Here is a 55,406-nt window from a genome sequence, read left to right as displayed (position 1 = left end):
TTCAGCATGATCCCGGGGGCGCCCACGTACGTCTCCACGCAGCCGTGGTTGCCGCAGCGGCACGGGCGTCCGTCCAGGACGATCGTGTTGTGGCCCCACTCGCCCGCGCTGTTGGACACACCGCGGTGCAGGGCGCCGCCCAGCACGAGCCCGGCGCCCACGCCGGTCCCGAGGGTCACCACCACGGCGTTCCCGCTGCCGCGCGCGGCCCCGAACCACAGCTCGGCCACGGCGACGGCACGCAGCGGATTGTCCAGGTAGAGCGGGTAGGCGATGTACTCGGAGAGCAGGTCGAGCAGCGGTACGTCGTGCCAGTCCCAGTTGGGGGCGTACTCCGAGATGCCGGTGGCGCGGTCCACCTGCCCCGGCACGCTCACGCCCACGCCGAGCACCCGGGCGCCCTCGATCCCGGCCTGCGCGACCACCGAGCCGACGGCGGCGGCGACATGGCCGACCACCTGCTCGGGGAGGCTCTCGCCGGGGCGGACGTCCTCCTCGGCGCGGGCCAGGACGTTCAGCGCGAGGTCGAACAGCTCGACGTGGACATACGTCTCGGCGATGTCCACGCCGATCAGCGCGCCCCCCGACGCGTTGACGGCCACGAGCCCACGGGGGCGCCCGCCGGCCGACTCCTCGAACCCGACCTCCGTGATCATGCGGAGTTCGAGCAGCTCGCCCACGAGCGTGGCGACGGTGGCCAGGCTCAGCCCGGTGGCCGCCGCCAGCTCCTGCCGGGACGTGGGCGACTCGGCGATGATCTGGCGCAACACCTCGTAGCGGTTCGCGGTGCGGATGTCGCGTGATGTGCGCTTCACCGGGCCTGCCCCCATCCCTTCGCTCATGCCGGGACGACAGTGGCACCGGCGCGGCGCAAGGTTATGGGCTGCCGGGGACTTTGTACAAGGGGTTAGGAAAGGGGCTTTATAAAGTCCGGCCGACCGTCAGTCGGCGAGTACGGCCCGGACGAAGGCGTTGGCGAATTTTCCCTCGGGATCCAGCTCGTGCGCCAGCTTCCGGAAGTCGCCGAGCCTCGGGTAGCGCTCGCGCAGCAGGTCCGCGGGCGTGGTGAAGACCTTCCCCCAGTGCGGCCGAGCGTCGAAGGCGGCCAGTGCCTCCTCCAGTCGGCGCACCACCGGAAGGACGGCCGCGGTGTCCTCGATCCAGGTGAAGTGCAGGGCCACGGTGTCCCGGCCGGAGGAAGGGCTCAGCCACTGCTCGTCGGCGGCCACAGTCCGCACCTCGCAGATCTGGAGCACCCCGGCGACCGTGTCCCGGATGCCGTCCACCGCGTGCAGCGCCTCGACGGCGTGTTCGCGCGGCAGCAGGTACTCCGACTGGAGCTCTGTTCCGCTGCTCGGCGTGAACTCGGCCCGGAAGTGGGGCAGTCGGTCGTGCCAGGGCCCCGGCACCCCGAACTGCTCGGTGCAGTTGAGCGTGGGCATCCCCGGCACCGGGTGCATCTTCTCGGTGGCGGGCGCGGCCCACGGGAAGTCCGCAAGGGGCTGGTCCGTCCGCCGTTTGACCCAGACCTGCCGGAAGCCCGGCGCGCGCCAGTCGGTGAAGAGACTGACGCTGTAGGCCGTCGACATGACCGTCCCGAAGGCCGCCGAGTCCAGCCCGGTGAGGGGGAGTTCGGTGAAGACGTACTGCTCCACGTCGAAGGACGGCACGAGGTCCAGGGTGAGCGCGGTGACGACACCGAGGGCGCCGAGTGAGGTGACCGCGCCGCCGAAGCGGGGGTCGTCCCGACCGATGGTCAGCACGGAGCCGTCCGCCGTGACCAGCTCCACCTCGCGCACGGCCGAGGCGAGCGGACCGTTGCCGACGCCCGAGCCGTGGGTGCCGGTCGCCACCGAGCCGGCCACGGAAATGTGCGGCAGCGAAGCCATGTTGGGCAGCGCGAGGTCGTGGGCGTCCACCGCGCGGGCCAGTTCGGCGTACCGGACGCCGCCCGGGACCCGTACCGTACGGGCCGTCGTGTCCACGTCGATCACGGGCGGCAGGCCGGCGATCGACAGCAGGACGCCCTCCGGGCCCGGCTCGGCGATCTCGTTGAAGGAGTGCCCGCTGCCCAGCACCCGCACCCGCGCGCTGCCCGCGACCAGGGCGGCGACCTCGTCGAGCGAGTGGGGCCGGTGCAGTTCCTTGGCGGAGTAGGTGATGTTCCCCGCCCAGTTGGTGATCGTCTCCGACATGTCCGTCGTTCCTCCCGGGAGTGCGTATGCGTTGACCCTCTCATTTGCCGGGGCCTACCGTAGAGAGCGTTTTCTGCAAGCGTTTCCGTAACCTTCCGTAAGTCTGGAGGATCACCACCTTGCCCGAACGACCCCAGGCGCTGTTCGCCATGACCGCCGAGAACGTGCCGCTCGTCTTCCCGCCCGAGGTGCTGGCGCGACTGCGGGAGTGGGTGGACATCGATCCCGGGCGGGTGGCCGAGGACCTCACCGACCCGGCGCTGGCGGACGTCCTGGCCCGCACCGAGATCCTCGTGACCGGCTGGGGCTGCCCCCGCCTGGACGCGGCCGTCCTCGACGCGGCCCCGAAACTCCGGGCCGTCCTGCACTCGGCCGGCTCGGTCAAGGGGTTCGCCACCCCGGAGGTCTGGCAGCGCGGGATCACCGTCTCCTCGGCGGCCGAGGCCAACGCGGTGCCCGTCGCCGAGTACACGCTCGCCGCGATCCTGCTCGCCGGCAAGGACGTCTTCGTGCGCCGGGAGCGCGTGCGTACCGAGGGCGCGTCTGCCGGGTGGGGGATCGTGCCCGGCATCGGCAACCACGGGCGGCGGGTCGGCGTGATCGGGGCGTCCAGGATCGGGCGGAAGGTCATCGAGCTGCTGCGGCCGTTCGACCTCTCGGTGAGCCTGACCGACCCGTACGTCGACGAGAGCACGGCGGCGGAGCTGGGCGTCCCGTTGCTGCCGCTGGACGACCTCCTGCGCACCTGCGAGATCGTCAGCGTCCACGCCCCGGAGACCGCTGAGACCCGGCACCTGATCGGCCGCCGCGAACTGGCCCTCATGCCGGACGCCGGGGTGCTGATCAACACCGCGCGCGGATCCCTGGTCGACACGGACGCCCTGGTCGACGAACTCCGCACCGGCCGCCTGAGCGCGATCCTCGACGTCACCGACCCCGAACCCCTGCCCACCGACTCCCCCCTCCACGACCTCCCGAACGCCTTCGTCACCCCGCACCTGGCCGGATCCCAGGGCAACGAACTGGCCCGCCTGGGCCTGGCCGTGGTGGCGGAGGCGGAGCGGGTGGTGTCGGGGGGAGCGGTGGCGCACCCGGTGCTGCTCGAGGCCCTGGAGCACGGCGCTTGACGGCTCGGTGGGTTGCCTGGGCGTGAGGTGTGAGCCTGGGCCGCTACGGCGTTGTCGGCTGTGTGGGTAGGGCGGCGACGAGTGGGTGTCGCGGGGCGGGGCGCAGGCGTGGCGTACCCGGTGCTGTTCAAGGCGCTGCAGCGGGGCGTTTGACGGCTCGGTGGGTTGCCTGGGCAGGGATTGAACCCCGGCCGCTACGGCATTGGCGGCTACGCGCGCAGGGCGGCGACGAGTGGTGTCGTGGGCGGGGCGCAGGCGTGGCGTACCGGTGCTGTTCGAGGCGCTGGAGTGGGAGGGCTGACGCTCGGTGGGCTGTCTGGGCCTGTGGGGTATGGACCCGTGCCGCTGCGGCATTCCGCTGGGTGAGTAGGGCAGCGACGAGTTGGCGCGGCTGGGGCTGCCGTGGTCGGCGCAGGCGTGGCGTCCCGGTGTTGTTCGAGGCGCTGCAGCGGGGCGTTTGACGGATCCGTGTGCTGGCTGGGCAGGGAGTGAGTCCGGGCCGCTACGGCGTTGGCGGCTGCGTGCGCAGGGCAGCTACGAGTGGGTGTCGTGGGCAGGGCAGGGCGCGGGAGTGTCGTACCCGGTGTGTTCGAGGCGCTGGAGTGCCGGGCCAGACCCCTCGGTAGCCTGCCCGGCATGAGCCCTGACCCCGTCCCCGCCACCCTCCCGCAGACCGAGCTGACCCGGCACCGACGGCTGCGTGAGCAGGGCAGCCTGGATCGGGCGGATCTGGACGCCGTCCTCGATGCCGGGTTCGTCTGTCATCTGGGCGTGGTGGTCGAGGGGCGGCCGCTGGTCGTGCCCACGGTGTACGGGCTGGACGAGCGGCAGCTCTATCTGCACGGCTCGGTGGCCAGCCGCAGTCTCGCCGGTGGTACGCCGGTCTGTGTCACGGTCACACACGTCGACGGGCTGGTCCTCGCGCGGTCCGTCTTCGAGCACGGCGTCAACTACCGCAGCGCCATGATCCACGGTGAGGCCCGCAAGGTGACCCACCCCGAGGAGAAGCTGGCGGGCCTGCGCCGGCTGACCGAACACGCGACCCCCGGACAGTGGTCGTACGCCCGGCAGCCGAGCCGGAAGGAACTCGCGGCCACCACCCTCCTCGCGCTCAACCTCGACGAGGCCTCCGTCAAGATCCGCACCGGCGCGCCCGACGACGGCGACGGACCCGACGCCGAACTGGGGCTGTGGGCCGGTGTGCTTCCGCTCACCTCGGTGTGGGGCGCGCCCGTTCCCGACCCGTCCCTGCCTCCCGAAACGCCCATACCGCCCCACATCGCGCGCCGTGAGGGGACCCGGCACGGGTGATGTCGGTGCGAGGGCATACCGTGAGGAGTCGGTCGTACGTCTGAGCCGGGAGGAGACACGGGATGGGCAGCCGTACCGCGCTGGTCGAGGATCTGATGGAGAGGTTCCCGCAGGTTCCACGGGAAGCCGTCTTCAAGGAGGACCTGCTGCGAGGTGGCGTGGCCTTCGACCCGTCCGCCCTCAGCGACAACGAGTCGGGTGAGATGAAGCCGAAGTCGTACTTCATCTTCTCCTTCGACCACGGGACCCTGCCGGAGCTGGGCGAGGCCGCGCTGCGCCGGCCGCCGGAGGAGATCATCCTCACCGGCGGGCCGTACGACCTCAGGCGGACGGTGGTGTCGGTGCGGGTGAACCCCGCCTCGCCCTACCGCGTGGCGGCCGACGACTCCGGCATGCTCGGGCTCTACCTCGACGGCAAGCGGATCGCCGACGTGGGCGTGCCGCCGATGCCGGAGTACTACCGGCACAAGCTCTCCAGCGGGAAGTCCGTCATGGAGGTCGCCCCGACCATCCAGTGGGGCTACCTGGTCTATCTGACCGTCTTCCGGGTGTGCCAGTACTTCGGCGCCAAGGAGGAGTGCCAGTACTGCGACATCAACCACAACTGGCGCCAGCACAAGGCGGCCGGGCGGCCGTACACGGGCGTCAAGGACGTGGACGAGGTCCTGGAGGCGCTCGAGATCATCAACCGGTACGACACCGACAAGATCTCCACCGCCTACACGCTCACCGGCGGCGCGATCACCTCGAAGCTCCAGGGCCGGGACGAGGCCGACTTCTACGGCATGTACGCCAAGGCCATCGAGGAGCATTTCCCGGGCCGCTGGATCGGCAAGGTCGTCGCGCAGGCGCTGCCCAAGGACGACGTGCAGCGCTTCAAGGACTACGGCGTGCAGATCTACCACCCCAACTACGAGGTGTGGGACGAGTACCTCTTCAAGATGTACTGCCCGGGCAAGGAGCGGTACGTCGGCCGCGACGTGTGGCACAAGCGGATCCTGGACTCGGCGGAGGTGTTCGGGGCACGCAACGTCATCCCCAACTTCGTCGCGGGCGTCGAGATGGCGGAGCCCTTCGGCTTCAAGACGGTCGACGAGGCCATCGCCTCCACCACCGAGGGCCTGCGGTTCTTCATGTCGCACGGCATCACGCCCCGCTTCACCACCTGGTGCCCCGAGCCGACGACCCCGCTCGGCAAGGCCAACCCGCATGGTGCGCCGCTGGAGTACCACATCCGGCTGCTCCAGGCCTATCGCCAGACCATGGACGACTTCGGTCTCTCCTCGCCCCCCGGGTACGGCCCGCCCGGACCCGGCCGTGCCGTCTTCTCGGTGAGCTCCTTCATGGACAGCCTTCCGGCGGCCCCGGAACCGGCCGAGGTCTGATCAGCGCGACAACGGCGCCGGCCCGCTTCGGGGTCGGCGCCGCTTGGTGCCCACGATGGCCGGGTTTCTCCGTTGCGGCTGATTTCTGTGTGGCGGGATTGATACGTTTCCGCTTCCGGTCCGTACACAAGGACACGACTTTGCGCAGCACCATGCCGTGGGGGAGTGGACCGAACCCTCGGTAACCGATTTGAATAGCGTGCTTGTCAGTTGTGTGGGAGGCGTGAAAGGCTCCTGTCCTGCCGCGAGGTTCCCCCCAACTCCTTTGCCAGTATGGCGAGTTGACTTCGCTTTCGATGCAGGAGACCCATGCCCGACCTGCCGACCCCCCAGGACGCCGCCGAGGCCGCGCTGTTCTCCGAGTGCTGGGATGCCGTGCTGTCGTACGCCGATCTGTGCACGGCCGGCTCCACCGCGGCCACCGAACTGGCCACGGAGGCGTTCTCCCTCGGCATGCGCGAGGCCCGCGACGCGGAGGCCGCCGTGCGTGGCGCCGGCCGCCGTCCGGCTCGGCTGCCCCGCATACCCCTGCTGCTCACCGCAGTTCGCACCGTCGCCGCGGACTGGGAGACCCAGGGCCTCGGCCACCGTCTGGACCCCGATCTGCGGCTGTGGCTCAACTCCGACAAGGCCGCCCGCTACACCGGCCCGCCGCTGCAGCGTCCCATCGCCCTGCGGGGACTGCGCGATCTGCAGGCGGCGGACGCCGAACTGCTGTGGCTGGCCGAGGTGGAGGCGCTGCCGCTGCCCACGGTGGCCCGCCGGCTCGGCCTCGACCCGGCCACCGTGGGCGAGGAACTCGCCCAGGTGCGCGGCCTGTTCCGGGACCGCAGCCACCGCAACCACCTCGACATGCCGATGGACGCGCAGTGCCGCAGTTACGCCCGGCTGCTGGACGCCGTCACCCGCTCCACCTCCGGGGAGACCCCGCCCGACCTCTCCCGCCATCTCGCGCGCTGCCGGCAGTGCGCGGAGGCCGCCGCCTGTCTTCGCCTGCACGGCGGCGGCCTGCCCGCGGCCCTCGCGGGCGGGGTGATCGGCTGGGGCGGCCTCGCCTATCTGGAGCGCCGCCGCCGGGCCGCCGAGGTACGCCTGGGCGCCGGACGCCCCCTGGCGCTGGAGAGCGGGCCCCCGAACCCCGGCGCGCACAAGGCGAAGGCCGTGCGCAACGGGCTGCTCGTCGCCGCTGTCCTCGTCTCCCTGCTCGCCCTCGCGGTGTCGATGATGCCGGGCGACGACATGAAGAACGGCGCCGCCGGGCCCGGCACCTCGGCCGAGGGCCAGCCGGTGGCCAACCCCACCTGGTCCGTCCCCACCGCCACCTCGCGGGCGCCCGGCTCGGCGGGGACCTCCGGCACACCCACGGGTAACCCCTCGGAGTCCACGAGTGTGAAGAACTCCGACCCCGAACCCCAGGGCACCTCCTCCGCCGGCGCCGAGGAGCCCGAGCCCAGCGAGAGCGTCACGCCGGCCTGCCGGGTCGCGTACTCCCTCGTCAACCAGTGGCCCGACGGCTTCCAGGCCGTCGTCACCGTCACCACCACCCAGGCTCTCGGCGACTGGCGGGTCACCTGGTCCTTCAAGGACGGCCAGAAGGTGACGCAGATGTGGGACGCGGACTTCACCCAGAGCGGCGCGAAGGTCACCGCGAGCGCCGCCGACTACAACAAGTCGGTCCCCGCGGCCGGTTCGCTCTCCTTCGGCTTCCTCGCCTCCTGGCAGAGCAGGAACGCCCCGGCGTACGACTTCTCCCTCAACGGGCGGGAGTGCGCCAAGTCTGACGGTTGATCAGGTCGGCAGGCTGTTGGGTAGCCGTTGGGTACGGCGTCGCCTACTTCGCCGCCCACAGACCTCTGACGTGCCCGATGTGCCGGGTCATGACCTCGTGGACCGCCCCCCGGTCGCGGGCGATCAGCGCGTCGAGGAGTTCGAGGTGCTCCTCGGCGGAGGCCAGCAGGCGGCCGGACCTCACCAGCGGGGTGAGGCCGTACAGACGCGACCGCTTGCGGAGGTCACCGACCACCTCGACCAGGTGGGCGTTGCCCGCGAGGGCGAGCAGGCCGAGATGGAAGCGGGTGTCGGCCTCGACGTACGCGATGAGGTCACCGGACACCGCCGCCTGGACGATCTCCCGGGCGGCGGGACGCAGCGCCTCCAGGGAGACCGGGTCGGCGGTCGAGGCCAGCTCCACGACGGTCGGGATCTCGACGAGCGAGCGGATGTGGGTGTACTCGTCGAGCTGCTTCTCGGAGACCGCGGTGACCCGGAACCCCTTGTTGGGGACGGTGTCGACCAGGCCCTCCTTGGCGAGGTCGAGCATGGCCTCGCGCACGGGCGTGGCCGACACGCCGAAGCGGGCGGCGAGCGCGGGCGCCGAGTACACCTGCCCCGGGAGCAGCTCACCCGCGATCAGCGCGGCCCGCAGGGCGTCGGCGACCCGCTCCCGGTAGCTGCTCTTCTTGCCGCCGAGGACGGGCAGGGCGGGGGCAGCGGCGGCGGGGGTACTGGATCGCTGGGCGGCCATGAGAGGCATCTCCTAGTGGTGCAAGTGCAGGTGCAATGTCACGCGGCACCGGGCATTATCCTCGACGTTCCGGGACGCGCTCAGGCCTCACAGGACGAATCCCGCCGGGAACGGGTCGGTCGGATCGAGCAGGTACTGGGCCGTGCCGGTGATCCAGGCGCGCCCGGTGAAACTGGGCAGGACAGCCGGACGGCCCGCCACCTCCGTCGTACCGAGGAGCCGGCCCGTGAACCGCGTGCCGATGAAGGACTCGTTCACGAACTCGGTGTGCAGCGGGAGTTCACCGCGCGCGTGCAACTGGGCCATGCGTGCGCTGGTGCCGGTGCCGCAGGGGGAGCGGTCGAACCAGCCCGGATGGATGGCCATCGCGTGCCGGGAGTGCCGGGCGGTGGCACCGGGCGCGATCAGATGGACGTGATGGCAGCCGCGGATGGACGGATCCTCCGGGTGGACGGGCTCCTCCTCGGCGTTGATCGCCGCCATGAGGGACAGCCCCGCCTTCAGGATGTCGTCCTTGCGGTCCCGGTCGAAGGGCAGCCCGAACTCCGCCAGCGGCAGGATGGCGTAGAAGTTGCCGCCGTACGCCAGGTCGTAGGTCACCGTCCGCCCGTCGGCCAGTGCGATCTTGCGGTCCAGGGCGACGGAGAAGGACGGCACGTTCCGCAGCGTGACGTTCTTCGCCCTGCCGTCCTCCACCGCGACCTCGGCGACGACAAGACCGGCGGGGGTGTCGAGCCGGATTGTGGTGACCGGTTCGACGACCTCGACCATCCCGGTCTCCACCAGGACGGTCGCCACCCCGATCGTGCCGTGTCCGCACATCGGCAGATAGCCCGAGACCTCGATGTAGACGACACCCCAGTCGCAGTCGGGGCGGGTCGGCGGCTGGAGGATCGCGCCGCTCATCGCCGAGTGCCCGCGCGGCTCGTTCATCAGCAGCTGCTTGATGTCGTCGCGGTGCTCACGGAAGTACAGCCGCCGCTCGTTCATGGTCGCGCCGGGGATCGTGCCGATCCCGCCGGTGATCACGCGGGTGGGCATGCCCTCGGTGTGCGAGTCGACGGCGTGCAGGACGAGTGTGCTGCGCATGGTCCGCTCTCCTTGACGAGTTACGCGAGTCCCGCGGCGACGGCCTTCTCCGTGGCGGCCCGCACGACTGCCTCCTGCTCGGGCAGCAGGGGGACGCGCGGAGGCCGCACGGGTCCGCCGTGCCGGCCGACGATGTCCATCGACATCTTGATGGCCTGCACGAACTCGACCTTGGAGTCCCAGCGCAGCAGCGGGTGGAGTTGCTCATACAGCTTCTTCGCGGTGGCCAGGTCACCACTCACGGCGGTCCGGTACAGCTCGACCGAGGACCTGGGCAGCGCGTTCGGGTAACCGGCCACCCAGCCCTTCGCCCCGGCCAGGGCCAGCTCCAGCAGGACGTCGTCGGCGCCGATCAACAGATCGAGTTCCGGGGCGAGTTCGGTCAGCTGGTAGGCGCGTCGGACATCACCGGAGAACTCCTTGACCGCGCGGATGAACCCCTCCGCGTGCAGCTTGGCGAGCAGCTCCGGCACCAGGTCGACCTTGGTGTCGATGGGGTTGTTGTACGCCACGACCGGCAGGCCCGCCTTCGCGACCTCGGCGTAGTGCGCTAGCACCGACCGCTCGTCGGCGCGGTAGGCGTTGGGCGGCAGCAGCATCACGGACGCACAGCCGGCGTCCCGTGCCTGCTCGGCCCAGCGGCGGGACTCCGCCGAGCCGTACGCGGCCACCCCCGGCATCACCCGCTCACCCCCGATCGCGGCCACGGCCGTCTCCACGACCTTGGCCCGCTCCTCGGGCGTGAGCACCTGGTACTCGCCGAGCGAGCCGTTCGGTACGACGCCGTCGCAGCCGTTCTCGACCAGCCAGGCGCAGTGCTCGGCGTACTTGTCGTAGTTCACCGACAGGTCGTCGTTCAACGGGAGGGCAGTGGCGACGAGGACTCCGCGCCACGGACGAAGGCTGGTGGTCATGTGGATCGCCTCTCCATAGGGTCCATGGGGTCTGACAGTCTCGATAGGGTGTGACATTTCACTGTTCCTCGGTCTCTCCGGCCCGGGCCAGCACGCCCAGCGGTACCGGCCGTGCGAACGGTCTGCGTCCCGCCGTCTCCGCGCACCCGGCGACTCCGGCCACCCCGGGCCCGCACACCCGGCCCTGGCACCAGCCCATTCCGGCACGGGTGAGCAGCTTCACGGTCCGCAGATCACCGGCCCCCAGTTCGCGCACCGCCTCCCGCACCGCGCCGGCGGACACCTCCTCGCACCGGCACACCACCGTCTCGTCGGTGACCTGCTCGGGCCAGTGCGCGGGCGGCACGTACACGGAGTCGACGGCGGCGAAGAAGGCCCGCAGCTTCTCCCGGGTGCGCGCGGCGGCCGCCCACTCACCCGGATCCGGCGCCCGCCCGGCCAGCCGTGCCGCGACCGACCGCCCGGCGATGTGCCCCTCGGCGAGCGACAGGGCGGAGCCGCCGATGCCGGTGGTCTCGCCCGCCGCCCACACGCCCGGCACATCGGTGCGCTGCTCGTCGTCGGCGTACACGGCCGGCCCGTCGATCCGGCAGCCCAGCGCGTCCGCGAGGTCGGTGTGCGGCAGCATGCCGTGGCCCACGGCGAGGGTGTCGCAGACGAGCCGCCGCCCGGTGTCCGGGCGCACCCGTCCGTCCCGGTCGAGGGCGGCGATCGTGACCGCCTCCAGCCGCTCGGTGCCGTGCGCCGCCACGACGGTGTGGTGCAGCAGCGTCCGCACCCGGTGACGGAGCAACCGGCCCGCGTATCCGGCCCCTTCGGCCAGCTTGTCCGGCCGGCCCGCCAGCACCCGGGACCGCCGTACGAACGACGTCGGGTCGGCCGAGTCCACCAGCGCGGCGACCGTCGCGCCCGCCGCGGCGAGCCCGGTGGCGACGGGCAGCAGCAGCGGTCCGGTCCCGGCGACGACAGCGGTCCGGCCGGGCAGCACGAGCCCGCCCTTGAGCATGGCCTGCGCCCCGCCCGCGGTGACGACACCGGGCAGGGTCCAGCCGGGAAAGGGCAGCACCTTCTCGTAGCCGCCGGTGGCGAGGAGGACCGCGTCGGCGCGCACCTCGGCCGGTTCCTCCTGCGCGGGCCCGGTGAGAGCGTGCACGGTGAAACCGGCCGTACCCCGGCGCTCGACGAACCAGACATGATGGTCCGTCAAGTGCCTTACGGTCCCTGCCCGTAGGTGGGCGCGCAGTCCGTCCCGCAGTCTCTCCCAGGTGCGCCACTGATGATGCAGCGCCTGGGGGCGACGGGCTCCGAGCCCCGGCGCGGGCTGCCGGTAGAACTGGCCGCCCGCCTCCGCCGCCGAGTCGATCAGCGTGACATGGGTGCCGCGGGCGGCTGCCGCGAGGGTCGCGGCGAGCCCGGCCGGACCCGCGCCGATCACCACCAGACGAGGTTCACTCATGGTGGCCCGTCCCCTCTTGCGTGCGGATCGCGTCGCCCGGCCGCAGGGGTGCCAGGCAAGCCCGTTGGTTCGGGCGGTCGTTGACGGTCACCAGGCAGTCGAAGCAGACGCCGATGCCGCAGAAGATCCCGCGCGGGCGGCCCTCGCCCCGGGTGGTGCGCCAGGAAGTGACCCCCGCGGTCCACAGCGCGGCGGCGACGGTCTGGCCGGGCAGGGCCTTGATCTCCCGTCCGTCGAGCGTGACGGTGAATGCGGGAGCGGGTTCGGCGCCCACCAGCTCCAGCGGATTCACGAGGCCTCCTCGCAGCCGGACGACGCATCGGACGAAGAGCCGGAGGCGGGGAAACGGTCGGGCCGGAAGGGGGCGAGATCCAGTTCGGGAGTCTGCCCGGCCAGCACCCGGGCGATCAACTGCCCGGTCCCGGTGGACAGTCCGATGCCCGCGCCCTCGTGACCGCACGCGTGGAACAGCCCGGGCACCCGCGGATCGGGGCCGATGGCGGGCAGGTGATCGGGCATGTACGGCCGGAAGCCGAGGTACGTCCGCATCGCGCGCACCTGCTCCAGGAACGGGAACAACCGGGTCGCGCCCGCCGCCAACGCTCGCAGCGCGGGCAACGACAACGAGCGGTCGAAGCCCACCCGTTCACGGGTCGCACCGATCAGGACGGGCCCCGCCGCCGTCCCCTCGACGACCGGCGAGGTCTGCAGGGCCGCCGAGTCGCTGGCCACGTCGGCCACGTAGTCGGCGGCGTACACCTTGTGGCGGACCAGGCGGGGGAGCGGCTCGGTGACGAGGACGAAACCGCGCCGGGGGAGCACGGGAAGGTCCACTCCCGCCAGCGCGGCCAGCTCACCGCCCCAGGTCCCGGCGGCGTTGACGAGATACGGCGCGTGGATCTCGCCCCGGTCCGTCCGCACCCCGCGTACGGCGCCGCCGGCACCGCGCAGGACCTCGGTCACCGTCGCACCGGTGAACAGGCGGGCACCCGAGACCCGTACGAGGTGGGCGGCGGCCAGCGTCGGCATGACCTGCGCGTCTTGGGGATACAGCACACCGCCCGCGAGCCCGGACGCCAAGTGGGGCTCCAGTTCCCGGAGTCGGCCCGCGTCCACCGGCACCGCCTCGACGCCCGCCGCCCGTTGCCCGGTCGCGAACCTCTCCAGCGCCGCGAGGCCCTCGGGAGTGGACGCGACGACCACGCCGCCCTTGAGTTCGTACTCGATCGCGTCGCCGACCTCCTGCGCCAGGTCGGCCCACAACCGGCCGGACAGCAGGGCGAGTTCGAGCTCGGGACCCGGGTCCTTGTCGGAGACCAGGAGATTGCCCTCACCGGCGCCGGTCGTGCCGCCGGCCACCGGGCCGCGGTCGACGACGATCACGTCGAAGCCTGCCCGGGCGGCGTACAGGGCACAGGCCGCGCCCACCATCCCGGCACCGACGATCACGACATCGCAGGTCAGTCGCTTGCTCACGCCAGTACTATGTCACATGGCGCTCTCAGCGGGAACACCGTCAGTCGAGCTCGCCGGGGTCGGCGGACGGGGTCCGGCCCGCGTGGACGTCCTTGAGACGGGCCGTGCCCAGCTTGGCCGCCTGCTCGGTGCTGTCGTGGTCGGCCCCGTCGAGGCCGCCGTTGGTGATGGTGATCGCGTCCGAGCCGACCCGCAGGGCCGCGATGTCGAGAGTCAGGGTGGCGGGCGTACCGCCCGAGGTGCCCTGGACCGTGACCCGCAGCCCCTGACGGGCATCGCCCACCTTGGGCAGGGAGGTCGAGACCACCTGGACCGTGCGCTGCCCGCCCGAGCTGTCCTTCGCCGTGAACTGGTCGCACTTGACCGGCAGACTCTTCAACCAGGCGAAGGAGGTGTCCAGGGCGGCCTTGTCATAGGCGGCCACCTGGTACAGCAGCCGGGACGCGCCCTCCTCGAAGCCGGTGAGTGCGGACGCCCCGGACGGCTTGCCCAGAAGGTCGTCGCTGTAGAGCCGGTCGAGCAGCTTCTGGCAGTCGGCCGCGTCGGCCTTGGCGGTGAGGAAGTCGGCGACGTCCACCTTGCCGACCAGCAGGCTGTCGCGCCAGGTGGCCGCGTTCTTGACCTGGTTCCAGTCGTCCTCCAGGTCCGCCTCGGTCACCAGCGCGGCCCGCGCCCCGGCCGGGGTGAGCGGGGCCGGGGACGCCTGCGCGAGGGGCGAGGAGGAGATCCGCGTGGTGTCCGCGCGGTCCGGCCCGGCGTCGTCACCGTCACCGTCCGAGCAGGCGGCGGTCGTCAGCAGGACTCCGGCGGCCAGGGCCGGGGCGAGGGCGCGTAGAGGGCGGGCTGGGCGGGGCGGGCGGTGGCTCATCACGCGGTCTCCTGGAGATGGGGGTCGGTTCCATGCCACAGCCGCTCCTCCCGGACGACCAGCGCACCGGGCTGTTCGAGTGAGGGTGGCGCTCGCAGCGGGGTCCGAAAACCGGTGGCGCCCCCGACGCGAGCGCCTCTAAGGTGAGAACGCTTCGCACGGCGGCTCACGGCTGCCATGCCCCACGAGCGAGGAACGAGGGAGGTGTCGACCGATGGCTGTCTTTGCGACGAGCGCTGCCCGCATTCAGATCATCAAGTCCACCTCCGTGGCCGTCGGCTGACACCAACTCCTCGTGCCGGGGCCACCCTGTGAAGGGTCTCCCTTGACTTCCAGCTCCACTTCTCACGCTTTCTCCGCTCTCGCTCCCTACGGCTGGGACGAGGCATGGGCGGACCTGTTCGCCCCCTACGAGCCCGAGGGGCTCCTGCCCGGACGTGTGGTCCGGGTCGACCGCGGGCAGTGCGACCTCGTCACCGCTGACGGGATGCTGCGGGCCGACACCGCCTTCGTCACCCCGCCCGACCCGATGCGGGTCCTGTGCACCGGCGACTGGGCCGTCGTCGAGCCCGCGGGCAACCCCCGCTACGTACGGACGTATCTGCCGCGCCGTACCGCCTTCGTGCGCTCCACCTCCTCCAAGCGGTCCGAGGGGCAGATCCTCGCGGCCAACGTCGACCACGCGATCATCGCCGTGTCGCTCGCCGTCGAACTCGACCTCGGGCGCATCGAACGCTTCCTGGCCCTGGCCTGGGAGTCCGGTGCCCAGCCGGTGGTCGTCCTCACCAAGGCCGACCTCGTACCGGAGGCGGCGACGCTCGCGCATCTCGTACAGGACGTGGAGACGACGGCTCCGGGTGTTCCGGTGCTGACCGTCAGCGCACTGGACGGGGACGGGCTCGACGTTCTCGTCGCGGTCGTCTCCGGCGGTACGACCGTGCTGCTCGGGCAGTCCGGCGCGGGCAAGTCGACGCTGGCGAACGTCCTCATCGGCGAGGACGTGATGGCGGTGCGGGCCGCGCGGGACGCGGACGGGAAGGGGCGCCACACGACCACGACCCGTAACCTCCTCGCCCTGCCCGGCGGGGGTGTGCTGATCGACACGCCCGGCCTCAGGGGCGTCGGCCTGTGGGACGCCGAGACCGGCGTCGGACAGGTCTTCGCCGAGATCGAGGCACTGGCCGGGCGGTGCCGCTTCCACGACTGTGCGCACGAGAGCGAGCCGGGGTGCGCCGTGCTGGCCGCGATCGACTCCGGTGAGCTGCCGGAGCGGCGGCTGGAGAGCTACCGGAAGCTGATCCGGGAGAACCAGCGGATCGTCGCGAAGACGGATGCCAGGCTCCGTGCCGAGATCCGGAAGGACTGGAAGAAGAGGGGAGCGCAGGGGAAGGCGGCGATGGAGGCGAAGCGGGGGCGCTGGGCGTAAGAGGCGGTGGGGGCTGGTCGCGCCCCTGAGTGGGTGCAGTCACCGTCTGTCCGGCTGCACCCACGCGACTTCCCCGTCACCGTGTCCGATTTCCGCCAGCAGCACCCCCCTGCACGGCGGAGACTGGATGGCGTGATGGACGAAGACACCAGGTACGAAGCCGTACGCAGCCGGGACGCCCGGTTCGACGGGGAGTTCTTCTTCGCCGTCGAGACGACCGGCATCTACTGCCGGCCCAGCTGTCCCGCGGTAACCCCGAAGCGTCACAACGTCCGCTTCTATGCCACGGCCGCCGCGGCCCAGGGCTCCGGCTTCCGGGCCTGCCGGCGGTGCCGCCCGGACGCGGTGCCGGGATCCGCGGACTGGAACGTCCGGGCGGACGTGGTGGGCCGGGCGATGCGCCTGATCGGCGACGGTGTCGTCGACCGGGAGGGCGTCGCCGGGCTCGCCGACCGCCTCGGCTACAGCGCACGCCAGGTCCAGCGCCAGCTCACCGCCGAACTCGGCGCCGGTCCCGTCGCCCTGGCCCGCGCCCAGCGCGCCCACACCGCGCGCGTCCTGCTCCAGACCACCGGCCTGCCCGTCACGGAGATCGCGTTCGCGTCGGGCTTCGCCAGCGTGCGGCAGTTCAACGACACGGTCCGCGAGATCTACGCCTCGACCCCCAGCGCCCTGCGGGCCGCAGGCCGGACCACCCGCCGCACGGCCACGCCGACAGCGGGCATTCCGCTACGCCTGGCCCACCGCGGCCCCTACCGGTCCGGCGCCGTCTTCGACCTGCTGGAGAGCGAGGCCGTACCCGGCGTCGAGGAGGTGAGCGGGGCACCCGGACGGCGCACCTACCGCCGTACCCTCCGTCTCCCGCACGGGACCGGCATCGTCGCCGTCCACGAACGCCCCGGCACGACCAGGACAACCTCCGGCGCCCACCCCGGCGGCTGGCTCGACGCCCAGCTGCACCTGACCGACCCCCGCGACCTGACCACCGCCGTCGGACGGCTGCGGCGGCTCTTCGACCTCGACGCCGATCCCTACGCCGTCGACGAGCGGCTCGGCGCGGACCCCCGGCTCGCCCCCCTGGTCGCCGCCCGCCCCGGACTCCGGTCGCCCGGCGCCGCCGACCCCGAGGAGTCCGCCGTACGGGCCCTGGTGGGCCGGAGGGAATCCGAACGGCTCGTCCAGCGGTACGGCAAGACCCTGGACGCACCCTGCGGCGGCCTCACCCACCTCTTCCCCGAACCCGCGGCCCTCTCCGAGGCGGCCGGCCCCCTGGGCACGTTCGCCACCGCCCTCGCCGACGGCGCCGTACGACTCGATCCGGGCGCCGACCGCGACGAGGCGCAGCGCGCGCTGCTCGCTCTGCCCGGCCTGGACGCCCGTACCGTCGCCGTCATCCGCAGCCGTGCCCTCGGCGATCCCGACGTCGCCCCGCCCGGCCCCGAAGCCCCCGACACCTGGCGCCCCTGGCGCTCCTACGCCTGGCAACACCTGCGTGCAGCAGGAGAGTTGGAGTAATCATGGCCATCCTCTGGACCCGTCTCGACAGCCCCGTCGGCACCCTGCTCCTCACCGCCGACGAGACCGGCGCGCTGACCTCGCTGTCGGTCCCCGGGCAGAAGAAGGGCCGTACCGTCCAGGAGGGCTGGGTCCACGACCCCGGTCCCTTCCGGGCCGCCGAGGAACAGCTCGCCGCCTACTTCGCCGGTGAACTCAAGGAGTTCCAGCTGGAGTTGCGGCCCGAGGGCACCGAGTTCCGGACCCGCGTCTGGGACGCCCTCGACGACGTTCCGTACGGCGCGACCACGACGTACGGCGAGATCGCCGCCCGCGTCGGTGCCTCCCGTGTCGCCGTCCGGGCCGTGGGCGGCGCGATCGGTGCGAATCCCCTGCTGATCCTCCGCCCGTGCCACCGGGTGATCGGCGCGAACGGCCTGCTCACCGGGTACGCGGGCGGCCTGGAACGCAAGACGGCCCTGCTCACCCTCGAAGGCGCCCTCTAGGACTCCTCCAGCCCCCACCTGTGGATGCGTCGCGGATGGATGCGGATCAGCTCCTCGCTGAAATGCGGGCCCAAGTCGTGCGGCCCCGTGAGGAGTTCCGCCTCCCCGCGGATGTCGATGCCACGCACCGTCCACGGCTTCAGGCTGACTATGTCGTCGACGACCAGCGCGACCTTCGGGTTCTTCCGGAGGTTGCGCCACTTCTTGGTGCGGCCCATCGCGTAGCCGCCGATCAGGATGGTGCCGTCGTCCTGCGGGAAGAAGCCGACCGGGTTCGCCTGCGGCTGTCCCTGCGGGTCGACGGTGGCGAGCCGCCCCAGCCGCTGGGACCTCAGGTACGCGCGCTCGGCCTCGCTGAATTCGGTCATGGCAGCCAGCCAAACATGCCCGCGCCGCCCGCACATCGGAATCCCGGCCTAGGGCTGCCTAGGGCTGCGGTCGTAGGTCAGCTGCCCCACAGCACCGTCCCCAGCCACGCGCCCATGATCAACAGGCAGGTGAACAGTTCCGCCAGCACGCTGGAGCCGCCCGAGCGCATCGCCGTGCGCAGGGCGGCCCGCGCCTCCCCGTGGCGGCCGAGGCGCAGGCGTTCCGAGAGGTAGATGCCGCCCATGAAGCCTGGGATCGCGCCGAGCACGGGAATCAGGAAGAACCCGAGGAACGCACCTGCCCCCGCGTACACCCCCATCCGCGGCGTGGCCCCGCTCTCCCGCAGTCGGCGCGGCGGCAGCGACCAGCGCACCACCTGGGAGAGGAACAGGGCGACCGTGGCCCCCACCAGCACGCTCCACGCGACCGGCTGCGGATCCTTCAGCGCCCACCACAGGACCGCCGCCCACACGAGCCAGGACCCCGGCACGCCGGGCACCAGAACCCCGACCAGGCCGAACAGCATGACCAGGCCGACCAGCAGGAGGTCCCACACTCCCATCTGTCCAGGGTGCAGGAGGGGAGCCGGAAGCGCAGGTCAGCGATGTTCGTCCGGGCCGCGCATCGGGGCCGGGTCGCTCCGGCGACCTCTTTGGCAACAGGAGTTCGACACCTCACTCGACACGCCGTTCGGCGCGCACGGTGACGCTTGATTTTGTGGATGCCCCGTTTTCATTCGGCCCACGCGGTGGACAATTGGGGGCATGAGCCAGCAGGGGGGAATGCCCACCGGTCACGAGGACGACTGGTGGAGGCAGCTGTACGACTCCACCGACGACACGGGCCCCACACCGGCCCCCGACACCCTGGACGACCGCTTCGCCTCGGCGTCGGGGACGGTACGGGACAGCGCCGGGGGCGAGGCCGACGAGGTTGGGGCCGGGGCCGGTGGGGAGGCTGCCGGGTCCGGGACCGGGGTTCCCGCGCCGCGCACAGGCGTCTCCGACGCGACGGCTCCCTCACGGGGCCGGCACCGACCCCCATGGGAACCGCCGCCACCCGACCCACCCGCGTCCTTCCCACCGGGTCCCAGGCCACCGGGCTTCGAGTCCACGGAGACACCTCCGCCCCCCACGGTTCCGCCCTCACGCACCCCGCCCGAGCCCCCGACCCCCCCGACCGCGGCACCCCCACACCCGTCCACCCCACCGCGCCCTGCGGGCCCGCCTCCGCCACCACAGGATGCGGGCGAGGGGGGCTCCCGGGAGGGCTCCGTCTCCGGTGTCACGGACCCCGCCGACGGTGTCGAGGACGTGCCGACTTCTGGCCGTCCCGAGAGGCTTCCACCCTCGGAGCGAGGCGGAGCCGGTGCACCGCGCGGTGAAGGTGACTGGTGGGCTGCTCCCCCCAACCCCGTTCGCGACCCTGGCGCCGCCCAGGAGACCTCCGCAGTCACGCCACCTCGCAGTGGCCCCGGCTCCACCCGGGCCAACCCCACACCCGAGCCCCCCGGTCACGGCCAGGACGTACCCGCCCCCGCGCCCCAGGCGCCCCGTACCGCCACCCGCCTCGACCTCCCCTCCCTCCCTCCCGCCCCCGTCGGCTTCGTCGGGTCCGGGCCGCCCACCTATGACGCCGAACCCACCGCGCTCCCGCCCGCCGATCCCGACGAACTCGACGACCTGGTGGCGGACACCGTGCTCGACGGGGCCAGGTACGGGGCCTGCACACTGCGGGCCGTGTCCGCGCGAGGGGACTCGGCCAGGTTCCGGGGCGAGCCGCGCAGGGACTCCCTGCTCACCGCCCGCTTCGGCACCGGCGACCAGGCGCTGATCCTCGTCGCCATGGCGACCGGCGCCCGCGCCACTCCCGGCGCCCACCGCGCCGCCGCGGAGGCCTGTCACTGGATCGGACGGGCCATAGGGCGCAGTCACGCCCGGCTCGCGCAGGACATCGGCGCCGCCCGCCGAGGGGACCTGAAGTCAGGGCTGCACCGGCTCACCGACCGCAGTCTCGGCAAGCTCCGCGCCAGCGCCGTGGAGCAGGGCATCGACCCGGAGGAGTACGCCGCCACCCTGCGCTGTCTGCTCCTGCCCGCCGACCCCGACTGCCGTATCCGCGTCTTCTTCGGCGTCGGCGCGGGCGGCCTCTTCCGCCTCCGCGACGGCGAGTGGCACGACATCGAACCCCGCATCACCGACGTCACCGGCGAACCAGTCGTCGGCTTCGGCTCGCTGCCCCCCGAGACCCCCGACGGCGACCGCCTCACCATGGACCTCGGCATCCCCACACCCCCGAGCCCCTACGAACCCGCCCCCGAGCCGCCCCGCGAAGCCTTCCGCTTCCGCGCCTCCGTCGCCCGCCCGGGTGACACCCTCCTGATGTGCACCGGCGGCCTCGCCGACCCCCTGCGCGGCGAACCCGAACTGGGCGAGTACCTCACGGGCCGGTGGTCAGGCCCCCCGCCCGGCCTCGCCGAGTTCCTCGCCGACTCCCAAGTCCGGGTCAAGGGATATGCCGACGACCGTACAGCCGCCGCTGTTTGGGAGGCGTGATCGCGGCCATTGTGGATTGATGGACCCAAGGAAACCGAAGGGGTGCGTGGATCCATGGCCAAGCAGAACGTCGCCGAACAGTTCGTGGACATCCTCGTCAAGGCCGGGGTCAAACGCCTCTACGGCGTCGTCGGCGACAGCCTCAACCCCGTCGTGGACGCGGTCCGCCGCAACGCCGCCATCGACTGGGTCCACGTACGGCACGAGGAGACCGCCGCCTTCGCCGCGGGCGCCGAGGCGCAGATCACCGGGAACCTGGCCGCGTGTGCCGGCTCCTGCGGGCCCGGCAACCTGCACCTCATCAACGGCCTCTACGACGCCCACCGCTCCATGGCCCCGGTCCTCGCCCTCGCCTCGCACATCCCCTCCAGCGAGATCGGCCTCGGCTACTTCCAGGAGACCCATCCCGACCGCCTCTTCCAGGAGTGCAGTCACTACAGCGAGATGATCTCCAGCCCCCAGCAGATGCCGAGGCTGCTGCAGACCGCCATCCAGAACGCCGTCGGCCGCTCCGGCGTCAGCGTCGTCACCCTCCCCGGCGACATCGCCGACCAGCCCGCCCCCGACAAGGCCGCCGAGACCGCCCTCGTCACCTCCCGGCCCAGCGTCCGCCCCGGCGACACCGAGATCGACAAGCTCGTCGAGATGATCGACCAGGCCGACAGGATCACCCTGTTCTGCGGCAGCGGCACGGCGGGCGCGCACGCCGAGGTCATGGAGTTCGCGGAGAAGGTCAAGTCACCGGTGGGGCACGCCCTCAGGGGCAAGGAGTGGATCCAGTACGACAACCCCTTCGACGTCGGCATGAGCGGACTGCTCGGCTACGGCGCCGCCTACGAGGCCACCCACGAGTGCGATCTGCTGATCCTGCTCGGCACCGACTTCCCTTACAACGCCTTCCTCCCCGACGACGTCAAGATCGCCCAGGTCGACGTGCGCCCCGAGCACTTGGGCCGTCGCTCCAAGCTCGACCTCGCCGTCTGGGGCGATGTGAAGGAGACCCTGCGGTGCCTCACGCCGCGGGTGAAGGAGAAGACGAACCGGCGCTTCCTCGACAAGATGCTCAAGAAGCACGCCGACGCGCTCGAAGGGGTCGTCAAGGCGTACACCCGCAAGGTCGACAAGCACGTCCCGATCCACCCCGAGTACGTGGCCTCCGTACTGGACGAACTCGCCGACGACGACGCGGTGTTCACCGTCGACACCGGCATGTGCAATGTGTGGGCCGCCCGCTACATCTCGCCCAACGGCCGCCGCCGAGTGATCGGTTCGTTCTCGCACGGGTCCATGGCGAACGCGCTGCCCATGGCGATCGGGGCGCAGTTCACCGACCGGAAGCGACAGGTCGTCTCGATGTCCGGGGACGGCGGATTCTCCATGCTGATGGGCGACTTCCTGACCCTCGTGCAGTACGACCTCCCTGTGAAGGTCGTCCTCTTCAACAACTCCTCGCTCGGCATGGTCGAGTTGGAGATGCTGGTCGCCGGGCTCCCCTCCCACGGCACCACCAACAAGAACCCCGACTTCGCGGCCGTGGCCCGGGCCTGCGGTGCCCACGGAGTGCGCGTCGAGAATCCCAAGGACCTTCCGGGGGCGCTGAAGTCGGCGTTCAAGCACAAGGGTCCGGCCCTCGTCGACATCGTCACCGACCCCAACGCCCTCTCCATCCCGCCGAAGATCAGCAAGGAGATGGTCACCGGCTTCGCCCTGTCCGCCTCCAAGATCGTCCTCGACGGCGGAGTCGGCCGCATGCTCCAGATGGCCCGCTCCAACCTCCGCAACATGCCCCGGCCCTGAGGAGCCCTGTGGCTGCGAGACTGGCCGCATGCCAGACATCGCCTTCACCGAGGTCGCGCCCGTCGTCCCGGTCCGCAACCTCGACGCGGCCCTGGAGCGATACCGCCTACTGGGCTTTGCCGCGCGTGCCTACGACGGTCCGGAGCGGTACGGGTACGTCGAGCGGGGTGCGGTCTCGATGCACCTGACCGAGTGGTCCGAGCACGACCCGCTGCGCACCGGAGCCGTCGTCTACCTGTACGTGAGCGACGCCGACGCCGTCCATGCCGAGTGGACGGCGTCCGGCGTCGAGGGCCGCTTCGTCGAACCGGCCGACACGCCTTACGGGCTACGGGAGTTCGCCTACGTGGACCCCGACGGCACGGCTCACCGGGTGGGGTCCGCGCTCGGCTCCTAGTGCCGCGACAGGCAACGTTCGCCCCGTCGCGACGCCCGGCACGCACTCTCGCCGCACCGGCCGAAGACCCAAGTACGTCCAGTACGAGGGCCTCCGGCCGGCACGCCGAGAGCACGCACCGGACGCCGCTCCTGCACGCGCAAACGTTGCCTGCCACGGCACTAGGCGCCGGAGGGTACCCAGGCCCGCTCGCCCGCGGCGTTCGTGCCGTACCAGAGACGGGTCAGGCCCTTGATGCTGGTCGTGCGGAACGGGCGGCCGTGGTCGTCGATGCGGACCGTGCCGGTGCGGCCCTGCGAGGACCAGTCGAGTTCGAGGTACCAGTTGCAGTCGTACGTCTGCGTCGTCGCGTTGACCAGCAGCACCTCCGGGTCCGTGGCGGAGACCCGGTAGGGGAACTGCACCGCGGGGACGGTCTGCCCGGTGTCGTTGCCGGCGACCGCGTGGGCGACGGGACGGTCGATGTCCAGGTTCACGTCGAAGCCGCGCGGGGTGATCCCGCCGCCGCAGCCCTGGTCCATGGCGTACGCGGTACCGGGAGCCGGGGAGCTGCGGCCGGCGATCCGGACGCGGAGAGCCTCCAGGACGACGGCCGTGGACGACCGTCCCTGCACGGAGATCTGCACCTTCGTCTCCCGCCCGTGGATCGCGCCCTGCGTCGCCGCCCAGATCCCGGCGTCCTGCACCAGCGGGGGCGGGGGAACCTGGGAGGGCGGCTTGTCGATGACGTAGTCGTGGCCGCAGCTTCCCTCCCAGATCTGGGAGTTCGCGCTCCAGGTCAGGGGAGTGCCGGTGGCGGGCGCCTGCTGCCCGGCCCCCGAGCTCTCCTTCGCCGGGCCGCGACCGTGGGACGCCGAAGCGGAGGGTCGTGCTCCGGTGGTCTGGGCCGAGGGGGAGGCGGACGTGGCGGAGGGACTCGGTGACGGCGATCCGGAACGGCCGGGCAGGCCCGAGGCGGTCGTCCGGGAGGACGGGTCAGGAGCCTGGGCCACCTTGTCCGAGGCGGGACGGCCGGACGGCAGCGCCGAAAGACTGCCCAGAGTGCCGAGAGCGACCACGACGGCGGCCGCGGTGACGAGGAGACGCCGACGCCGGTACCAGGGGCGGCTCGGAGCGACCCCGCGCCCCGCGACCAGGGCACCCGCCTCACCCGCCGCGCCTACGTCCGCCGCGTGGCCGTCTGCCTCGCCCACGCCCGCCGCGTCGCCGTCTCTCACTGCCGCCGCCGCTGCGGTCGCCGTGCTCGCCTCGCCGACTGTTTCTGTCACACCGCCATCTGCCGCGGGCGCCACATCGGCCGTCGCCGTCGCGCCGCCCGTCACTCCTGCCCCGGCCTCCGCCTCAGCCGGCGCCTCCGCGGTCTCGCCCGCCCGCGGCCGCTGTCGCGCCGCCACCGCCGACAGCCACAGCCGGTGCAGCTCCATCCGCTCCTCGGCCGACGCCCCGCACAGCGCGGCGAACCGCTCCGCCGGTGCGAAGTCGACCGGTACGGCGTCACCCGCGCAGTACCGGTGCAGCGTCGAGGTGTTCATGTTCAGCCGCCGGGCCAGCGAACCGTAGCTGCGGTCCGTGCGCTCCTTCAGCCGCCGCAGCAAGGCCGCGAACTCCTGGACATCGTCCTGTGGTTCCGGTGCCGACAACGATTCCCCCTTGATCCCGCATCCCAGGCACTCCATATACCTGCACGTCAGACGGCATGGGATGGTTCCATGCCGACCGATCCCGTGTCCCGTGTTGCATCCGCCCCCTGGGACCGCTGATGCTCTTGGTGTCACCCCGACCGGGCCGGACCGACCATCCGGCGTCGTGGTGGCATCCCACATCCATGCACGTATCTCACGGGGGACACTCATGCCCAAGCGCAGTCGAGCAGGCGCGCTCACCGTACTCTCTCTCACCGGCCTCACGCTCGGCGTCACCTTCGCCGTGCAGGCCGCAGCCGCGCCGGCCGCGCCCGGGTTCCTCTCGGCCGCCGACCTCCCGCCGCACCCCTCGTCCGCCTGGACGGCGGGCAAGGTGACCGACGGCGTACCGGACGAACTGCTGCTCTGCCTGAAGGACGCGCTGCCGGGCTACGACTCCCGGTACCGCGACTTCCGCACCGACCTGGACACCAGCGCCCGCCAGCTGACGATCGAGGTCGGCACCAAGGCCAAGGCCGCGGCCCTCGCCGCCCGTATGAACAAGGAGATCCGCACCTGCGCGGACCGACTCGAACAGGGCGACCCGGATCTCGAGGCGACGTACAAGGACTACGGCAAGGTCGCGGTCGAGGAGGGCGCCCGGGTGCACGGTCTGCACACGGAGCACTCGTACGGCGCCACCGACATCCACCTGCTGTCGGTCGGCCGGGACGACCGGACCGTCACCGTCGTGGAGTGGTCCCAGATGGGCGACTTCGCCGACGCCCCGGTGAAGGCCTTCAAGAAGACGACCGCCACCGCGGTGAACAAGCTCCACTGAGCAGCGGGGCCGCCCTCCCGCACGGGGGTCGGGCGGGCGGCCCCGCACGCACCACAGCACCGGCACACAGGAACCAGAAAGAAAACGGGGAACACACATGAACACGACCAAGGCGACCCGCCGCACCACCCTGGCCCTCGGTCTCGCCCTGGCCCTCGGTCTCGCCCTGGCCCTCGGTCTCGGCGTCACCGCCCAGGCCTCCGCCGGAGCACCGCGCAGCGTCAGCGGGAAGCCCTCCGACAACATCACGCGCATCGCCGACTTCTACGGCGCCTACATCGACGCGGTGACCGACGAGGGCAGCGGCGACCTCCGGGACGCCCTTCGCGCCCACTACCTCACGCCCGCCTTCCAGAAGGAGCTGAACGCCTGGGAGGAGAAGGAGCACGCCGACGGCGTCCTGCGCGCCCAGAACGTGCCCCTCGCGTGGAAGGTCACCGACAACGGCACCAACGCCACCCGCACCGAGGCCGTGGTCACCCTCACCTGGAGCGCGGGCCAGACCAGCACCCTCGTGGTCGACATGACCCGCGGCAGCCACAAGATCCTCCACATCGGCGCCAAGGGACTCGGCAGCAAGTAGCGGCGGATTCAGGCCAGTTTCCCGGCTGCCCCAGCTCTTCGCCGGGTACGTCGAAGTCGGCAGCGCCGGGTCGGCAGATCGGCCCATGCCGGGCGGCCTCGGCGACCGCCCGAGGGCACACGAACACCGGCTCACCCCCGCTCGCCGGCCCCGCTCGTCGGGTGCCGGTGGCGGGGGCACACGCCGTTCGAGGGGCGCGCGGACCGTCGTACGGCAGGCTCTTCACCGGAAGGCCGGGCCGGGTTCGTGGGCGCCCGGGGCCGGTCCCCGACCAGCAGCCACGGCCCGCCCATCTGCTCAGACCCCCGGAACCATCCCGCGACCAGGTACTTTCCCGCACCTCCCGCTCGTGAAGGGCTCGCGCGCCGCCCGGGGCGTCCGGCGGCCGGCCCGTACGGCCCGCCGCGGGGCGCGCATGCACATCGCGACAGCGCCGTCGTGCGCGGCGGCTCGCGGAACGAGGTCAGGGATTCGCCCGCTCGGTCGGCACGGCCATGGTCGCCACCGCAAACGTGGCCGAACACCTGGTCGTTGACGATTCGACATGACTGGCGCCTGAACTATGGGGCATGGATCCCCGTGAACGTGTTCGAGCAGGAGGGAAACCGACATCGGCACGCGGGCGGGGGTCATGAAGAGGCAGGCACGAGGAGGCGGTCCCACGGCAGCAGGGGCCTTCTCGGCACAGACAGTGGAGGAGAAGGCCGGCAGCGCCCGGGAGCAGGCGCAGTCGCCGCAGCTCCGGCGCAGACTGGAGCGGGCGGACCTGGGGGCCGTACCAGAAACACGAAGGGCCTTGCGCGAGTTGTTACGACACTGGGGGAGGCCCGGGCGATCCGAGATAGCCGAACTGCTCACCAGCGAACTCGTCACCAACGCACTCGTGCACACCGACCGCGACGCGGTCGTCATCGCCACAGTCGGACCGCGGGCCCTGAGGGTGGAGGTGCGGGACTTCGTAGCCCGCATACCCCGGGTGCGCGTACCGAACACCGACGACGGTACGCACGGCAGGGGCCTGGCCCTGGTGCAGTCCCTCGCGGACGCCTGGGGCGTACGGGCACACGGCGTGGGCAAGTCCGTCTGGTTCGAACTCGACGCCGGAGCGGCGTGAACGACGGGGAGGGGGCGTGACCGACACGGTCACGCCCCCTCCCCATGTGCTGCTTCGGCCTCCTGGCCGCCTAGCCGAACTGCTGCTCAAGATCCTTGAGTTTGCGCTCCAGCGAGTCGAGACGCGGGAGGGCCATTGTGTCGTCCTCCGCGGTGAGGTCGACGGAGTGCGACTCCGACGCGCCACGGACGGGCTGGAGTGAGGGACGCTGCCGTACGGGCAGCGGCTCCGGGTTGGGTATCGCGGGCTCCGCGGAGGCACGCTCCAGGGCGGCGGCCTGCGGCTGCTGCTCCAACTGGCGCCCGCCGCCCCGGCCGACGAAGCCGCGGTGACCCCGGCTGATCGCCTTGAGCTGGGCTCGCTCCACGCGCTGCTCGCCGCGTCGACGCAGTCGGGCCGCTTCCTTCTCACGCTGGTCCTCGCGGACCTCGTCGACCGCCTCGTCGAGGCTGCGCACGTTCTCCAGCAGCATCAGCGACCAGGCCTTGTACGTCTCACGCGGCGCCCTCAGCCAGCGGACGATGCGGATCTGGGGCAGCGGACGCGGCACCAGACCCTGCTCGCGCAGCGCGGCCCGGCGGGTCTGCTTCAGCGCGCGGTCGAACAGGACGGCCGCCGAGAGGGACATGCCGGAGAAGAACTGGGGCGCGCCGTCGTGACCGAAACCCCTGGGCGCGTGCACCCAGTTGAACCAGGCCGCGGCGCCCGCGAACGTCCACACCAGTATCCGGGAGCCGAGCGCGGCGTCGCCGTGGCTGGCCTCGCGCACAGCGAGGACGGAGCAGAACATGGCCGCGCCGTCCAGGCCGAACGGGACCAAGTACTCCCAGCCGTTGGAGAGGCCGAGGTTCTCCTGGCCGAAGCCCACCAGACCGTGGAAGGAGAGGGCGGCGGCAACCGCCGCACAGCAGAACAGGAGGACATAGGAGGCGGTGCCGTATATGGCCTCCTTGCGCCTGCGGCGCTCCTCGCTCCGCTCCCACGAGTCGTCTTTCGCGTGCTCCCCGCCGGACCGCTTGCTCCGCGCGAGCACCGCCACCGCCGCCAGCATGCCCAGGAGCAGTACGGCGCCCGGAAGCAACCAGTTCAGCGATATGTCGGTCAGTCTCATCTGGGGTCCCTTGCATTGGGATAGGGCGTATCGCCCGCCATAGTGGCCCAATCCCAACGGCCCTCAGGCGTTTTCGGGGCAAGAGGCCGCCAAGGAAGTGCAAGGGGTTGCCCAGGGCGGCGTTCTGCTCGAACTGCCGCGTGAGGGGCGGGAGTTGAGTTCGAATAAGACTACCCGTACGGGTGGTTCCTCGGAAAGTTCCTGCGCCTGGTGAGGAATTTGTGAATAGCCTGTAACCGAACGGGCGTCCCAGTCGGCGTTGATCTTACGGGACGGCAGAAGGGGGTCTCCGGCGGGGGTCCCCTGAAGGTGCCTCAACTCGCTGCGGCTGCCGTGAGCTTGGCGATCCTGGCCGTGTCGCAGGTGCGCGGACACGTGGCGCAGGTGTCGTCCGGGTCGAGGGTGTAGTACATGCAGCAGGTCACCCGGTCCCGGGTGCGCAGGGGGCCGCCGTCCGGGCCGGCCAGGGAGCGGAAGGCCGGGGAGCCGGCGTACGGCTTCGTCGTCCCGGGCAGCAGGAGCTCCAGGGCGTGCTCGGCCCGGCGCTTCTCGTGCTCGCCGAGGAGCTCGGCGACGTACCAGATCCCCTCGACGATCTCGTCGGTCACCAGGCCCCACAGGGCCCTGCCGCGGCGGCGCATGCGCGGGCCGAAGGCGGTGAGGAGCGGCTCCATGTGCTCGGCGATCGCGTCCCGCAGCTCGGCGCGCAGGGCCTCCTCGTCGGGGACCGGGTACGCGCCGGGGAGCGCTGACGCCGGGTCGTCGGGGAGGCAGGCGAAGGGGCCCGGGTGGACCGCGAGGGACATCGGGCCGCGGGTGCGGTCGTAGGAGACGTGGGTCACGGGGTAGCGGGGGACCCGGCGGTGCAGGAACCACGGTGCGGTGAAGAGGAGGCAGGTCGGCCAGGTGTAGCGGTGCAGACCGAAGCCGGCGATCACGTCCGGGCGGCCCCTCCTGGCGTTGTCCCTGAGGACCTGCTCGTCGTCCCAGGCGAGGTAGGCGTCCAGGGCGGCCGCGTTCTCTGCCAGGGCGGCGGCGGTGACCCAGCCGTCGGTGACCGGGAGGGGGGTGTCCTGGGGCAGCTCCGTGACCGTCAGCGCCGGGAGGGCCCCGGTCAGACGGGCGTAGGCGGCTGTGACGGCGGTGGCGGAACGGGGGGTGGGCAGCGGTGTGGACATGGGGGCCACCGATTCGCAGTCGTCCGTCCAGGTAAGTGAGGCTTACCTTACCAAGGACTTCGAGATGTGAACTGGAGCGATCTGCGCCTAAGGTGCTTGACGCATGAGTAACAACCTGCCGTTAATGACCCCAAGTACCGACACGTCCGGAGGAGTGCCCGTGAAGCAGGCTGCGCAGAGCTCCTTCCGCGTGCCGTCGCAGATGCGGGCCTCCGACGCGGGGCGGGCTCGGGCCGAGGCGGGCGCGGGTTCCTCCGGTTCCGGGGCCCGGGGTGAGCACACCCACAGTGAGGTGCCGATTCCTCGGCCTGTCGTGCAACGGGCCTCAGTGCGGGGGCAGATCCTCGACGCCTTGCGTACGGCGCTGGTGGCGGGGGAGTTGCGGCCCGGTGCGGTGTACTCGGCGCCGGCGCTGGGCGAACGGTTCGGGGTGTCGGCGACGCCCGTGCGGGAGGCCATGCAGCAGCTCGCGCTGGAAGGGGCCGTCGAGGTCGTTCCCAACCGGGGGTTCCGGGTGGTCGAGCGGGGGGCCCGTGAACTGGCGGAGCTGGCCGAGGTGCGGGCGCTGATCGAGGTGCCGGTGGTGTTGCGGCTGGCGCGGAGTGTGCCGGTGGAGCGGTGGGCGGAGTTGCGGCCGGTGGCGGAGGCGACCGTGCGGGCCGCGTCGTCGGGGTGCCCGGCGACGTACGCGGAGGCCGACCGGGGGTTTCACCGTGCGGTGCTGCTGCTGTCGGGCAACGAGCAACTGGTGCAGATCTCGGAGGACTTGCACCGGCGGTCGCAGTGGCCGCTGGTGGGCGGGTCCGCTGCGCGGGGCCGGGCGGATCTGATCGCGGACGCGGCGGAGCACACGGCGCTGCTGGACGCGTTGATCGCGCGGGATCTGGATGTGGTGCGGGGATTGGTGGGCGGGCATTTCGCCGGGGGTGCGTGAGGGTGGCTTCGGGTGCGGGTTCGGTGGGGGCGGGCGTTCTGCGCAGTTCCCCGCGCCCCTAGGGCGTCCGTCCTGGCACAGGTGACTGCAACCCCCTAGGGGCGCGGGGAACTGCGCGGCCAGCCACAACGCACGTGCACCCGCCCGACAACGTCACCCGGCACCTCCTTGGGCGCCCCGCCAAGCCCAGCGCAGCTGCCCGCGGGGAACTGCGCGACCAGCCCCCACCGACCCGCACCCGCCCCGTCACCTCACGCCGTGGCCGCCGGTGGCGTCAGCTGTCGGGAGAGCCAGGTGGGTACGCCGCCCAGCAAGCGATACAACCGCCGTGCCTCCTCGCGCAGTCGGGACGCCTCGGGTTCTGTCTCCGCGTCCGCCAGGGACGCGAGGGCCGGGGCCGTGCCCACGAGGTAGCCCAACTCCTCGCGGATGCGCAGCGATTCGGCGAAACCGTGGCGCGCCTCGGCCAACTCGCCCTCGCGCAGGGCCAGTCCGGCGAGGTGGCGCCAGGTGAAGGACAGGAGCAGGGAGTCGGACTGGGCCGTGGCGCCCGCGTGGGCGCGGCGGTAGGCGGCTCGGGCCGACTGGGGGGAGTGGGTCAGGTTCTCCGCCAGCAGACCCCGGCGGAAGTCCAGCAGGGCCCGCCCAGGAGCCCCCGGAGGGATCAGTGCCGCCGCGCGGCCCAGCGCGGCCCGCGCCTCGTCCGCGCGGTCCCGGACCCCGTGGAGCGTCGAGGCGTACGCAAGTTGCCCTCGTTCACAAGCGGCCGCGCCCCGTTCCTCGTCGCTGTGGGCCAGTGCCTCGGCGGTGCGCAGCGCGTCCTCCGCCTCGGGCCAGCCCTGCTCCGTGTACAGGCAGCGTTCCACCAGAAGTGCGGCTCTCTGCAGGGCCGCCGGTGCGGTGACCGGTTGGAGCAGGGCGGCCGCGTCGGCCCAGCAGGCCCGTGAGCGCAGCCGCCATACCGCGGTCTGGAGTGGATCGTCACCGGCGGTCGTTCCGTTACCAGACATGGCGGTATGCGCCACGTTGCCCTCCCCGAGCGCGCCGTCGAGCTTTGAGTGGTGGCGGCATCTCAGCACGAAACGACGGGCCCGGCCAAGGGGGTGGGTGAAGGAATTCACAAAGTCGTGGGAGTCGGGGGGCTCACAGGTTTCAGCTCATCCGCAGTGCCAGGAAGAAATCCAGCTTGTCCTCCAGGCGCGAGAGGTCGCGGCTCGTCAACTGCTCGATCCGTCCGACGCGGTAGCGCAGCGTGTTGACGTGCAGGTGGAGGCGGGTCGCGCAGCGGGTCCAGGAGCCGTCGCAGTCCAGGAAGGCTTCCAGGGTGGGGATCAACTCGGCCCGGTGGCGGCGGTCGTAGTCGCGGAGCGGGTCGAGGAGGCGGGCCGTGAAGGCGCGGCGTACGTCGTCGGGGACGAAGGGGAGTAGCAGGACGTGCGAGGCGAGCTCCTGGTGGCCGGCCGCGCAGACCCGGCCGACGCGGGCCGCGGCCACCCGGCGGGCGTGGCGGGCCTCCTCCAGGGCGCCGCGCAGGCCCTCCGCCGAATGGACCGACGCGCTGACGCCCAGGGTGACCCTGCCGTCGTCGTCCAGGCCCGCGGAGAGGGGGTCCCGGACCGACTCCAAGAGGGCGTCGGCCAGGATGCCCGTCTCCGAGCCGTCGTGTGCGGTCGAGACCGCGGGGAGGGGGACCAGCGCGATCGCCTCGTCGCCGGTGTGGGCCACCGCTATGCGGTCGGAGGGCTCGGGGCCGGTCGCCTGCGGGTCCACCAGGATCTCCTCCAGGAGGGACTGGGCCATGGCGCCGCCCTCCAGGTCGCCGTCCTGCCATTCGACCTTCGCCACCACGACCTGCCAGTGGGGGGCCGCCCCCAGGCCGGGGAGGAGGACCGGGGCGGCGACGCGCAGGCGTGCGGCGATCTCGGGCGGTGCCGCTCCCGTCTGGACCAGTTCCAGGACCTCCTGGGCCAGGCGGCGGCGGACCGTGCGGGCCGCGTCCCTGCGGTCCCGCTCGACGGAGATCAGCTGGGTGACGCCCTGGAGCAGGTCCAGGCGCTCCTCCGGCCAGTCGCCGGCGTCCGCCTCCACCGCCAGCAGCCAGTCGGACAGGACCGTCTCCCGTACGTCCCTGGAGGCATGGGAGGAGCGGCCGCTGCTGCGGACCGGGAAGAGGGAGTACGTCGACGAGCCGAGCGTGACTCTGTAGGGGCCCCGGCGGCCTGTGCGGGCCGCGGCCAGGTGTTCCGCCGCGAGCTTCGCGCAGGTGTCCGCGGGGAGGCCGGGGCCCGCCACCTTCGGGCCCGCGATCAGGCGGCCGGTGGGGGACAGGACCCAGGCGCGCAGGTCCAGGTCGGAGCCCAGGAGGTCGAGGACCACGTCGGGGCCGCCGCCCGCCGGGCCCGAGGTCATCATGCGGCGGTGCCGGTCCACCACGGCCGCCAGGTCGCCCGCGCGCTCGCCGGAGACCTGCCGTACGACATGCTCGGTGATCGTGGCGAAGGCCACCGACTCGTGCACCGCGAACAGCGGGAGTCGGTGCCGGGCGCAGGCGACGGCCAGGTCGTCCGGGACGGTGCCCAGCTCTGCCTCGCCGGCCGCCAGCGCGACCACGCCGGCCTGCACCAGGAGTCGTACGAAAGGCTCCGAGTCGGCGGCGTCCCGGCGCCAGGCGAGGCCCGTCAGGACCAGTTCCCCGCCCGAGAGGTAGCGGCTGGGGTCCCGCAGGTCCGTGGTCATCACACCGCGCACGGTGCGGTCCAGTTCGTCCTCGCCGCCGAGCAGCCGCAGGCCCAGCGCGTCGGTGTCCAGCAGTGCGCGCAGCCGCATTCTCGTCGCCGCCGTTCTTTGTCTCGAAATCTACGATGGAGGGAAGGGGCCGGTGGAGGGGGAGCGGCTTCTCGCCGTCTCCGGGGCTGTGTCCCAGGTCACGTGGGCTGTGCCGCACGTTTCCGCAGGAAAACATAGTGGTTACCGAGGACCTCCGTTCATACGAATCTACAAGATGAGGGCCGCGACCAGCCAACTCCTTCATGGTTTCCGTGACTGACCCCGTCGGAGTACACGGCTGTGTACTGGCTCCATTCCGCGTAAACAGCACATGAACGAGCCGGGCCCGCCGCACACGATCTGGCTCGATCCGTACGATCACGAGACGAAGAAGAGAGCCGGTCATGGACTTCCTTCGCCCCGCCAGCTGGGAGGAGGCGCTCGCCGCAAAGGCCGAGCACCCCACCGCTGTGCCCATCGCGGGCGGCACCGACGTGATGGTCGAGATCAACTTCGACCATCGGCGGCCCGAGTACCTGCTCGACCTGAACCGCATCTCCGACCTCACCGAGTGGGAGGTCGGCGAGGACACCGTGCGGCTCGGTGCCTCCGTGCCGTACACCCGCATCATGGAGCACCTGCGCGGCGAGCTCCCGGGCCTGGCCCTCGCCTCGCACACCGTGGCCTCCCCGCAGATCCGCAACCGCGGCGGTGTCGGCGGCAACCTCGGCACCGCCTCCCCGGCCGGTGACGCCCACCCCGCCCTCCTCGCGGCCGGCGCCGAGGTCGAGGTCGAGTCGGTCCGGGGGGCCCGGCTCATCCCGATCGACGAGTTCTACACCGGCGTGAAGCGCAACGCGCTGGCCGCCGACGAGCTCATTCGCGCCGTGCACATCAAGAAGGCCGACGGGCCCCAGCAGTTCAGCAAGGTGGGGACGAGGAACGCCATGGTCATCGCCGTGTGCGCGTTCGGGCTCGCCCTGCATCCCGAGACGCGGACCGTGCGGACGGGGATCGGTTCGGCCGCTCCCACACCCGTTCGGGCCAAGGCCGCCGAGGAGTTCTTGAACGCGGCTCTCGAGGACGGCGGGTTCTGGGACAACGGCAAGATCATCACCCCTTCGGTCGCCAAGCAGTTCGCGGACCTGTGCGCCGCCTCCTGCAGCCCGATCGACGACGTCCGCGGCACGGCGAGCTACCGCCGCCACGCGGTCGGCATCATGGCCCGCCGCACGCTGACCTGGACCTGGGAGTCGTACCGCGGCACCGCCGCCACCACGGAGGGAGCTGCGTAATGCGCGTCAACTTCACTGTCAACGGACGTCCGCAGGAAGCCGACGACGTGTGGGAGGGCGAGTCCCTGCTGTACGTGCTGCGCGAGCGGCTCGGGCTTCCCGGTTCCAAGAACGCCTGCGAGCAGGGCGAGTGCGGGTCCTGCACGGTCCGGCTCGACGGGATTCCCGTGTGTTCGTGTCTCGTGGCCGCCGGGCAGGTCGAGGGCCGCGAGGTCGTGACCGTCGAGGGGCTCGCGGACTACGCCAAGCAGCGTTCGTGCGGGCACCGGGCGCCGGCGGGGCAGGACTCCCACACCGGCGAGGGCACCGAACTCTCGCCCGTCCAGCAGGCGTTCATCGACGCCGGTGCCGTCCAGTGCGGGTTCTGCACGCCGGGGCTGCTGGTCGCCGCCGACGAGATGCTGGAGCGCAACCCGAACCCGAGCGACGCGGACATCCGCGAGGCGCTCTCGGGCAACCTCTGCCGCTGCACCGGCTACGAGAAGATCATGGACGCGGTCCGCCTCGCGGCCGCCCGGCAGGGAGAGGCGGTCTGACGTGTCCAGTCCCAACGGCACTCCCACCAAGATCACCCAGGGTTCCCAGACCAAGGGCGGCATCGGCGAGTCCACGCTCCGCCCCGACGGCACCCTCAAGGTCACCGGCGAGTTCGCGTACTCGTCCGACATGTGGCACGAGGACATGCTCTGGGGGCAGATCCTGCGCTCGACCGTCGCGCACGCCGAGATCGTGTCCATCGACACGAGCGAGGCCCTGGCCCTGCCGGGCGTGTACGCCGTCATGACGTACGACGACCTGCCGACCGAGGTGAGGAACTACGGTCTGGAGATCCAGGACACCCCGGTCCTCGCCCACGGCAAGGTCCGCCACCACGGTGAGCCGGTCGCCATCGTCGCCGCCGACCACCCGGAGACGGCCCGCCGTGCCGCCGCGAAGATCAAGGTCGAGTACCGCGAGCTGCCCGTCATCACCGACGAGGCCTCCGCGACCGCCCCCGACGCGATCCTCGTCCACGAGAACCGCGACGACCACCACATCGGGCACGTCCCGCACCCCAACATCGTGCACCGGCAGCCGATCATTCGCGGTGACGTCCAGGAGGCCGCGAAGCAGGCCGACTTCGTCGTCAAGGGCGAGTACACCTTCGGCATGCAGGACCAGGCCTTCCTCGGCCCCGAGTCGGGTCTCGCCGTGCCGGACGAGGACGGTGGCGTCCACCTCTACGTCGCCACCCAGTGGCTCCACTCCGACCTGCGGCAGATCGCGCCCGTCCTCGGCCTGCCCGAGCGCAAGGTCCGCATGACGCTGTCCGGCGTCGGCGGGGCCTTCGGCGGCCGCGAGGACCTGTCGATGCAGATCCACGCCTGTCTGCTCGCGCTGCGCACCGGCAAGCCCGTCAAGATCGTCTACAACCGGTTCGAGTCCTTCTTCGGACACGTCCACCGCCACCCGGCCAAGCTCTACTACGAGCACGGGGCCACGCGCGAGGGCAAGTTGACCCACGTCAAGTGCCGGATCGTCCTCGACGGCGGCGCGTACGCCTCCGCCTCGCCGGCCGTCGTCGGCAACGCCTCCTCGCTCGGCATCGGTCCGTACGTCGTCGACGACGTCGACATCGAGGCCATCGCCCTCTACACCAACAACCCGCCCTGCGGCGCGATGCGCGGCTTCGGCGCGGTCCAGGCGTGCTTCGCCTACGAGGCGCAGATGGACAAACTGGCCGACGCGGTGGGCATGGACCGGGTGGAGTTCCGGCAGCTGAACGCCATGGAGCAGGGCACGCTCATGCCGACCGGCCAGCCCGTCGACTCCCCGGCGCCCGTCGCCGAACTCCTGCGCCGCGTCAAGGCGATGCCGCTTCCTCCGGAGCAGCAGTGGCTCGCGGCCGGCGAGCAGGCCGACGTACGGCAGCTGCCGGGTGGCCTGTCCAACACCACTCACGGCGAAGGGGTCGTCCGCGGTATCGGCTACGCGGTCGGCATCAAGAACGTCGGCTTCTCCGAGGGCTTCGACGACTACTCCACGGCGAAGGTCCGCATGGAGGTCGTCGGCGGCGAGCCCGTCGCCACCGTGCACACCGCCATGGCGGAGGTCGGCCAGGGCGGGGTCACCATCCACGCGCAGATCGCCCGCACCGAGCTCGGTGTCGCGCAGGTGACCATCCAGCCCGCGGACACGCAGGTGGGCAGCGCCGGTTCGACGTCCGCGTCGCGCCAGACGTACGTCACCGGCGGCGCCGTCAAGAACTCCTGCGAGCTCGTCCGGGAGAAGGTCCTGGAGCTCGGGCGCCGCAAGTTCGGTTCCTACCACCCCGCCTGGGCCACCGCCGAACTGCTCCTGGAGGGCGGCAAGGTCGTCACCGACGGCGGCGAGGTCCTCGCGGACCTGGCCGACGTGCTGGAGGACGAGAGCGTCGAGGTCGAGGCGGAGTGGCGGCACCGGCCCACCGAGGCCTTCGATCTGCGCACCGGGCAGGGCTTCGGACACGTCCAGTACTCCTTCGCCGCCCACCGCGCGGTCGTCGAGGTCGACACCGAGCTCGGGCTGGTCAAGGTGATCGAGCTGGCCTGCGCCCAGGACGTCGGCAAGGCGCTGAACCCGCTGTCCGTCATCGGCCAGATCCAGGGCGGTACGACCCAGGGCCTGGGCGTCGCGGTGATGGAGGAGATCATCGTCGACCCGAAGACGGCGAAGGTCAGGAACCCCTCCTTCACCGACTACCTGATCCCCACGATCCTCGACACGCCGACCATCCCCGTCGACGTGCTCGAACTCGCCGACGACCACGCGCCGTACGGGCTGCGCGGCATCGGCGAGGCACCCACCCTGTCCTCGACCCCGGCCGTGCTCGCGGCGATCCGCAACGCGACCGGGCTGGAGCTCAACAGGACACCGGTACGGCCGGAGCACCTGACCGGCACGTGATGCACCGGTGAGTTTCCCCGGGGGACCTCGTCCCCCGGGCCCCAACTGTCCGTCCTGGGCCGTCCCCCGGGTCGTGCACATCCCAAATCCCGTGCCCGACAAGGCGGTTGCACGGGTGTCCCTGTGAACCTTGGGAGACGGCACCATGACCCAGCAGTCCCTGGAACCCAGGACCACGGCCGACGACGCGGGAGAAGGCACCCGCGTCCCGGCCGGCAGGTCCTGGCTCGACCGGTACTTCCACATATCCCGGCGAGGATCCACGGTCGCGCGTGAACTGCGCGGCGGCGTCACCACCTTCATGGCGATGGCGTACATCCTCCTGCTCAACCCCCTGATCCTGTCCGGCAAGGACGCGGCGGGAGACACGCTCGGCCAGAAGGCACTCATCACCGCGACCGCGTTCGCGGCGGCCTTCACCACGCTGCTGATGGGATTCTTCGGCAAGGTGCCCCTCGCCCTCGCCGCCGGCCTCTCCGTCTCCGGCGTGCTGTCCTCGCAGGTCGTGCCCGTGATGACCTGGCCCCAGGCCATGGGCATGTGCGTGATGTACGGCGTGGTCATCATGCTGCTGGTCGTCACCGGCCTGCGCGAGATGATCATGAACGCGATCCCGCTGGCCCTCAAGCACGCGATCACCATGGGCATCGGCCTGTTCGTCGCCCTCATCGGCTTCTACAAGGCCGGCTTCGTCCACCAGGGCAAAGCGACCCCGGTGACGCTCGGCCCCACGGGCGAACTCGCGGGCTGGCCCGTCCTGTTGTTCGCCCTCACCCTCCTCGCGATCTTCATGCTCCAGGCGCGAGGCGTCCCCGGCGCCATCCTGATCGGCATCCTCGGCGGGACCGTACTCGCCGTGATTCTCAACGCCACCGGTGCCGTCGACCCGAAGCAGTGGGCGAGCGGCGCGCCCGAACTGCACGGCAGAGCGGTCTCCATGCCCGACTTCTCGATCTTCGGCACGGTCGAGTTCGGCGGCTGGGGCGAGGTCGGCGCGATGACGGTCGGCATGATCGTGTTCACGCTGGTGCTCGCCGGGTTCTTCGACGCGATGGCCACCATCATCGGCGTCGGCACCGAGGCGAAACTGGCCGACGCACAGGGCCGGATGCCGGGCCTGTCCAAGGCCCTGTTCATCGACGGCGCGGGCGGTGCGATCGGCGGGGTGGCCGGTGCCTCCGGCCAGACCGTGTTCGTCGAGTCGGCGACGGGAGTGGGCGAGGGTGCCCGTACCGGACTGTCCTCCGTCGTCACCGGACTGTTCTTCGCGGCCTGTCTGTTCTTCACCCCGCTCACGGCGATCGTGCCCGGCGAGGTCGCGGCCGCCGCCCTCGTGGTGATCGGCGCCATGATGATGATGAACGCCCGCCACGTCGACTGGGCCGACCGCGCCACCGCGATCCCGGTCTTCCTGACCGTCGTGGTCATGCCGTTCACCTACTCGATCACGGCCGGTGTGGCCGCGGGCGTCATCTCCTACGTCGCGATCAAGGTCGCGCAGAGCAAGGCGCGGGAGATCGGCGCCTTCATGTGGGGGCTGACGGTGATCTTCCTGGTGTACTACGCCCTCAACCCGATCGAGAGCTGGATGGGCGTGCACTAGCCGCGCCAACACCCCTGTACGCAAACGCTGTTAAGGAGACCGAGACATGCTGGACATCGCCGACGAGCTGCACCGGTGGGTCGAGCAGGGACGCGACTTCGCCGTGGCCACCGTGGTGGCCGTCGGTGGCAGCGCGCCCCGCCTGCCGGGAGCCGCCCTCGCGGTGGACGCCGACGGCACGGCGATCGGCTCGGTCTCCGGCGGCTGTGTGGAGGGCGCGGTCTACGAACTGTGCCAACAGGCGCTGGAGGACGGGGAGTCGGTCCTCGAACGCTTCGGCTACAGCGACGAGGACGCCTTCGCCGTCGGCCTGACCTGCGGCGGCGTCATCGACATCCTCGTCACCCCGGTCCGGGCGGCCGACCCCGTCCGTACGGTCGTCGTGGGTGCGCTCGAAGCCGCGGCGAAGGGCCGGTCGGCGGCACTGGCGCGGATCGTCTCCGGCCCGCGCGAACTCCTCGGCCGCGCGCTCGTCGTAGGACCCGAGGACGTCTCCGGCCATGGCGGCTTCGGCGCCCATCCGGAGCTGGACCGCACGATCGCCGCCGAGGCCGGCGCGTTCCTCGACGCGGGCCGCACCGGCACCCTGGAGATCGGTGAACAGGGCTCGCGCTGCGGCGCCCCGCTCACCGTGCTCGTCGAGTCCTCCGTGCCACCGCCCCGGATGATCGTGTTCGGCGCGATCGACTTCGCGTCGGCGCTCGTGCGGGTCGGGAAGTTCCTCGGCTACCAGGTCACCGTGTGCGACGCGCGCCCCGTCTTCGCGACGAAGGCACGCTTCCCGGAGGCCGACGAGATAGTCGTCGAGTGGCCGCACCGGTACCTGGAGCGCACGGAGGTCGACGCCCGGACGGTCCTGTGCGTCCTCACCCACGACGCCAAGTTCGACGTACCCCTGCTGCGAATGGCCCTCAGGCTCCCGGTTGCCTACGTCGGCGCCATGGGCTCCCGCCGCACCCACCTCGACCGCAACGAACGCCTGCGCGAAGTCGGCGTGACAGAAATGGAGTTGGCGCGGCTGCGGTCACCCATCGGGCTCGACCTCGGCGCTCGGACACCCGAGGAGACGGCCCTGTCCATCGCCGCGGAGATCGTCGCGAGCCGGCGGGGCGGCAGCGGGGTCTCCCTCACCGGCGCGCACACGCCGATCCATCACGACGCGACGTCGGAACCGGCCCGCCGGATCGGGTCGGTGGCCTGAGCGGACACCTCGGGCTGGTCCGGCCACGGGAACGCGTACCGCGGATCGCCGCCCCGGCTCAGCCGGACGAACCGCAGCAGTTCACGCACGATGCCGGCACTGCCCTGCGCCCAGTCGGTGCGGGGTTCGAGGTCGCTCGGGGTGGCCCGGTGCTCGACGTTGGACCAGCGGGCGCCGTCGGTGTCCCGGACCGCGCGGGCGGCGAGGTCGGCGACGAGGATCCGCGCGAAGTCGTACGCCTCCTGCCCTTCGGCTCCTTCGGCGATCCGGTCGCCGGCCAGGGCGAGGACGCCCGCGGTGCCGCAGCAGCGGCCGTTGTTGTCCCAGAACCCCGGCCGCAGGCGCTCGGGGATGCCGGAGCGGACGACCGTGTGCCAGCAGCGGTCGGCGAGCGCGGTCCAGGCCGGGGCGCCGTCGATGTCGCGCAGCAGCCGGAAGATCTGGGCGTCGCCGGTGGGGCCGTGGCACCAGCCGTAGGTGATGGGTTCGATCAGGTCCGGGAGGAACTGGGGGGTGGAGTGCGGGACCAGGAAGCCGTCGGGGCCGCCCTCGTCGCGGGCCACGACGTCCGCGACCCCCGCGAGCGCCAGGTCGACGAGGTCGGCGCGGCCGGTCGCCTGGCCGATCCGGGCGAGCGCGTAGGAGATGCCCAGCGTGCCGTGCGACATGTGGTGGAAGCGGGCCTCCGGGCCCGGGCGGTGCTGCCAGGTGACGCCCCACGGGGTCTGCTCCGCCGTCCGCAGATAGGGCTCCACCGCGAGGACGGCGAACTCCGGGTCGCCCATCGCCAGGGCCGCCAGGCCCGTCCCGGCGTTGCCGCCCATCAGCTCGAACAGCTCGCCCCAGCGCTCCCCGTCGAAGTGTGAGCGCACGAGAGCCATCGCACGGTCGGCCGCCGTCCGGGAGGCGGTGTCGCCGAACTGGTCGCCCAGGGTGTGCAGGACCAGGGCCACGCCGGACCGGCCGAAGTACAGCGAGTCGTCCTCGTGGCCGTCGACGGCGGCGGCCAGACCGCGTCCCGCGCGGAGTGCGAGGTCGGCGTAGGAGTCGTCGGCGAAGTGCCGCCAGGCCTCCAGGAGCACGGAGACGATCCCGGCCGTGCCGCTGTAGAGGCTGGGCTCGGTCTTCTCCTTCGAGGGGGCGGTCGGCCAGGCGAGTCCGCCGTCCGCGGTCTCCCGCGCGGTGGACACCAGCCACCGCAGCCCGTCCTCCGCGACTTCCTCGACTTCGTCCATTCGCACGGTCGTACCGTCAACTGCCGTCATGGCGCCCACTGTTGCATGATCTTCAGGCGCCCCGCAGCAGCCGGTTCAGCGCACGTCCGAAGACCGACCTGGCCGCCACGCCCAGCAAGGGTGCGGGGAGCAGGGGGACCCGCAGCTCCTCACGCCAGATCACGCGCGCCCGGCCTCCAGGACCCGGGTGCACCTCCAGTTCGGCCCAGCCCTTCACCACCCGGCCGCGCTTCTCCAGCCGGCACAGGCCGGAGACGCCCTCCGCAGGCGGGCGCCAGACCATGACCTCCATGGGGTCGTCGAAGCCGAGCGGGCCGATCCCCGAACGGGCGACGACGAGTGTGCCCTCGGCCGTCGGCCCCGGCGGCACGACGGTGACGCGCGTCAGGGGGACGCCCTCGCCGTGGCGGGACCACTGAGTGAGGCGGCGCCAAGCTTCGTCCTGGGAGAGCGGGGCCGTACGTTCGAGCAGGAAGGTGACCACGAGCTGATCTTAGGGAGTCGGTCCTACTCAGCGCGGATTTCGTAGGGGGCTCACAGACTTGGTGCCCGGGCGCCTTCGACCCGATGATCGCGCCCGGCCGCATGGACCCGTCCCACGCGGTTACTCGTGGGGAGGAAGCCGAGGGGAAGAAGTGGACTCGAGAGCCGGGAGGTGGCCGTATGACGCGCGTGCGTACGGTGCTGTTCGACCGTGACAGCATCCTCGCCGAAGACCCGCTCGACCCCGAACGGGTGTGCCCGGCGCCCGGTGCCCGCGAGGCGCTCGACCTGCTGCGACTGCACGACGTCCGCACCGGCTTCGTGGCGCTGCGACCGGGCGTCGGGCACGACCGGCTCAGCGACGCCGACGTACGGGCCGTCAACCACCGCGTCGACGAACTCCTCGGCCCCTTCGACATCTGGGGAGTGTGCCCGCACGGCCCCGACGACGGCTGTCACTGCCGTCCGCCCGAACCCGGCCTGATCCTCTGGGCGGCGGGCCGGGTGTGCACCGCGCCGGCCGACTGCGCGGTCGTCGGCACCGCCGCGGACGCCGAGGCCGCGGCCCGGGTGGGCGCCCACGGGATCCTCGTACCGGACGAGCGGACCGGGCCGGAGGAGACGGCACGGGCCGATCATGTGGCGCCGGACGTCCTGACCGCCGTACGCGCGCTGCTCACCGGGCCGCCGCAGGGGCGGGTCCTGGTCGACGAGCGGCCGATCGAGTCCGCGTTCGAGTCCACCGTCGAGAACGGCGAGGCGTGAGGGTCAGGGTTCCGTCCAGCGGCACAGCAGGCGGAACGCCGCGAACAGGGCCAGGGGCCAGACGGCCGCGAAGGCCCAGATCACCGCGGGCCGCGCGGTGACGATGCCCGTCACCATGAGCGTGATCGACACCGCGAGCAGCAGGCTCACGGTCAGGACGTGCGGCCGGTAGTGCGTCACCCGGGACAGGTCCGGCCGGCGGCGCAGCCGCCCTGTGCGCATCCGGCGGTCCAGGCGGCGGTCGCGGCGCAGGGCGCGTTCCACCTCGTCCAGAATGCGCTGTTCGTGATCGGGGAGTCGCTCTGTCGCCACTGTCGCTCCTCGTGGATCCGGCGAGTCCTTCTCCGGGTGCCCGGAGAAGGACTCTGCGAACCGTCCGGTCAGCCCCCGGAGTTCTCCCCGAGAAGCTTCTTCATCTCACCGATCTCGGCGGTCTGCGTGGTGACGATGTCTCCGGACATGGCCTTGGCGGCCCGGTACTCGCCCTTGGCCTGCTCGGTCCCGGCCATCTCGACGGCGCCCTCGTGGTGCTCGACCATCATGGTCAGGAACATGGAGTCGAAGTCCTTGCCGGACGCCTTCTCCAGCTTCTCCATGTCGGCGCCGTCCATCATCCCGGCCATGCCGGAGTGCGCCGAGTGGTCCATGCCGGGCATGTCCCCGGCCATGTCCTCGGGGACCTTCTCGCCCCAGGTCTTCAGCCAGCCGGTCATGGTCTCGATCTCCGGGCCCTGTGCCTTCTCGATCCGGGCGGCGAGAGCCTTGACCTCGGCGGACGAGGCCCGGTCGGCGGCCAGTCGGGCCATCTCCACGGCCTGCCGGTGGTGCGGGATCATGCCCTGGGCGAAGGAGACGTCCTGCGCGTTGTGGGCGTCGGCCGAGGTCTCGGCGGACACCGAGGGCGACGAGGCGGCCGAGCCGCTGTCGTCGCTGTCGCCGCCACACGCCGTGAGGGTGAGGGCGGCGCTCGCGGCGACCGCCGCGAGACAGACACGGCGGATCAGGGTACGGGTGCTGCGCATGCTGGAACTCCAGTGCTGTGAAAGGGATCTGGACGTGACGGAGCACGCCGTGCCTAGATCCGCAGGAGCTGGAGTTCCGCGAGAGAGGGAGGCGCGCGGGCGCCTTCCTGTGCCATGACGGTCTGAGCGCACAGGTCGACCGTGCCCAGGGCGCTTGTCGACGGGTCGGGAACGAGTGCGGGCAGCGCGGGCCCACCGCTCACGGCCCCCGACGCACAGGTCGCGTCCGCGTGGTGGAGATGGCCCGACCCGCAGCCGTCGTGACAGACCGTGTCGACGACGGCGACGGCCGTCGTCCGGTGCGCGGACCTGCCCTCGTGCCCGGCCGTACCGCCACCGGGGGCCAGGGCGTGCATGCCCAGGACTCCGACGAGCAGCCCGAGCAGGAGCAGCGCCCGCCACAGGGGCGGACCCGCGGTGGGCTGCTCGGAGCTGATCATCGGGCTCATTCTAGAGGGGGCTGTGCGTCGGCGCTGTCCGCCCTGGATACGGCCCGGCACCGTCCTCCGTTCAGAGCGCCTCCGGCGTACGTTGTCCGGGAGTCCGTCGAGGGGCGGCGGGCCGGGAAGGACCGTGTGGACACCGAGAGCCGAGCCAGGGCACAGCGCTTCGCCGAACTGCACCGGGAGGGCTGTTTCCTGCTCCCCAACGCGTGGGACCTGGGCAGTGCCCGGATCCTGGAGGCGGCCGGGTTCCCGGCCGTGGCGACCACGAGTGCGGGCGTCGCGTTCTCCCTCGGCCGGCCCGACCACGACTTCTTCGCCGAACAGCCGCCCGAGGACCGCGTCGACCGCGAGACCATGCTGGGCCGGGTCCGCGAGATCGCGCACGGGATCGCCGTACCGCTGAGCGCGGACCTGGAGGACGGATACGGCGAGTCGCCCGAGGCCGTCGCCACCACCGTTGCGAGGACCGTCGCCGCCGGAGCCGCGGGCGGCAACATCGAGGACTTCACCGGCGACCGCACCCGCCCGCTCCACGACCCGAAGCTCTCCGCCGACCGTGTCCGTGCCGCCCGCGAGACCCTGGCGGCCGACGGCGAGCCCTTCGTCCTGGTCGGCCGCACCGACGCGCTCCTGGTCGGCGGCACCCTCGACGAGGCCGTCCGGCGGGCCAACGCCTATCTGGAGGCCGGAGCCGACTGCGCGTTCGTCCCCGGCGCCGCCGACGCCGAGACCATCGGCACACTGGTCCGCGAGCTCGACGGCCCCCTCAACGTGGTCATGGGCCTGACCGGCAACGCGCTCTCCCTGGACGACCTGCGCGAACTCGGCGTGCGGCGGGTCACGGTCGGCGGCAGTATCGCCCGGGCCATGTACCGCCATCTGCTCGACGCCGCACGGGAGTTGGCCGACCTGGGCACCTTCTCGTACGCCGCCGACCAGCTCTCCCAGACGGAGCTCAACGACCTGTTCCGGCAGGGCTGAAGGCAGGACTGGAGGCAGGGTCGGCGGCAGGGCCGGAGGACTGCAGCGCACAGCTCGGCGCCTCGGGCGCGTCCTCGGCGTGTCGCGTCAGCGAGCAGACCGTACGCAGGGCGACCTTCCAGCCGCCGTCCTGGAGTACGGCCGCCCCCGGGCCGCCGGTGTCCAGCCGGCGGCCCTCGCGCGTGAGGTCGTAGGCCACTTCGGCGAACACGTCCGAGGTGTACGACACGGAGGTCACCTCGGCGCGCAGCTTGCTGCCGCTCGGGTCGCGGAAGAGGTTGTCGATCATCAGGGCGTTCTCGTCGCCGTCCTCGACCACCTCACTGCGCTGGTCCAGGGAGGACTTCGGGTCGAAGAGGACCGTCCACGCCTCCCGGATGTCCCGCTCCGCCTGCTCCGGGTCCGAGGGCGCGGTCGCGGTCGGTGTCGGGGAGACGGAGCGGGAGGGGGAGCCCGCCGCCGTGGTCGGTCCGGGCGAGCCGGTGACGGAAGGGCTGCCCGTGCGGGAGGCGTCTTCGTCACCGCCGTCGCCGTTGTCGCAGGCTCCGGTGAGGACGAGGGCGGCGACAGTCAGGGCCACCGCCCAGGTCCCGTGCCGTGCGGGGGAGGTCGCGCAGGTCATGGCACTCCATCTCCGGGTACGCCGTGTGGCTGGCCTACCCGGAGCCGGGGGATTCATCCGGGGTCCGGGGGAAAACCCCCGGACCGGGTGGCCCCTACTGCCCGGTGCCGCCCCGCCGCCGTACCGCGAGGACCACCGCGGCCACCGCGACGAGGATGCCCGCGCCGATCCCGGTCCAGGCGCCCGCGGACAGCCCGCCCTCGTCGTCCTGCTCCGTGTCGGCGGCCTGCGGGGAGGCCGCAGGCGTGGTTTCCACGGTTGTCGGGGCCGGGCTCGCGGAGACACTCGGGGCCGGGCTCACCGGCTTGGCACCCGGTGCCGCCGCCTTCAGCTTCAGTGTGGGCGCCGGGTTGTCGCCGTTCTCGTCCAGCTCGATCCAGCGGTCGACGTGCCCGTCGCCGTAGGTCTGCAGGGTCTTGAAGGGCAGCTCCTTCGCGTCGGGCAACTGCCGTACGACGACGGAGTACTCGGCGCTCTCGCCGGTCTTCAGTTCGGCGCCCTTGACGCTGTAGCCGTCGTCGGTCGCGCTGAACTTCCAGCCCTCGGGGCCCGTGCCGTAGGTCACGTCGGCCGGGGCGATGCCCTCGGGCAGGACCACCCGGATCTCCTTGATCCCGGAGGTGTCGGACTCGGCCTCGGCGTCGAAGGAGACGGTGACGTTTTCGGCGAGCGCCTGCGCCTTGTCGGCCTCGACCTCGGTGTGGGCGGCGGCCGGAACGGCGGTCAGGAGTACGGCCGTTGCGGCTCCGACGGCGGCAGCGGACAGACGGGACAGGGGGATACGGGACATCGAGGTCTCCAGGCAGGAAGGTACGCGGGGCGGCCGTCCGGCGCGGGCCGGAACGGTGTCCCCGTGAGGTCAGTGGGCGAGAGCTGCGCTCGTCGCCGGAGGACCTCGCCGTACCACCGCGTGTGCCAGCAACGGCCGTGCCGTGAGCGGCCGTTCGTCGTACGTCGGCACGACCGTCACCGCGGCCGTCGGCGCGGGTGACGTGGGCCGGGTGAACAGCAGCCTGGCGGCGGCCAGTCGGTCCCGTACCGCGTCGAGCGCCGCCGTCACCCCGCGGGCCACCGTCCAGCAGGCCGCGTCCGCGCGGTGCAGCAGGACGGCGACGAGCGCGGCGGCCAGCGAGTGGGCCGCCGTCATGGCCAGGGAGTCATGGAGCCGCTCGTGCCACGCCGAGTGGGCGTCGTGCACATGGCCGACCGGGTGCCGCGCGGCCGCGGTGAGCGTCAGCCACAGATGCAGCCCGGACTGTCCCGCGACACTGCACGCGACAACCGTCGCCAGGCTTCTGGGCCGCTGCACACCGACGAGACCCACCGCGAAGAGCACGGCCGCCGCCGCGGCACCCTGCCTCCAGGGCACCTGGCCCTCGGCGAGCAGATGATGGGCACCGATCCCGAGCACCGCGCCGACGACGGCGAACACCGCGGCCCGCAGAACGGGCAGCGGCGCGCGAGTGGACGTGACCGGCAGGTGCATGGCCCGCTCATCATGGATCATCGCGGGGCCGGCCGGCAGAGGAAACCGTGGACGGGTGCGGTGCCGCGAGTCTCAGTGGTTGCCGGACCCGGTGCCCCCGCCGGTCCCGGGCCGCAGGACCTCTCCCGGGATGACCTGGGGCTCCGGCCCGCCCTCCTGCGCGGCGCGGGCCTCCGCCTTGAGGATGCGCGCCGACCTGCCCGCCGTACGGGCCAGTTCCGGGCCCTTCTTGGCGGCGATGACCGCGATGACGACCAGCAGGATGATCGCGAGCTCGCTCAGTCCGAACATGGGGAAGGCCTCCGTCACAGTGACACCGACATCGGACGAGACGCCCGCCGGACCGGCAGCGTACCCGCACTCCCGGCCGGGTGTCCCTACAGGTTGCTTTGCCTGTCCTTTACCATTGGTGCGACCTGCCCCGACAAGAAGGAGCCACAGTTCCGCGATGGGTGAGCCTCCCAGTACGCGCCACGTCCCCCACGGACGAACGGGCGGGGGTGACCGGGTGACCGAGACCGTGCTGCTCGCGTCGGCCCTCGGTCGGCGAGATCCTGGTCCCGGTACCGAAGATGCGGACCGTCGACACCTCCGTCACCCCGGCCCGCCTGGAGCGGATCGCCGCCGAAGCGGGCTACTCACGCTTCCCCGTCACCGGCCCCGACAGCACCCTGCTGGGCTATCTGCACATCAAGGACACCCTCGGCGTCACCGACCGCGACCGGCCCTTCCCACGCGCCACCCTGCACCCGGCCGGTCGGGAGCCGTCCTCGGATTCGTGACCATGGAGGACGTCCTCACCGAGCTGGTCGGGCCGACTCCGGCCACCGCGTGAGCGCCGGTCGGGCCCGCCGCCCGGCCGGCGGATCCGGGGAACGCCGCGCTCGCCCCAGTCGTTCACACAGCGCACATCCCTACAGGAGGAGCAAGCCCGTGTCCGCCACCCCGACGGACTCCCGCCCGACGCGATCGCCGCGCCGTTGAGTACCACGAGCGCCGTCCTCGGCCTGCTGGCTGTGTTCCTGCTGACCGCCGGCACCGGCTACTTCGTCGCCCAGGAGTTCGCGTACGTCTCCGCGGACCGGCTCGCCCTGTCCCGTGAGGCGGAGGCCGGGGACCGGAGGGCCGCCCGAGCGCTGACGGTCCTGGCGCGGCTGTCCTTCATGCTCTCCGGCGCCCAGCTGGGCATCACCGTCACCGGTCTGGTCGTCGGCTTCATCGCCGAACCATCCGTCTCCGCGCTGCTCCGCCCCGCCCTGACCGGCCTCGGCATCCCCGAGGGGGCCGTCGGCGGGATCTCCGTCGTGCTGGCCTTCGTCCTGGCCACCGTCGTCCAGATGGTCCTCGGCGAACTCGCCCCGAAGAACCTCGCGATCGCCGTCCCCGAGCGGCTCGCGAAGGCCCTCGCCCCCTCCACGCTCGGCTACCTCAAGGTCGTCGGCCCGCTGGTGCACGTCTTCGACGGGGCGGCCAACCGCCTGCTCCGGAAGGCCAGCATCGAACCCGTCGAGGAACTCCACCACGGCGCCACCCTGGAGGAGCTCGGCCACCTCATCGGCGAGTCCCACGAGCAGGGCGAACTGCCCCGGGACACCGCCGAACTCCTCGACCACGCCCTGGAGTTCTCCGAGCGCACCCTCGACGAGGTGATGGTGCCGCGCGTCGACACCGTCTTCGTGCGGGGAGACGCCACCGCCGCCGAGGCGATCGACCTGATCGCCCGACACGGCCACTCCACCTACCCCGTCCTCGGTGACCACCCGGACGACGTCCCCGGGGTCCTGGGCGTACGGGAGTTGACGCGTCTGCCGGCCCAGGAGCTGACCCGGGCCACCGCGCGCGTCCTCGCCCGCACCCCGCTCCTGCTGCCCGACACCCTCCCGCTGCCGCAGGCGGTCGAGCAGATGCGGGAGCGGGACGACGAGTTCGCGGTCGTCCTGGACGAGCACGGCGGAGTCGCCGGCATCGTCACCTACGAGGACATCGCCGAAGAGCTCGTCGGTGACATCGCCGACGAGAGCGACACCGTCACCGAGGTCGCGGTGCCGGACGGGGACGGCTGGCTGGTCGACGCGGGCCGGCGTCTCGACGAGATCGCCGACGCCACCGGCGTCGAACTGCCCGGGGAGGAGGACTACGACACCGTCGCCGGGCTGGTCGTGGACCGCCTCGGCCGCTTCCCGGCCATCGGGGACCGGGTCACCGTCGAGCTGATCGGCACCGGCCGCGCATTGATCGACGTACGGACGCTGGACCGCCACGTACCGGAGCGGGTCCGCGTCGAGAGGCTTTCCGAGCCGGCGCAGGAGCAGACATGAGCTTCCCGATGGCGCTCTTCGTCACCGTCCTGCTGCTGATCGGCAGCGGCTTCTTCGTGGCCGCCGAATTCGCCTTGGTCGCCGCCAAGCGGCACCGCATGGAGAAGGCCGCGGCCGAGGGGCGACGCGGGGCGAAGGCGGCCCTGGCCGGGATGCGCGAGCTGTCGCTGATGCTGGCCGGCGCCCAACTCGGCATCACCGTCTGCACGCTGGGCCTCGGCTCGGTCTCCAAGCCTGCGATCTCCCACGAACTCGACCCACTGCTGCACGACCTGGGCCTGCCCAGCGGACTCAGCTACGGCGTGGCCTTCGTGTTCGCCATGATCGTCGTGGTGTTCCTGCACATGGTGCTCGGCGAGATGGCCCCCAAGTCCTGGGCCATCGCCCACCCCGAGCGCTCCGCCATGCTGCTCGCGCCGCCCTTCTGGGCTGTCGTCAAGGTGGTCCGGCCGCTGATCTCGGTGCTGAACAGGATGAGCAACGCGCTGGTACGGCTGTGCCGGGTCACCCCGCGCGACGAGCTCGCCGCGGTACACAACCGTGAGCAACTCACCCATCTCGTCGAGGAGTCGGAGCGCCTCGGACTGATCAGCGAGGCCGACTCCAAGCTGCTCACCCGTTCGCTCACCGAGCCCGAGACCCCGGTCGGCGAGCTCCGCATCCCGGCCGCGGAGATCACCTCGGTGCCCGGCACCGCCGACCTGGACGCCGTCCTGCGCACGGCCGCCGAGCACGACCGCACCCGCATGCTGGTCCGCGAGGGCGACCTCGTGCTCGGCTCGCTCCACGCCCGCGACGCCCTGGTCGCCCGCGCCCAGGGCCGCACCGGCACCGCCCGCACCCTGGCCCGCCCGGTCCCGGAACTGACGGAGGACACCACGGTCGCCCACGCGATCGACCTCCTGCGCCGCAACCGGGCCTCCCTGGCGGTCGTACGGGACGCGGCGGGCACGCTCACGGGGATGGTGACGCTGGACGACCTGCTGGCGCGGTACCTGCAGCCGTCCCGGACGTGACGCCCATGAGCAAGGGCAAGGAGATCACCGCTCTCCCTGCCCTCTTCAACGTATAGCTCACAGGGGGCCTTGCGGCAAGATCCCCGTCGTGCCGCACAATCTCCGTCCGAGACACGGAGGGGGATCCGATGATCGACGTGATCGTCGTCGGCGGCGGCCCGACCGGCCTGATGCTGGCCGCCGAACTGCGACTGCACGGCGTGCGGGTGGTCGTGCTGGAGAGGGACCCGGAGCCGACCGAGATCGTCCGCTCGCTCGGCCTGCACGTGCGCAGCATCGAGGTGCTGGACCAGCGCGGGCTGCTGGAGCGGTTCCTCGCGCACGGGAGGCAGTTCACGGCAGGTGGTTACTTCGCCGCCATCGACAAGCCCTGGCCGGACGGGCTGGACACCGCCCACGCCTACGTCCTCGGCATCCCGCAGACCGTCACCGACCGCCTGCTGGCCGAGCACGCCGTCGGACTCGGCACCGAGATCCGGCGCGGCTGCGAGCTGGTCGGCCTGAGCCAGGACGAGCACGGGGTGAGCACCGAACTCGCCGACGGCACGCGGCTGCGCTCGCGGTATCTCATCGGCTGCGACGGCGGGCGCAGCACCGTGCGCAAGCTGCTCGGGGTCGGGTTCCCCGGCGCACCCGCCAAGGCCGAGACGCTGCTCGGCGCGATGGAGGTGGGCGTGGCGCCGGAGACGGTCACCGCCGTGGTGACCGAGATCCGCCGCACCCAGAAGCTGTTCGGCCTCGGACCTGTCGGCGACGGGCTGTACCGCGTCGTCGTGCCCGCCGAGGGCGTGAGCGGGGACCGCACGGTGGCGCCGACCCTCGAAGAGTTCAAGCGACGGCTCCGGGCGGTCGCCGGGACCGACTTCGGCGTGCACTCACCGCGCTGGCTGTCCCGCTTCGGCGATGCCACCCGGCAGGCCGACCGCTACCGGGTCGGCCGGGTGCTGCTGGCCGGCGACGCGGCCCACGTCCACCCGCCGGTGGGCGGACAGGGCCTCAACCTCGGTCTCCAGGACGCCTTCAACCTGGGCTGGAAGCTCGCCGCCGAGGTGGCCGGCTGGGCACCCGAGGACCTGCTGGACAGCTACCACACCGAACGGCACCCGGTGGCCGCCGACGTACTGAACAACACCCGCGCGCAGATGGAGCTGCTGTCCACCGAGCCCGGGCCGCAGGCGGTGCGGCGGCTGCTGGGCCAGCTGATGGACTTCGACGAGGTGAACCGGTACCTCGTCGAGAAGATCACCGCGATCGGTGTCCGTTACGACTTCGGCGAGGGCCATGAGCTGCTCGGCCGCCGCCTGCGGGACCTCACGCTGCGGCGCGGCCGCCTCTACGAACTGATGCGCGGCGGCCGCGGACTGCTGCTCGACCGGACCGGCCGCCTCTCGGTGGCGGGCTGGGCGGACCGGGTCGACCACGTCGTCGACACCGCCGAGGAACTGGACGCCCCCGCGGTACTGCTGCGGCCGGACGGCCATGTGGCGTGGGTCGGCGAGGACCAGGCCGAACTGCTGGACCGGCTGCCCAGGTGGTTCGGCGCGGCGGCCTGAGCGGGCGGTCGAGCGGAACGGTGAGCGTGACTCGGGTCGGTCGGCTTGCCCACGGGTGTCGCCGCACCGCCGTGAGGCATGTCGAGGGTCGGGTCAGACGGTGGCGGGCAGGACGTGGTCGCCGGCCTTGTCCGTGCTCAGGCACAGGGAGCAGACCACCGCGTCGTGCGTGGCGCAGGCGGCCAGGTCGGGGCGCTCGTAGGGCTGCCGGCAGACGTGGCAGTCGTAGGTGACCGCGCTCGGGTTGCCGTCCGCGTCCAGCATCGGCTCGTCGATGCCGTCGCCGGTGCGGCGCAGGTAGTACTTGCCCTTGGTGACGACCGCCATCAGCGGGGTGAGGACGAAAGCGATCACGGCGGCCGCGACCGGGGAGTACGGCTGGAGGGTGTCGCCGAGGGCGTGGAAGTACATGGCGATGGACAGACCGGACGCGGCGACGAAGGCCACCACGCCCACCGGGTTGACGGCGTAGAGCATGCCGCGGCGGAACTCCGGCTGGAGCGGGGAGAGTTTGAGCAGGTACTTGTTGACGCCGATGTCGGTGGCCACGGTGACGACCCAGGCGATCGCGCAGTTCGAGTAGAAGCCCAGGATGTCGTTGAGGAAGCTGAACATGTCGGCCTCCATCAGGGCCAGCGCGAAGCCCAGGTTGACCAGGACGAACACCATGCGGCCGGGGTAGTGCTTGGTGAGCCGGGTGAAGGAGTTGGTCCAGGCGAGCGAGCCGGAGTAGGCGTTCGTCACGTTGATCTTGATCTGGCTGATCACGACGAGGGCCACGGCCAGCGGGAGCACCAGCCAGGACGGCATCATCGCGTCGAAGGCGCCCTTGAACTGCTGAATCGGCTCGGGGGCCATGTCCGGTCCGACCTTGGCGAGGATGTACACCGCGAGGAAGACGCCGATGGCCTGCTTGAGCGCGCCGAGCACCACCCAGCCGGGGCCTGCCATGACCACCGCGGTCCACCAGGCGCGCTTGTTCGCCTCGGTCTTGGGCGGCATGAAGCGCAGGTAGTCGATCTGCTCACCGATCTGCGCGATGAGCGAGAGGCACACGCCCGCGCCGAGCAGCACGGACGCGGTGTTGACGCCGCCGTCGCCGTCGGTGCCCGCGTAGGCGAGGAAGCGGTCGACGGTGCCCGGGTCGGTGGAGACGAGGTAGACCAGCGGGCCCACCATCAGCAGCAGCCAGATCGGGGTCGTCCACACCTGGAGCTTGCTCAGCGCCCTCATGCCGTAGATCACCAGCGGGATGACCATGAGCGTGGAGACCAGGTAGCCCAGCCACAGGGGCAGTCCGAGGCCGAGCTTGAGGCCCTGGGCCATGATCGAGCCTTCGAGGGCGAAGAAGATGAAGGTGAAGCTGGCGAAGATGACGCTGGTGAGCACCGAGCCGTAGTAGCCGAAGCCGGAGCCGCGGGTGATCAGGTCGAGGTCGATGTTGTAGCGGGCGCCGTAGTAGGCGAGGGGGAAGCCGGTGACGAAGATGACGACGGCGGCGACCGCGATCGCCACGAGCGCGTTGCCGGTGCCGTGGGCCAGGCCGATGCCGGCGCCGATGGAGAAGTCGGCCATGTAGGCGATGCCGCCGAGTGCCGTTGTGGCTACGACCATGGGGGTCCAGCGGCGGTAACTGCGGGGCGCGAAGCGGAGGGTGTAGTCCTCCAGGGTCTCCTTGACCGCCTGGTCGGCGGATTTCGACGGGTCTGCCGTTGCCGGCTGTGACGCTGTGGTGCTCATGTCACGCCTCCCAGTGCTGCTCTTGCGGGCGGTGGGGAGATGCGTGGGAGCCCCGCGTGGCGTCGTCGGCAGGCCGGGGAGTCGAGGGCCGGGTTGAGTGGTTCTTGGCCCTGTATACGACTCGGGTTCCCACGGGCGGCCACGCTAGAAAGCGGTTGTTACCGATGGGTCGGGGTGTTATGAACCTGACGTTGCCGGAACCTCACCGCTGCTGATCGGTGTCGCGCTCGCGCCGACGAAACCTGCCGGGCCCGGGCAGGTTGTGCTCGCCGCGGGGTTCAGGCCGGGGTGTGCCGTCGGCTCTCGGGGAGCGGGCTGCGGCCCGCCTCGTCCTGGACGAGCAGGGAGAGCAGTGCCGCCACCGTCAGGCCGGCCTCGGCAGGATGGCGCAGCACCTTGCCCGGGTCGATCCGGTAGGTGTTGGACCGTCCCTCCCGCACGTGCGAGAGGTATCCGTCCTGCTCCAGGTCGGAAATGATCTTCTGGACGGCGCGTTCGGTGAGCCGGCAGTGTGCGGCGATGTCGCGGATCCGGGTGCTGGGATTGTCGGCGATCGCGGCCAGCACCCGCGCATGGTTGGTGACGAACGTCCATCCGGTGTGAGACTCGGGCACTCCATCCATGGCAGCAGTCTAACGACCAGACTTTCACGCATCCAAAAACCTGAAGTTTGTTTCATGTATTGGTTGACGTATGTTGTCGGTGAAGGGGATTCTGAGGGACAGAGGCAGCCGAGACATGAGGGAGAGGGCCATGCCGGAACCTGCGCACTCGGCGCAGCGCCTCACCACGCTGGACGCGCGCCCGTCGTGTCTGGCCACGATCGAGGTCGCGGCGGCCGGGGAACGGACGGTCGTCACCTGTCGGGGTGAGTTCGACATCGGAGCCCAGGAGCTCCGGTCCGAGCTCTACGCCGCCCTCGACCGCTCCGCCACCGGGGTGGACCTGGATCTCGACGAGGTCCGCTTCTGCGACTGCGCCGGCCTCAACGTCCTGCTGGACCTGCGCCGGGAGGCCCTCGACCAGGGCAAGACCGTCACTGTGCGGGCGTACAGCCCGTCTGTGGGACGCCTGCTCGACCTGACCGGAGCACGTGAGCTGTTCGTGACCGAGAACCCCGGGAGCCCCGGGGCCCGGCCTGTGGACGTGGACCAGGAACTGCGCCTGGAGGTCGACCAGTTGCGCCGGGCGATGCGGACCCGGCCGACCATCGACGTGGCCCGTGGGATCGTCATGGCCTCCTTCGGGCTGAGCGCCGAGGACGCCTGGACGGTGCTCGTCGCCGCCTCCCAGAACACCAACATCAAAATGCGCGATCTCGCCGAGGAGCTGACGGGCGCCGTCCACGGCGCGCCGGTGCCGGAGCAGGTGCAGCAGCAGATGGCGGCGGCCGTCGCCAAGGTACGGGAGACCGCGCCGACGCCGCCCGACGTCGGGGCGGCTGCGGGAGGCGGGGCCGGATCTGCAGGCCCGCCGCCGGCGGCTGCGTGAACTGGCGGCCTCACCGTGCCGATGCCGTCCGAGGGGGCGGCTGCGTGAGGCCGGGGGCGGTCTGTCAGGTCCGAGGTCGGCGCCTGTGTGAACGCCGGCAGCCTGATCGTGCCGACACAGTCCGACGTCGGGGCGGGGTTGGGTCGGCAGGCCCGTTGTCGGCAGCTGCGTGAATGCCGGCAGCCT

Annotated in this window: 52 protein-coding genes and 1 pseudogene (1 of these 53 only partly in view); 26 read left to right on the top strand and 27 right to left on the bottom strand. The window is 71.7% G+C overall.

Features of this window, described 5'->3' with window-relative positions; translation table 11 throughout:
• Both ACZ39I_RS29415 and ACZ39I_RS29410 read right to left on the bottom strand, forming a co-directional pair.
• On the bottom strand, positions 1–842 hold the 5' portion of the coding sequence (locus ACZ39I_RS29415) for an ROK family transcriptional regulator (protein ID WP_467247738.1). 433 nt of this gene lie to the left of the window's left edge; only the first 842 of its 1,275 coding nucleotides appear in the window; the start codon lies at positions 840–842; the stop codon falls past the left edge of the window.
• Positions 843–941: 99 nt separating this feature from the next.
• Positions 942–2,195, bottom strand: a complete 1,254-nt coding sequence (locus tag ACZ39I_RS29410; RefSeq protein ID WP_467247737.1) for a D-arabinono-1,4-lactone oxidase — start codon at positions 2,193–2,195, stop codon at positions 942–944.
• 119 nt (positions 2,196–2,314) lie between these two features.
• Between ACZ39I_RS29410 and ACZ39I_RS29405 the strand changes: the two genes are divergently transcribed.
• The 4 genes from ACZ39I_RS29405 to ACZ39I_RS29390 all read left to right on the top strand — a co-directional run bounded on the left by ACZ39I_RS29405 (position 2,315) and on the right by ACZ39I_RS29390 (position 7,806).
• On the top strand, positions 2,315–3,322 hold the full coding sequence (locus ACZ39I_RS29405; protein ID WP_467247735.1) for a hydroxyacid dehydrogenase: 1,008 nt from the start codon (positions 2,315–2,317) through the stop codon (positions 3,320–3,322).
• Positions 3,323–3,958: 636 nt separating this feature from the next.
• Positions 3,959–4,633, top strand: coding sequence for a pyridoxamine 5'-phosphate oxidase family protein (locus ACZ39I_RS29400; protein ID WP_467247733.1), 675 nt, complete (start codon positions 3,959–3,961; stop codon positions 4,631–4,633).
• A 62-nt stretch (positions 4,634–4,695) separates the two neighbouring features.
• On the top strand, positions 4,696–6,018 hold the full coding sequence (locus ACZ39I_RS29395) for a radical SAM protein (protein ID WP_467247732.1): 1,323 nt from the start codon (positions 4,696–4,698) through the stop codon (positions 6,016–6,018).
• Positions 6,019–6,327: 309 nt separating this feature from the next.
• Entirely contained in the window at positions 6,328–7,806 is a 1,479-nt protein-coding gene (locus ACZ39I_RS29390) for a cellulose binding domain-containing protein (RefSeq protein ID WP_467247730.1), read from the top strand.
• A gap of 43 nt (positions 7,807–7,849) precedes the next feature.
• On the opposite strand, the gene ACZ39I_RS29385 is transcribed toward ACZ39I_RS29390, so the two are convergent.
• The 7 genes from ACZ39I_RS29385 to ACZ39I_RS29355 form a co-directional block, all read right to left on the bottom strand.
• Positions 7,850–8,542 carry a GntR family transcriptional regulator gene (locus ACZ39I_RS29385; RefSeq protein ID WP_467247729.1) on the bottom strand — a complete coding sequence of 231 codons (693 nt, stop codon included), beginning with the start codon at positions 8,540–8,542 and terminating at the stop codon, positions 7,850–7,852.
• An 87-nt stretch (positions 8,543–8,629) separates the two neighbouring features.
• Positions 8,630–9,631, bottom strand: coding sequence for a proline racemase family protein (locus ACZ39I_RS29380; protein WP_467247728.1), 1,002 nt, complete (start codon positions 9,629–9,631; stop codon positions 8,630–8,632).
• A gap of 20 nt (positions 9,632–9,651) precedes the next feature.
• Positions 9,652–10,545, bottom strand: a complete 894-nt coding sequence (locus ACZ39I_RS29375; protein WP_467247727.1) for a dihydrodipicolinate synthase family protein — start codon at positions 10,543–10,545, stop codon at positions 9,652–9,654.
• Between the two features lie 58 nt (positions 10,546–10,603).
• On the bottom strand, positions 10,604–12,001 hold the full coding sequence (locus ACZ39I_RS29370) for an FAD-dependent oxidoreductase (protein WP_467247725.1): 1,398 nt from the start codon (positions 11,999–12,001) through the stop codon (positions 10,604–10,606).
• On the bottom strand, positions 11,994–12,293 hold the full coding sequence (locus ACZ39I_RS29365; protein ID WP_467247724.1) for a (2Fe-2S)-binding protein: 300 nt from the start codon (positions 12,291–12,293) through the stop codon (positions 11,994–11,996). Before ACZ39I_RS29365 ends, ACZ39I_RS29370 begins: the two co-directional genes overlap by 8 nt.
• Positions 12,290–13,477: an NAD(P)/FAD-dependent oxidoreductase gene (locus tag ACZ39I_RS29360; RefSeq protein ID WP_467247723.1), complete on the bottom strand. Its 1,188-nt coding sequence runs from the start codon at positions 13,475–13,477 to the stop codon at positions 12,290–12,292. Before ACZ39I_RS29360 ends, ACZ39I_RS29365 begins: the two co-directional genes overlap by 4 nt.
• 40 nt (positions 13,478–13,517) lie before the next feature.
• On the bottom strand, positions 13,518–14,345 hold the full coding sequence (locus ACZ39I_RS29355) for a hypothetical protein (protein WP_467247722.1): 828 nt from the start codon (positions 14,343–14,345) through the stop codon (positions 13,518–13,520).
• Positions 14,346–14,670: 325 nt separating this feature from the next.
• Here ACZ39I_RS29355 and rsgA point away from each other — a divergent pair, with 325 nt between their 5' ends.
• The 3 genes from rsgA (at position 14,671) to ACZ39I_RS29340 (ending at position 17,771) form a co-directional block, all read left to right on the top strand.
• Entirely contained in the window at positions 14,671–15,771 is a 1,101-nt protein-coding gene (gene rsgA / locus ACZ39I_RS29350; protein WP_467247720.1) for a ribosome small subunit-dependent GTPase A, read from the top strand.
• Positions 15,772–15,906: 135 nt separating this feature from the next.
• Complete coding sequence (locus ACZ39I_RS29345) at positions 15,907–17,286, top strand: DNA-3-methyladenine glycosylase 2 family protein (RefSeq protein ID WP_467248073.1); 1,380 nt, start codon at positions 15,907–15,909, stop codon at positions 17,284–17,286.
• A 2-nt stretch (positions 17,287–17,288) separates the two neighbouring features.
• Complete coding sequence (locus tag ACZ39I_RS29340) at positions 17,289–17,771, top strand: methylated-DNA--[protein]-cysteine S-methyltransferase (RefSeq protein WP_352381723.1); 483 nt, start codon at positions 17,289–17,291, stop codon at positions 17,769–17,771.
• Here the strand turns inward: ACZ39I_RS29340 and ACZ39I_RS29335 are convergent.
• Both ACZ39I_RS29335 and ACZ39I_RS29330 read right to left on the bottom strand, forming a co-directional pair.
• On the bottom strand, positions 17,768–18,139 hold the full coding sequence (locus ACZ39I_RS29335) for a PPOX class F420-dependent oxidoreductase (protein ID WP_467247718.1): 372 nt from the start codon (positions 18,137–18,139) through the stop codon (positions 17,768–17,770). The genes ACZ39I_RS29340 and ACZ39I_RS29335 overlap by 4 nt on opposite strands.
• 77 nt (positions 18,140–18,216) lie before the next feature.
• Positions 18,217–18,702 carry a DUF456 domain-containing protein gene (locus ACZ39I_RS29330; protein ID WP_352381719.1) on the bottom strand — a complete coding sequence of 162 codons (486 nt, stop codon included), beginning with the start codon at positions 18,700–18,702 and terminating at the stop codon, positions 18,217–18,219.
• Positions 18,703–19,453: 751 nt separating this feature from the next.
• Between ACZ39I_RS29330 and ACZ39I_RS29325 the strand changes: the two genes are divergently transcribed.
• Genes ACZ39I_RS29325 through ACZ39I_RS29315 form a run of 3 tightly spaced genes read left to right on the top strand, consistent with a single transcriptional unit; the run spans position 19,454 to position 22,889 of the window.
• Positions 19,454–20,695 (top strand): protein phosphatase 2C domain-containing protein, encoded by a 1,242-nt coding sequence (locus tag ACZ39I_RS29325; RefSeq protein ID WP_467247716.1) that lies wholly within the window; start codon positions 19,454–19,456, stop codon positions 20,693–20,695.
• A 54-nt stretch (positions 20,696–20,749) separates the two neighbouring features.
• Complete coding sequence (locus tag ACZ39I_RS29320) at positions 20,750–22,492, top strand: pyruvate dehydrogenase (RefSeq protein ID WP_467247714.1); 1,743 nt, start codon at positions 20,750–20,752, stop codon at positions 22,490–22,492.
• Positions 22,493–22,520: 28 nt separating this feature from the next.
• Positions 22,521–22,889, top strand: coding sequence for a bleomycin resistance protein (locus ACZ39I_RS29315; protein ID WP_467247713.1), 369 nt, complete (start codon positions 22,521–22,523; stop codon positions 22,887–22,889).
• Between the two features lie 161 nt (positions 22,890–23,050).
• Here ACZ39I_RS29315 and ACZ39I_RS29310 read toward each other — a convergent pair whose 3' ends face one another.
• Positions 23,051–24,529: a helix-turn-helix domain-containing protein gene (locus ACZ39I_RS29310; RefSeq protein WP_467247712.1), complete on the bottom strand. Its 1,479-nt coding sequence runs from the start codon at positions 24,527–24,529 to the stop codon at positions 23,051–23,053.
• Between the two features lie 211 nt (positions 24,530–24,740).
• Here ACZ39I_RS29310 and ACZ39I_RS29305 point away from each other — a divergent pair, with 211 nt between their 5' ends.
• The 3 genes from ACZ39I_RS29305 (at position 24,741) to ACZ39I_RS29295 (ending at position 27,049) form a co-directional block, all read left to right on the top strand.
• On the top strand, positions 24,741–25,352 hold the full coding sequence (locus tag ACZ39I_RS29305) for a hypothetical protein (protein WP_403665380.1): 612 nt from the start codon (positions 24,741–24,743) through the stop codon (positions 25,350–25,352).
• Positions 25,353–25,449: 97 nt separating this feature from the next.
• Positions 25,450–25,935: a hypothetical protein gene (locus ACZ39I_RS29300; RefSeq protein WP_467247710.1), complete on the top strand. Its 486-nt coding sequence runs from the start codon at positions 25,450–25,452 to the stop codon at positions 25,933–25,935.
• A 631-nt stretch (positions 25,936–26,566) separates the two neighbouring features.
• Positions 26,567–27,049 carry an ATP-binding protein gene (locus ACZ39I_RS29295; RefSeq protein WP_467247708.1) on the top strand — a complete coding sequence of 161 codons (483 nt, stop codon included), beginning with the start codon at positions 26,567–26,569 and terminating at the stop codon, positions 27,047–27,049.
• 70 nt (positions 27,050–27,119) lie between these two features.
• Here the strand turns inward: ACZ39I_RS29295 and ACZ39I_RS29290 are convergent, their stop codons facing one another.
• Both ACZ39I_RS29290 and ACZ39I_RS29285 read right to left on the bottom strand, forming a co-directional pair.
• Positions 27,120–28,160: a DUF2637 domain-containing protein gene (locus tag ACZ39I_RS29290; protein WP_467247707.1), complete on the bottom strand. Its 1,041-nt coding sequence runs from the start codon at positions 28,158–28,160 to the stop codon at positions 27,120–27,122.
• Positions 28,161–28,474: 314 nt separating this feature from the next.
• Entirely contained in the window at positions 28,475–29,338 is an 864-nt protein-coding gene (locus tag ACZ39I_RS29285) for a (2Fe-2S)-binding protein (RefSeq protein WP_467247706.1), read from the bottom strand.
• Between the two features lie 124 nt (positions 29,339–29,462).
• On the opposite strand from ACZ39I_RS29285, the gene ACZ39I_RS29280 reads away from it, so the two are divergent.
• Entirely contained in the window at positions 29,463–30,272 is an 810-nt protein-coding gene (locus tag ACZ39I_RS29280; RefSeq protein ID WP_467247705.1) for a GntR family transcriptional regulator, read from the top strand.
• A 251-nt stretch (positions 30,273–30,523) separates the two neighbouring features.
• Here ACZ39I_RS29280 and ACZ39I_RS29275 read toward each other — a convergent pair whose 3' ends face one another.
• Both ACZ39I_RS29275 and ACZ39I_RS29270 read right to left on the bottom strand, forming a co-directional pair.
• Positions 30,524–31,297 carry a hypothetical protein gene (locus ACZ39I_RS29275; protein WP_352381697.1) on the bottom strand — a complete coding sequence of 258 codons (774 nt, stop codon included), beginning with the start codon at positions 31,295–31,297 and terminating at the stop codon, positions 30,524–30,526.
• Between the two features lie 127 nt (positions 31,298–31,424).
• A complete protein-coding gene (locus ACZ39I_RS29270) occupies positions 31,425–33,098 on the bottom strand; it encodes a PucR family transcriptional regulator (RefSeq protein ID WP_467247704.1) in 1,674 nt (557 codons plus the stop codon).
• 344 nt (positions 33,099–33,442) lie between these two features.
• Here ACZ39I_RS29270 and ACZ39I_RS29265 point away from each other — a divergent pair, with 344 nt between their 5' ends.
• The 5 genes from ACZ39I_RS29265 (at position 33,443) to ACZ39I_RS29245 (ending at position 40,062) form a co-directional block, all read left to right on the top strand.
• Entirely contained in the window at positions 33,443–34,333 is an 891-nt protein-coding gene (locus ACZ39I_RS29265) for an FAD binding domain-containing protein (RefSeq protein WP_467247703.1), read from the top strand.
• Positions 34,333–34,869: a (2Fe-2S)-binding protein gene (locus tag ACZ39I_RS29260; protein WP_352381691.1), complete on the top strand. Its 537-nt coding sequence runs from the start codon at positions 34,333–34,335 to the stop codon at positions 34,867–34,869. Before ACZ39I_RS29265 ends, ACZ39I_RS29260 begins: the two co-directional genes overlap by 1 nt.
• 1 nt (position 34,870) lies before the next feature.
• Positions 34,871–37,258 carry a xanthine dehydrogenase family protein molybdopterin-binding subunit gene (locus ACZ39I_RS29255; RefSeq protein ID WP_467247702.1) on the top strand — a complete coding sequence of 796 codons (2,388 nt, stop codon included), beginning with the start codon at positions 34,871–34,873 and terminating at the stop codon, positions 37,256–37,258.
• 145 nt (positions 37,259–37,403) lie between these two features.
• Entirely contained in the window at positions 37,404–38,861 is a 1,458-nt protein-coding gene (locus tag ACZ39I_RS29250) for an NCS2 family permease (RefSeq protein ID WP_467247700.1), read from the top strand.
• Between the two features lie 46 nt (positions 38,862–38,907).
• Entirely contained in the window at positions 38,908–40,062 is a 1,155-nt protein-coding gene (locus tag ACZ39I_RS29245) for an XdhC family protein (protein ID WP_467247699.1), read from the top strand.
• On the opposite strand, the gene ACZ39I_RS29240 is transcribed toward ACZ39I_RS29245, so the two are convergent.
• Together ACZ39I_RS29240 and ACZ39I_RS29235 are read right to left on the bottom strand one after the other, a co-directional pair.
• A complete protein-coding gene (locus tag ACZ39I_RS29240) occupies positions 40,014–41,327 on the bottom strand; it encodes a lanthionine synthetase LanC family protein (RefSeq protein WP_467247698.1) in 1,314 nt (437 codons plus the stop codon). The genes ACZ39I_RS29245 and ACZ39I_RS29240 overlap by 49 nt on opposite strands.
• Positions 41,328–41,349: 22 nt before the next feature.
• On the bottom strand, positions 41,350–41,781 hold the full coding sequence (locus ACZ39I_RS29235; RefSeq protein ID WP_467247697.1) for an SRPBCC family protein: 432 nt from the start codon (positions 41,779–41,781) through the stop codon (positions 41,350–41,352).
• A 179-nt stretch (positions 41,782–41,960) separates the two neighbouring features.
• Between ACZ39I_RS29235 and ACZ39I_RS29230 the strand changes: the two genes are divergently transcribed.
• Entirely contained in the window at positions 41,961–42,545 is a 585-nt protein-coding gene (locus ACZ39I_RS29230) for an HAD-IIIA family hydrolase (RefSeq protein WP_467247696.1), read from the top strand.
• A gap of 3 nt (positions 42,546–42,548) precedes the next feature.
• Here ACZ39I_RS29230 and ACZ39I_RS29225 read toward each other — a convergent pair whose 3' ends face one another.
• From ACZ39I_RS29225 to ACZ39I_RS29215, 3 genes are all read right to left on the bottom strand, one after another.
• On the bottom strand, positions 42,549–42,857 hold the full coding sequence (locus ACZ39I_RS29225) for a DUF3040 domain-containing protein (RefSeq protein WP_467247695.1): 309 nt from the start codon (positions 42,855–42,857) through the stop codon (positions 42,549–42,551).
• Between the two features lie 68 nt (positions 42,858–42,925).
• Positions 42,926–43,567 carry a DUF305 domain-containing protein gene (locus ACZ39I_RS29220; protein WP_467247694.1) on the bottom strand — a complete coding sequence of 214 codons (642 nt, stop codon included), beginning with the start codon at positions 43,565–43,567 and terminating at the stop codon, positions 42,926–42,928.
• Positions 43,568–43,620: 53 nt separating this feature from the next.
• Positions 43,621–44,007, bottom strand: coding sequence for a DUF6153 family protein (locus tag ACZ39I_RS29215; RefSeq protein WP_467247693.1), 387 nt, complete (start codon positions 44,005–44,007; stop codon positions 43,621–43,623).
• A gap of 135 nt (positions 44,008–44,142) precedes the next feature.
• On the opposite strand from ACZ39I_RS29215, the gene ACZ39I_RS29210 reads away from it, so the two are divergent.
• Entirely contained in the window at positions 44,143–44,994 is an 852-nt protein-coding gene (locus tag ACZ39I_RS29210) for an isocitrate lyase/PEP mutase family protein (protein ID WP_467247692.1), read from the top strand.
• On the opposite strand, the gene ACZ39I_RS29205 is transcribed toward ACZ39I_RS29210, so the two are convergent.
• From ACZ39I_RS29205 to ACZ39I_RS29190, 4 genes are all read right to left on the bottom strand, one after another.
• Positions 44,969–45,616, bottom strand: a complete 648-nt coding sequence (locus ACZ39I_RS29205; protein ID WP_467247691.1) for an MTB12 C-terminal domain-containing protein — start codon at positions 45,614–45,616, stop codon at positions 44,969–44,971. The two genes, ACZ39I_RS29210 and ACZ39I_RS29205, sit on opposite strands and share 26 nt — an antisense overlap.
• Positions 45,617–45,710: 94 nt before the next feature.
• Complete coding sequence (locus ACZ39I_RS29200) at positions 45,711–46,406, bottom strand: DUF1775 domain-containing protein (protein ID WP_467247690.1); 696 nt, start codon at positions 46,404–46,406, stop codon at positions 45,711–45,713.
• Positions 46,407–46,475: 69 nt separating this feature from the next.
• Complete coding sequence (locus tag ACZ39I_RS29195; protein ID WP_467247689.1) at positions 46,476–47,102, bottom strand: hypothetical protein; 627 nt, start codon at positions 47,100–47,102, stop codon at positions 46,476–46,478.
• Positions 47,103–47,174: 72 nt separating this feature from the next.
• A complete protein-coding gene (locus tag ACZ39I_RS29190; RefSeq protein ID WP_467247688.1) occupies positions 47,175–47,393 on the bottom strand; it encodes a twin-arginine translocase TatA/TatE family subunit in 219 nt (72 codons plus the stop codon).
• A gap of 251 nt (positions 47,394–47,644) precedes the next feature.
• Between ACZ39I_RS29190 and ACZ39I_RS29185 the strand changes: the two are divergent.
• The 4 genes and pseudogenes from ACZ39I_RS29185 to rox all read left to right on the top strand — a co-directional run.
• Positions 47,645–47,937: pseudogene (locus tag ACZ39I_RS29185) on the top strand (CBS domain-containing protein); the annotation flags it as partial.
• 145 nt (positions 47,938–48,082) lie between these two features.
• Positions 48,083–49,420: a hemolysin family protein gene (locus tag ACZ39I_RS29180; RefSeq protein ID WP_467247686.1), complete on the top strand. Its 1,338-nt coding sequence runs from the start codon at positions 48,083–48,085 to the stop codon at positions 49,418–49,420.
• Positions 49,417–50,436, top strand: a complete 1,020-nt coding sequence (locus ACZ39I_RS29175) for a hemolysin family protein (RefSeq protein WP_467247684.1) — start codon at positions 49,417–49,419, stop codon at positions 50,434–50,436. Before ACZ39I_RS29180 ends, ACZ39I_RS29175 begins: the two co-directional genes overlap by 4 nt.
• Positions 50,437–50,564: 128 nt before the next feature.
• Positions 50,565–51,989, top strand: a complete 1,425-nt coding sequence (gene rox, locus ACZ39I_RS29170) for a rifampin monooxygenase (RefSeq protein WP_467247683.1) — start codon at positions 50,565–50,567, stop codon at positions 51,987–51,989.
• Between the two features lie 93 nt (positions 51,990–52,082).
• Here rox and ACZ39I_RS29165 read toward each other — a convergent pair whose 3' ends face one another.
• Positions 52,083–53,729 (bottom strand): purine-cytosine permease family protein, encoded by a 1,647-nt coding sequence (locus ACZ39I_RS29165; protein ID WP_467247682.1) that lies wholly within the window; start codon positions 53,727–53,729, stop codon positions 52,083–52,085.
• A 278-nt stretch (positions 53,730–54,007) separates the two neighbouring features.
• The gene (locus ACZ39I_RS29160; RefSeq protein WP_467247681.1) at positions 54,008–54,352 is read right to left on the bottom strand and encodes a helix-turn-helix transcriptional regulator; all 345 of its coding nucleotides are present in this window, start codon (positions 54,350–54,352) and stop codon (positions 54,008–54,010) included.
• A 130-nt stretch (positions 54,353–54,482) separates the two neighbouring features.
• On the opposite strand from ACZ39I_RS29160, the gene ACZ39I_RS29155 reads away from it, so the two are divergent.
• Complete coding sequence (locus ACZ39I_RS29155) at positions 54,483–55,220, top strand: ANTAR domain-containing protein (RefSeq protein ID WP_467247679.1); 738 nt, start codon at positions 54,483–54,485, stop codon at positions 55,218–55,220.
• Positions 55,221–55,406 lie beyond the last annotated feature (186 nt).

The organism is Streptomyces sp. NPDC024687 (assembly GCF_055559055.1).
Note: the sequence above shows the minus strand (reverse complement) of the source record. Positions and strands in the feature narration are given on the sequence as shown.

What these genes read in the sequence shown, in the direction of transcription:
- ACZ39I_RS29410 (WP_467247737.1), bottom strand. Translation starts at nt 2,195, where the DNA reads ATGTCGGAGACGATCACCAACTGGGCGGGGAACATCACCTACTCCGCC.
- ACZ39I_RS29400 (WP_467247733.1), top strand. Translation starts at nt 3,959, where the DNA reads ATGAGCCCTGACCCCGTCCCCGCCACCCTCCCGCAGACCGAGCTGACC.
- ACZ39I_RS29395 (WP_467247732.1), top strand. Translation starts at nt 4,696, where the DNA reads ATGGGCAGCCGTACCGCGCTGGTCGAGGATCTGATGGAGAGGTTCCCG.
- ACZ39I_RS29390 (WP_467247730.1), top strand. Translation starts at nt 6,328, where the DNA reads ATGCCCGACCTGCCGACCCCCCAGGACGCCGCCGAGGCCGCGCTGTTC.
- ACZ39I_RS29385 (WP_467247729.1), bottom strand. Translation starts at nt 8,542, where the DNA reads ATGGCCGCCCAGCGATCCAGTACCCCCGCCGCCGCTGCCCCCGCCCTG.
- ACZ39I_RS29380 (WP_467247728.1), bottom strand. Translation starts at nt 9,631, where the DNA reads ATGCGCAGCACACTCGTCCTGCACGCCGTCGACTCGCACACCGAGGGC.
- ACZ39I_RS29375 (WP_467247727.1), bottom strand. Translation starts at nt 10,545, where the DNA reads ATGACCACCAGCCTTCGTCCGTGGCGCGGAGTCCTCGTCGCCACTGCC.
- ACZ39I_RS29370 (WP_467247725.1), bottom strand. Translation starts at nt 12,001, where the DNA reads ATGAGTGAACCTCGTCTGGTGGTGATCGGCGCGGGTCCGGCCGGGCTC.
- ACZ39I_RS29355 (WP_467247722.1), bottom strand. Translation starts at nt 14,345, where the DNA reads ATGAGCCACCGCCCGCCCCGCCCAGCCCGCCCTCTACGCGCCCTCGCC.
- ACZ39I_RS29345 (WP_467248073.1), top strand. Translation starts at nt 15,907, where the DNA reads ATGGACGAAGACACCAGGTACGAAGCCGTACGCAGCCGGGACGCCCGG.
- ACZ39I_RS29340 (WP_352381723.1), top strand. Translation starts at nt 17,289, where the DNA reads ATGGCCATCCTCTGGACCCGTCTCGACAGCCCCGTCGGCACCCTGCTC.
- ACZ39I_RS29335 (WP_467247718.1), bottom strand. Translation starts at nt 18,139, where the DNA reads ATGACCGAATTCAGCGAGGCCGAGCGCGCGTACCTGAGGTCCCAGCGG.
- ACZ39I_RS29330 (WP_352381719.1), bottom strand. Translation starts at nt 18,702, where the DNA reads ATGGGAGTGTGGGACCTCCTGCTGGTCGGCCTGGTCATGCTGTTCGGC.
- ACZ39I_RS29320 (WP_467247714.1), top strand. Translation starts at nt 20,750, where the DNA reads ATGGCCAAGCAGAACGTCGCCGAACAGTTCGTGGACATCCTCGTCAAG.
- ACZ39I_RS29315 (WP_467247713.1), top strand. Translation starts at nt 22,521, where the DNA reads ATGCCAGACATCGCCTTCACCGAGGTCGCGCCCGTCGTCCCGGTCCGC.
- ACZ39I_RS29305 (WP_403665380.1), top strand. Translation starts at nt 24,741, where the DNA reads ATGCCCAAGCGCAGTCGAGCAGGCGCGCTCACCGTACTCTCTCTCACC.
- ACZ39I_RS29300 (WP_467247710.1), top strand. Translation starts at nt 25,450, where the DNA reads ATGAACACGACCAAGGCGACCCGCCGCACCACCCTGGCCCTCGGTCTC.
- ACZ39I_RS29295 (WP_467247708.1), top strand. Translation starts at nt 26,567, where the DNA reads ATGAAGAGGCAGGCACGAGGAGGCGGTCCCACGGCAGCAGGGGCCTTC.
- ACZ39I_RS29290 (WP_467247707.1), bottom strand. Translation starts at nt 28,160, where the DNA reads ATGAGACTGACCGACATATCGCTGAACTGGTTGCTTCCGGGCGCCGTA.
- ACZ39I_RS29285 (WP_467247706.1), bottom strand. Translation starts at nt 29,338, where the DNA reads ATGTCCACACCGCTGCCCACCCCCCGTTCCGCCACCGCCGTCACAGCC.
- ACZ39I_RS29280 (WP_467247705.1), top strand. Translation starts at nt 29,463, where the DNA reads ATGACCCCAAGTACCGACACGTCCGGAGGAGTGCCCGTGAAGCAGGCT.
- ACZ39I_RS29270 (WP_467247704.1), bottom strand. Translation starts at nt 33,098, where the DNA reads ATGCGGCTGCGCGCACTGCTGGACACCGACGCGCTGGGCCTGCGGCTG.
- ACZ39I_RS29265 (WP_467247703.1), top strand. Translation starts at nt 33,443, where the DNA reads ATGGACTTCCTTCGCCCCGCCAGCTGGGAGGAGGCGCTCGCCGCAAAG.
- ACZ39I_RS29260 (WP_352381691.1), top strand. Translation starts at nt 34,333, where the DNA reads ATGCGCGTCAACTTCACTGTCAACGGACGTCCGCAGGAAGCCGACGAC.
- ACZ39I_RS29250 (WP_467247700.1), top strand. Translation starts at nt 37,404, where the DNA reads ATGACCCAGCAGTCCCTGGAACCCAGGACCACGGCCGACGACGCGGGA.
- ACZ39I_RS29245 (WP_467247699.1), top strand. Translation starts at nt 38,908, where the DNA reads ATGCTGGACATCGCCGACGAGCTGCACCGGTGGGTCGAGCAGGGACGC.
- ACZ39I_RS29240 (WP_467247698.1), bottom strand. Translation starts at nt 41,327, where the DNA reads ATGACGGCAGTTGACGGTACGACCGTGCGAATGGACGAAGTCGAGGAA.
- ACZ39I_RS29230 (WP_467247696.1), top strand. Translation starts at nt 41,961, where the DNA reads ATGACGCGCGTGCGTACGGTGCTGTTCGACCGTGACAGCATCCTCGCC.
- ACZ39I_RS29220 (WP_467247694.1), bottom strand. Translation starts at nt 43,567, where the DNA reads ATGCGCAGCACCCGTACCCTGATCCGCCGTGTCTGTCTCGCGGCGGTC.
- ACZ39I_RS29215 (WP_467247693.1), bottom strand. Translation starts at nt 44,007, where the DNA reads ATGATCAGCTCCGAGCAGCCCACCGCGGGTCCGCCCCTGTGGCGGGCG.
- ACZ39I_RS29205 (WP_467247691.1), bottom strand. Translation starts at nt 45,616, where the DNA reads ATGACCTGCGCGACCTCCCCCGCACGGCACGGGACCTGGGCGGTGGCC.
- ACZ39I_RS29200 (WP_467247690.1), bottom strand. Translation starts at nt 46,406, where the DNA reads ATGTCCCGTATCCCCCTGTCCCGTCTGTCCGCTGCCGCCGTCGGAGCC.
- ACZ39I_RS29195 (WP_467247689.1), bottom strand. Translation starts at nt 47,102, where the DNA reads ATGCACCTGCCGGTCACGTCCACTCGCGCGCCGCTGCCCGTTCTGCGG.
- ACZ39I_RS29190 (WP_467247688.1), bottom strand. Translation starts at nt 47,393, where the DNA reads ATGTTCGGACTGAGCGAGCTCGCGATCATCCTGCTGGTCGTCATCGCG.
- ACZ39I_RS29175 (WP_467247684.1), top strand. Translation starts at nt 49,417, where the DNA reads ATGAGCTTCCCGATGGCGCTCTTCGTCACCGTCCTGCTGCTGATCGGC.
- rox (WP_467247683.1), top strand. Translation starts at nt 50,565, where the DNA reads ATGATCGACGTGATCGTCGTCGGCGGCGGCCCGACCGGCCTGATGCTG.
- ACZ39I_RS29165 (WP_467247682.1), bottom strand. Translation starts at nt 53,729, where the DNA reads ATGAGCACCACAGCGTCACAGCCGGCAACGGCAGACCCGTCGAAATCC.
- ACZ39I_RS29160 (WP_467247681.1), bottom strand. Translation starts at nt 54,352, where the DNA reads ATGGATGGAGTGCCCGAGTCTCACACCGGATGGACGTTCGTCACCAAC.
- ACZ39I_RS29155 (WP_467247679.1), top strand. Translation starts at nt 54,483, where the DNA reads ATGCCGGAACCTGCGCACTCGGCGCAGCGCCTCACCACGCTGGACGCG.